Origin of the sequence: Streptomyces sp. NPDC001544 (genome assembly GCF_042894285.1) — a bacterium.
GTDB lineage: Bacteria > Actinomycetota > Actinomycetes > Streptomycetales > Streptomycetaceae > Streptomyces.
The window spans coordinates 47,108-103,217 of record NZ_JBIAVN010000005.1 but is presented as its reverse complement, the minus strand read 5'-3'; the positions used below and the strand labels follow the sequence as shown (position 1 = coordinate 103,217).

At 72.1% G+C, this 56,110-nt stretch carries 51 protein-coding genes and 1 pseudogene (1 of these 52 only partly in view); 28 read left to right on the top strand and 24 right to left on the bottom strand.

The features are described from left to right. Positions 1-392, top strand: partial view of a helix-turn-helix domain-containing protein gene (locus tag ACFY0F_RS15515; protein ID WP_388793402.1) — the end only. The gene continues 607 nt to the left of window position 1, outside the view; only the last 392 of its 999 coding nucleotides appear in the window; its start codon lies off the left edge, out of view; its stop codon occupies positions 390-392. Here ACFY0F_RS15515 and ACFY0F_RS15510 read toward each other — a convergent pair. After that, positions 280-2,646 carry a helix-turn-helix domain-containing protein gene (locus tag ACFY0F_RS15510; protein ID WP_388793400.1) on the bottom strand — a complete coding sequence of 789 codons (2,367 nt, stop codon included), beginning with the start codon at positions 2,644-2,646 and terminating at the stop codon, positions 280-282. The genes ACFY0F_RS15515 and ACFY0F_RS15510 overlap by 113 nt on opposite strands. Positions 2,647-2,753: 107 nt before the next feature. On the opposite strand from ACFY0F_RS15510, the gene ACFY0F_RS15505 reads away from it, so the two are divergent. Then, positions 2,754-3,788, top strand: coding sequence for a permease (locus ACFY0F_RS15505; RefSeq protein ID WP_388793398.1), 1,035 nt, complete (start codon positions 2,754-2,756; stop codon positions 3,786-3,788). After that, entirely contained in the window at positions 3,785-4,495 is a 711-nt protein-coding gene (locus ACFY0F_RS15500) for a TIGR03943 family putative permease subunit (RefSeq protein WP_388793396.1), read from the top strand. Before ACFY0F_RS15505 ends, ACFY0F_RS15500 begins: the two co-directional genes overlap by 4 nt. Here the strand turns inward: ACFY0F_RS15500 and grpE are convergent. The 7 genes from grpE to ACFY0F_RS15465 all read right to left on the bottom strand — a co-directional run bounded on the left by grpE (position 4,482) and on the right by ACFY0F_RS15465 (position 10,295). Beyond that, positions 4,482-5,015: a nucleotide exchange factor GrpE gene (gene grpE, locus ACFY0F_RS15495; protein WP_388793394.1), complete on the bottom strand. Its 534-nt coding sequence runs from the start codon at positions 5,013-5,015 to the stop codon at positions 4,482-4,484. The genes ACFY0F_RS15500 and grpE overlap by 14 nt on opposite strands. A 1-nt stretch (position 5,016) precedes the next feature. After that, positions 5,017-6,921: a molecular chaperone DnaK gene (dnaK, locus tag ACFY0F_RS15490; protein ID WP_388793392.1), complete on the bottom strand. Its 1,905-nt coding sequence runs from the start codon at positions 6,919-6,921 to the stop codon at positions 5,017-5,019. A 198-nt stretch (positions 6,922-7,119) separates the two neighbouring features. Next, complete coding sequence (locus tag ACFY0F_RS15485) at positions 7,120-7,803, bottom strand: hypothetical protein (protein WP_388793390.1); 684 nt, start codon at positions 7,801-7,803, stop codon at positions 7,120-7,122. Next, positions 7,766-8,476, bottom strand: coding sequence for a YqjF family protein (locus ACFY0F_RS15480; RefSeq protein ID WP_388793388.1), 711 nt, complete (start codon positions 8,474-8,476; stop codon positions 7,766-7,768). The genes ACFY0F_RS15485 and ACFY0F_RS15480 overlap by 38 nt, the downstream gene beginning before the upstream one ends. Before the next feature lie 48 nt (positions 8,477-8,524). Next, positions 8,525-9,442, bottom strand: a complete 918-nt coding sequence (locus tag ACFY0F_RS15475) for a UTP--glucose-1-phosphate uridylyltransferase (RefSeq protein WP_388793386.1) — start codon at positions 9,440-9,442, stop codon at positions 8,525-8,527. A 117-nt stretch (positions 9,443-9,559) separates the two neighbouring features. Next, on the bottom strand, positions 9,560-9,853 hold the full coding sequence (locus tag ACFY0F_RS15470) for a zinc-ribbon domain-containing protein (protein ID WP_388793384.1): 294 nt from the start codon (positions 9,851-9,853) through the stop codon (positions 9,560-9,562). 76 nt (positions 9,854-9,929) lie between these two features. Beyond that, positions 9,930-10,295: an STAS domain-containing protein gene (locus ACFY0F_RS15465; RefSeq protein WP_388793382.1), complete on the bottom strand. Its 366-nt coding sequence runs from the start codon at positions 10,293-10,295 to the stop codon at positions 9,930-9,932. 165 nt (positions 10,296-10,460) lie between these two features. On the opposite strand from ACFY0F_RS15465, the gene ACFY0F_RS15460 reads away from it, so the two are divergent. Continuing rightward, positions 10,461-10,913, top strand: a complete 453-nt coding sequence (locus ACFY0F_RS15460; protein ID WP_388793380.1) for an ATP-binding protein — start codon at positions 10,461-10,463, stop codon at positions 10,911-10,913. A 49-nt stretch (positions 10,914-10,962) separates the two neighbouring features. On the opposite strand, the gene ACFY0F_RS15455 is transcribed toward ACFY0F_RS15460, so the two are convergent. From ACFY0F_RS15455 to ACFY0F_RS15445, 3 genes are read right to left on the bottom strand one after another with little or no spacing between them, the layout of a single operon-like run. Next, entirely contained in the window at positions 10,963-12,222 is a 1,260-nt protein-coding gene (locus tag ACFY0F_RS15455) for a sugar ABC transporter permease (protein ID WP_388793378.1), read from the bottom strand. 14 nt (positions 12,223-12,236) lie between these two features. Next, on the bottom strand, positions 12,237-13,019 hold the full coding sequence (locus ACFY0F_RS15450; protein ID WP_388793376.1) for an ATP-binding cassette domain-containing protein: 783 nt from the start codon (positions 13,017-13,019) through the stop codon (positions 12,237-12,239). 38 nt (positions 13,020-13,057) lie between these two features. Next, positions 13,058-14,149, bottom strand: a complete 1,092-nt coding sequence (locus tag ACFY0F_RS15445) for a substrate-binding domain-containing protein (RefSeq protein WP_388793374.1) — start codon at positions 14,147-14,149, stop codon at positions 13,058-13,060. A 230-nt stretch (positions 14,150-14,379) separates the two neighbouring features. On the opposite strand from ACFY0F_RS15445, the gene ACFY0F_RS15440 reads away from it, so the two are divergent. The 3 genes from ACFY0F_RS15440 to ACFY0F_RS15430 are packed head-to-tail and all read left to right on the top strand — an operon-like array spanning position 14,380 to position 18,252. After that, on the top strand, positions 14,380-16,911 hold the full coding sequence (locus ACFY0F_RS15440) for a SpoIIE family protein phosphatase (protein WP_388793372.1): 2,532 nt from the start codon (positions 14,380-14,382) through the stop codon (positions 16,909-16,911). Further along, the gene (locus tag ACFY0F_RS15435) at positions 16,908-17,990 is read left to right on the top strand and encodes a sugar ABC transporter substrate-binding protein (RefSeq protein ID WP_388793370.1); all 1,083 of its coding nucleotides are present in this window, start codon (positions 16,908-16,910) and stop codon (positions 17,988-17,990) included. The genes ACFY0F_RS15440 and ACFY0F_RS15435 overlap by 4 nt, the downstream gene beginning before the upstream one ends. A gap of 46 nt (positions 17,991-18,036) precedes the next feature. After that, on the top strand, positions 18,037-18,252 hold the full coding sequence (locus tag ACFY0F_RS15430) for a hypothetical protein (RefSeq protein WP_388793368.1): 216 nt from the start codon (positions 18,037-18,039) through the stop codon (positions 18,250-18,252). On the opposite strand, the gene ACFY0F_RS15425 is transcribed toward ACFY0F_RS15430, so the two are convergent. Beyond that, positions 18,253-19,164: a PhzF family phenazine biosynthesis isomerase gene (locus tag ACFY0F_RS15425; protein ID WP_388793366.1), complete on the bottom strand. Its 912-nt coding sequence runs from the start codon at positions 19,162-19,164 to the stop codon at positions 18,253-18,255. 84 nt (positions 19,165-19,248) lie between these two features. On the opposite strand from ACFY0F_RS15425, the gene ACFY0F_RS15420 reads away from it, so the two are divergent. The 3 genes from ACFY0F_RS15420 (at position 19,249) to ACFY0F_RS15410 (ending at position 21,136) form a co-directional block, all read left to right on the top strand. Then, positions 19,249-20,136: a LysR family transcriptional regulator gene (locus tag ACFY0F_RS15420; protein WP_388793364.1), complete on the top strand. Its 888-nt coding sequence runs from the start codon at positions 19,249-19,251 to the stop codon at positions 20,134-20,136. A gap of 144 nt (positions 20,137-20,280) precedes the next feature. Further along, a complete protein-coding gene (locus tag ACFY0F_RS15415; RefSeq protein WP_388793363.1) occupies positions 20,281-20,457 on the top strand; it encodes a hypothetical protein in 177 nt (58 codons plus the stop codon). 94 nt (positions 20,458-20,551) lie between these two features. Next, positions 20,552-21,136: a hypothetical protein gene (locus ACFY0F_RS15410; RefSeq protein ID WP_388793361.1), complete on the top strand. Its 585-nt coding sequence runs from the start codon at positions 20,552-20,554 to the stop codon at positions 21,134-21,136. A gap of 3 nt (positions 21,137-21,139) precedes the next feature. On the opposite strand, the gene ACFY0F_RS15405 is transcribed toward ACFY0F_RS15410, so the two are convergent. Both ACFY0F_RS15405 and ACFY0F_RS15400 read right to left on the bottom strand, forming a co-directional pair. After that, entirely contained in the window at positions 21,140-21,556 is a 417-nt protein-coding gene (locus ACFY0F_RS15405) for an ATP-binding protein (RefSeq protein ID WP_388793359.1), read from the bottom strand. Beyond that, on the bottom strand, positions 21,480-22,685 hold the full coding sequence (locus tag ACFY0F_RS15400) for an acyltransferase family protein (RefSeq protein WP_388793358.1): 1,206 nt from the start codon (positions 22,683-22,685) through the stop codon (positions 21,480-21,482). The genes ACFY0F_RS15405 and ACFY0F_RS15400 overlap by 77 nt, the downstream gene beginning before the upstream one ends. A gap of 145 nt (positions 22,686-22,830) precedes the next feature. Here ACFY0F_RS15400 and ACFY0F_RS15395 point away from each other — a divergent pair, with 145 nt between their 5' ends. After that, the gene (locus ACFY0F_RS15395) at positions 22,831-23,076 is read left to right on the top strand and encodes a WhiB family transcriptional regulator (RefSeq protein WP_388793356.1); all 246 of its coding nucleotides are present in this window, start codon (positions 22,831-22,833) and stop codon (positions 23,074-23,076) included. Between the two features lie 225 nt (positions 23,077-23,301). Continuing rightward, positions 23,302-25,443: an FUSC family protein gene (locus tag ACFY0F_RS15390; RefSeq protein WP_388793354.1), complete on the top strand. Its 2,142-nt coding sequence runs from the start codon at positions 23,302-23,304 to the stop codon at positions 25,441-25,443. A 45-nt stretch (positions 25,444-25,488) separates the two neighbouring features. On the opposite strand, the gene ACFY0F_RS15385 is transcribed toward ACFY0F_RS15390, so the two are convergent. The 3 genes from ACFY0F_RS15385 to ACFY0F_RS15375 all read right to left on the bottom strand — a co-directional run bounded on the left by ACFY0F_RS15385 (position 25,489) and on the right by ACFY0F_RS15375 (position 29,816). Beyond that, positions 25,489-26,154, bottom strand: coding sequence for a hypothetical protein (locus ACFY0F_RS15385; RefSeq protein ID WP_388793353.1), 666 nt, complete (start codon positions 26,152-26,154; stop codon positions 25,489-25,491). Further along, complete coding sequence (locus ACFY0F_RS15380; RefSeq protein WP_388793351.1) at positions 26,151-28,103, bottom strand: N-acetylmuramoyl-L-alanine amidase; 1,953 nt, start codon at positions 28,101-28,103, stop codon at positions 26,151-26,153. The genes ACFY0F_RS15385 and ACFY0F_RS15380 overlap by 4 nt, the downstream gene beginning before the upstream one ends. A 183-nt stretch (positions 28,104-28,286) precedes the next feature. Continuing rightward, complete coding sequence (locus tag ACFY0F_RS15375) at positions 28,287-29,816, bottom strand: M1 family metallopeptidase (protein ID WP_388793349.1); 1,530 nt, start codon at positions 29,814-29,816, stop codon at positions 28,287-28,289. Positions 29,817-29,904: 88 nt separating this feature from the next. On the opposite strand from ACFY0F_RS15375, the gene ACFY0F_RS15370 reads away from it, so the two are divergent. From ACFY0F_RS15370 to ACFY0F_RS15330, 9 genes and pseudogenes are all read left to right on the top strand, one after another. After that, positions 29,905-31,602 (top strand): multicopper oxidase family protein, encoded by a 1,698-nt coding sequence (locus tag ACFY0F_RS15370; RefSeq protein ID WP_388793347.1) that lies wholly within the window; start codon positions 29,905-29,907, stop codon positions 31,600-31,602. A 112-nt stretch (positions 31,603-31,714) separates the two neighbouring features. After that, positions 31,715-32,131, top strand: coding sequence for a phage holin family protein (locus ACFY0F_RS15365; RefSeq protein ID WP_388793345.1), 417 nt, complete (start codon positions 31,715-31,717; stop codon positions 32,129-32,131). Beyond that, positions 32,128-32,532, top strand: a complete 405-nt coding sequence (locus tag ACFY0F_RS15360; protein ID WP_388793343.1) for a DUF3618 domain-containing protein — start codon at positions 32,128-32,130, stop codon at positions 32,530-32,532. The genes ACFY0F_RS15365 and ACFY0F_RS15360 overlap by 4 nt, the downstream gene beginning before the upstream one ends. Positions 32,533-32,738: 206 nt before the next feature. After that, entirely contained in the window at positions 32,739-33,689 is a 951-nt protein-coding gene (locus ACFY0F_RS15355) for a cyclase family protein (RefSeq protein ID WP_388793341.1), read from the top strand. Between the two features lie 124 nt (positions 33,690-33,813). After that, positions 33,814-35,394, top strand: coding sequence for a GMC oxidoreductase (locus ACFY0F_RS15350; RefSeq protein ID WP_388793339.1), 1,581 nt, complete (start codon positions 33,814-33,816; stop codon positions 35,392-35,394). Between the two features lie 165 nt (positions 35,395-35,559). Continuing rightward, a complete protein-coding gene (locus ACFY0F_RS15345) occupies positions 35,560-36,399 on the top strand; it encodes an SDR family oxidoreductase (protein ID WP_388793337.1) in 840 nt (279 codons plus the stop codon). Between the two features lie 45 nt (positions 36,400-36,444). Continuing rightward, positions 36,445-37,890 carry a cytochrome ubiquinol oxidase subunit I gene (locus tag ACFY0F_RS15340; RefSeq protein ID WP_388794049.1) on the top strand — a complete coding sequence of 482 codons (1,446 nt, stop codon included), beginning with the start codon at positions 36,445-36,447 and terminating at the stop codon, positions 37,888-37,890. Continuing rightward, positions 37,887-38,927: a cytochrome d ubiquinol oxidase subunit II gene (locus ACFY0F_RS15335; protein WP_388793335.1), complete on the top strand. Its 1,041-nt coding sequence runs from the start codon at positions 37,887-37,889 to the stop codon at positions 38,925-38,927. The genes ACFY0F_RS15340 and ACFY0F_RS15335 overlap by 4 nt, the downstream gene beginning before the upstream one ends. A 4-nt stretch (positions 38,928-38,931) precedes the next feature. Then, positions 38,932-40,134 (top strand): annotated as a pseudogene (locus ACFY0F_RS15330) (cation:proton antiporter); the annotation flags it as partial. A 29-nt stretch (positions 40,135-40,163) separates the two neighbouring features. On the opposite strand, the gene ACFY0F_RS15325 reads toward ACFY0F_RS15330, so the two are convergent. Together ACFY0F_RS15325 and ACFY0F_RS15320 are read right to left on the bottom strand one after the other, a co-directional pair. Then, positions 40,164-42,002, bottom strand: a complete 1,839-nt coding sequence (locus ACFY0F_RS15325) for a glycoside hydrolase family 15 protein (protein WP_388793333.1) — start codon at positions 42,000-42,002, stop codon at positions 40,164-40,166. A gap of 48 nt (positions 42,003-42,050) precedes the next feature. Continuing rightward, positions 42,051-42,992: a DUF389 domain-containing protein gene (locus ACFY0F_RS15320; protein WP_388793331.1), complete on the bottom strand. Its 942-nt coding sequence runs from the start codon at positions 42,990-42,992 to the stop codon at positions 42,051-42,053. A 183-nt stretch (positions 42,993-43,175) separates the two neighbouring features. On the opposite strand from ACFY0F_RS15320, the gene ACFY0F_RS15315 reads away from it, so the two are divergent. Together ACFY0F_RS15315 and ACFY0F_RS15310 are read left to right on the top strand one after the other, a co-directional pair. After that, complete coding sequence (locus ACFY0F_RS15315) at positions 43,176-43,508, top strand: hypothetical protein (RefSeq protein WP_388793329.1); 333 nt, start codon at positions 43,176-43,178, stop codon at positions 43,506-43,508. Between the two features lie 26 nt (positions 43,509-43,534). After that, positions 43,535-43,951 carry a hypothetical protein gene (locus ACFY0F_RS15310; protein ID WP_388793327.1) on the top strand — a complete coding sequence of 139 codons (417 nt, stop codon included), beginning with the start codon at positions 43,535-43,537 and terminating at the stop codon, positions 43,949-43,951. Between the two features lie 20 nt (positions 43,952-43,971). Here the strand turns inward: ACFY0F_RS15310 and ACFY0F_RS15305 are convergent, their stop codons facing one another. Both ACFY0F_RS15305 and ACFY0F_RS15300 read right to left on the bottom strand, forming a co-directional pair. Next, positions 43,972-44,568, bottom strand: coding sequence for a hypothetical protein (locus ACFY0F_RS15305; RefSeq protein ID WP_388793326.1), 597 nt, complete (start codon positions 44,566-44,568; stop codon positions 43,972-43,974). 95 nt (positions 44,569-44,663) lie between these two features. After that, the gene (locus ACFY0F_RS15300) at positions 44,664-45,251 is read right to left on the bottom strand and encodes a hypothetical protein (protein WP_388793324.1); all 588 of its coding nucleotides are present in this window, start codon (positions 45,249-45,251) and stop codon (positions 44,664-44,666) included. Positions 45,252-45,482: 231 nt separating this feature from the next. On the opposite strand from ACFY0F_RS15300, the gene ACFY0F_RS15295 reads away from it, so the two are divergent. From ACFY0F_RS15295 to ACFY0F_RS15285, 3 genes are all read left to right on the top strand, one after another. Further along, on the top strand, positions 45,483-45,923 hold the full coding sequence (locus ACFY0F_RS15295; RefSeq protein WP_388793322.1) for a pyridoxamine 5'-phosphate oxidase family protein: 441 nt from the start codon (positions 45,483-45,485) through the stop codon (positions 45,921-45,923). A 144-nt stretch (positions 45,924-46,067) separates the two neighbouring features. Further along, positions 46,068-48,452, top strand: a complete 2,385-nt coding sequence (locus ACFY0F_RS15290; protein WP_388793320.1) for a phosphoketolase — start codon at positions 46,068-46,070, stop codon at positions 48,450-48,452. Between the two features lie 109 nt (positions 48,453-48,561). Beyond that, complete coding sequence (locus ACFY0F_RS15285) at positions 48,562-49,254, top strand: response regulator (protein WP_388793318.1); 693 nt, start codon at positions 48,562-48,564, stop codon at positions 49,252-49,254. 16 nt (positions 49,255-49,270) lie between these two features. Here ACFY0F_RS15285 and ACFY0F_RS15280 read toward each other — a convergent pair whose 3' ends face one another. Then, positions 49,271-49,681 (bottom strand): pyridoxamine 5'-phosphate oxidase family protein, encoded by a 411-nt coding sequence (locus tag ACFY0F_RS15280; protein ID WP_388793317.1) that lies wholly within the window; start codon positions 49,679-49,681, stop codon positions 49,271-49,273. 192 nt (positions 49,682-49,873) lie between these two features. Here ACFY0F_RS15280 and ACFY0F_RS15275 point away from each other — a divergent pair, with 192 nt between their 5' ends. Further along, the gene (locus tag ACFY0F_RS15275) at positions 49,874-51,613 is read left to right on the top strand and encodes a GAF domain-containing protein (protein ID WP_388793315.1); all 1,740 of its coding nucleotides are present in this window, start codon (positions 49,874-49,876) and stop codon (positions 51,611-51,613) included. Between the two features lie 174 nt (positions 51,614-51,787). Here ACFY0F_RS15275 and ACFY0F_RS15270 read toward each other — a convergent pair whose 3' ends face one another. Next, a complete protein-coding gene (locus tag ACFY0F_RS15270) occupies positions 51,788-53,740 on the bottom strand; it encodes a PAS domain S-box protein (protein ID WP_388793313.1) in 1,953 nt (650 codons plus the stop codon). 291 nt (positions 53,741-54,031) lie between these two features. Between ACFY0F_RS15270 and ACFY0F_RS15265 the strand changes: the two genes are divergently transcribed. Next, a complete protein-coding gene (locus tag ACFY0F_RS15265; protein ID WP_388793311.1) occupies positions 54,032-54,919 on the top strand; it encodes a universal stress protein in 888 nt (295 codons plus the stop codon). A 31-nt stretch (positions 54,920-54,950) separates the two neighbouring features. Here ACFY0F_RS15265 and ppk2 read toward each other — a convergent pair whose 3' ends face one another. Further along, positions 54,951-55,754 carry a polyphosphate kinase 2 gene (gene ppk2 / locus ACFY0F_RS15260; RefSeq protein ID WP_388793310.1) on the bottom strand — a complete coding sequence of 268 codons (804 nt, stop codon included), beginning with the start codon at positions 55,752-55,754 and terminating at the stop codon, positions 54,951-54,953. Positions 55,755-56,110 lie beyond the last annotated feature (356 nt).

Here is a 56,110-nt window from a genome sequence, read left to right as displayed (position 1 = left end):
CGGCGCCCGAATCCCCCGCGGCGGCGCTCGTGCGGGTGAAGGACCACATCATGCGCCACCTGGCCGACCCCGGTCTGTCACCCGCCACCATCGCCGCGGCGCAGTTCATGTCGGTCCGGCGGCTGCACAAGCTGTTCGAGCAGGACGGGGCCACGGCGGCCGGCTGGATCCGGACCCAGCGGCTGGAACGCTGCCGCCGCGACCTGCTGAGGCCCACGGCCGCCGAGATCGGGGTGGCGGGCATCGCCCGGCGCTGGGGTTTCGTCAGCGCCAGCCACTTCAGCCGGGCGTTCCGGGCGGCGTACGGGATGAGCCCTCGCGAATGGCAAGCGTCTCCAGACCCGCGCGGGCCTCTTCCAGCAGCTGGTCCGGAACACCGCCCTCCATCGTGAGCACGGCGCGGTACTCGGCGGCGGCCGCGGCGCCTTCACCGAGGTGGCCGAGCGCGCGGGCCAGGTGCAGGTGGACCCTGCCCGCCTGCTGGTGATAGCCGAGGGTCTCGAACCGCCCGCGGACGGGACGCAGTACCTCGACCACCTCGCGCCAGTGCTCTTGGCCGAGGTGGACGTCCGACACGTGGTACCGGGCGATCAGTTCGGTGATGTCACGTATGTTGGGCGGAAGGCGGTCGCGGTTGCGGGGGTCCGCCAGAGCGTCCATGACCTCGCGGTAGGTAGCGATGGCCTCCTGCGCGCGCCCGGCCTTCTGCAGCAGCGTGATGGTCAGGTTGCAGGCCTGGAGGTACCCGTTGACGTTGCCGGACCGGACGAACAGTTCCCGGGCGCGGTGATTGTTCTCGACGGCGGACGCCAGGTCACCGACCGCGTTCTGCAGCCAGGCGAGATAGGCGTGCGCCTCCGCCTGCTGGCCGACGTCCGAGCAGGCCCTGGCGAGGCCGAGCGCGCGGGTGGCCTCCGCGACCGCTTCCGGATGGCGGCGGGCATGGGCGAAGTAGGCCCACGCGAGGTAGTTGCGGTGGGTGGCCTCCAGCGCCGCGTCACCCAGGGCCGCCGCGGCCTCGGCGGCGCGTCCGTAGACTTCCGTCCACTGGCTCCAGGACACCCAGTGCTCCGACAGCCAGTGCATGGCCTCGGCGACCTCGATGACCCTGGCGTGCTCGCCCGCGTCGGCGGCCTCCCGGAACGCCGCCAGCCAGTTGTCGCTCTCCGCCTTGATCCAGCGCAGTGCCTCGTCACGGTCGTCGAGGGCGGCCAGGCGGCCGGGGTCCGGCGGTGGAGCGCCGTAGCCGGGCTCGTACCAGCGGCCGGCGAGGACGGCGGTGTCCAGCAGCCAGGAACGCAGGCGGGAACGCGCCGCAGCGGCCTCCTGAGGGCCGTCCTCGGCACGGTGACGGCCCACGGCGTACAGCCGCAGCAGATCGTGGAAGCGGTAGCGGTCGCCGCGGGAGGTCATCAGCAGCCCCGCCTCGAGCAGTTCCTCCAGGAGGTCCTCGGCGGCCGGCAGCGGCACGGCCGCGAGCGCGGCCGCCGGCGGCATGCCGAAATCCCCTCCCGGCACCAGCGACAGCAGCCGGAACATCCGTGCGGCTCCGGGCGCGAGGCGGGAGTAGGAGAGTGCGAACGCGGAGTTCACGCGCAGGTCACCGGCACTGAGCGCGTCCAGCCGGCGGTCCTCGTCGGCCAGTCGGTCGGCGAGCCGGCGCAGGTTCCAGTTGGTGCGGGTGGCCGCCCAGTTGGCGGCGACCCGCAGGGCCAGGGGGAGATGCCCGCACAACTCGGTGACGGAGCGCGCGGCGGCCGGCTCGGCGTCCACGCGGTCGCCGCCCACGACCGCGCGCAGCAGGGCGGCGGACTCCTCGGGGCTCAGCGCCCCCAGCTCCAGGCGCTGCACCCCCTCCAGGCCGGCGAGCGTGCGGCGACTGGTCACCACGACGAGCAGACGTCCCTCGCGCGGCAGCAGGGGCCTGATCTGAGCCTCGTGGCCCGCGTTGTCCAGGACCAGTACGGCGCGCAGGCCGGCACTGATCGCGTAGTAACGCGCCAGCCTCTCCTCGGCGTCGAGCTGCGCCAGCTCGCCGTCGCCCACACCCCACGCGCCCAGGAGGCGCAGCACGGCCTGTTCCGCCGGGAGCGGCTGGGCGTCGAGGCCCCGCATGTCCAGCAGGAACGTTCCATCCGGGAAGGACGGCGCCGACTCCTTGGCCAGCCGCACCGCCAGCGTGGTCTTGCCGCTGCCCGGCGGGCCGAACACCACCGCCGCCGGCACCGCCGCCGGGTCCGCGCCCCGCTGCGCCGGATCGGCGTCACCGGCGGCCCGCTGCGCGAGGGCGCGCAGCACGGACAGTTCCGTGTGCCTGCCGACGAAGTCCGGGACACCTCGCGGCAGCGTGCAGGGCGACGCCTTGACGGTGGCGGCGGCCTGCGGGGCGGGACGGGCGGCGCGGACGGCGCTCAGCAGCTCGGCGCGGGCCGCCTCGTCCAGCCGCAGCCCCTGAGCGAGCGCGGTGACGGTGCCGGGATGCGGCCTCAGGCTCCTGCCCCGCTCCATGTCCCCGATGGCCCGCCCGGAGATGCCCGACGCCTCGGCCAACTCCTCGATCGTCAGACGGCGGCCGTGCCGAAGCTCCCGCAACAACCGGCCGAACGGCGTCCCCGGGCCGGCCGGCCCCCCATGCTCCCCACTCACGCCGCTCAGTGTATTCGTGCGGCCATTCGTGAGCGGCGGCGTGTGCGGTCGGCGCGGGCCGTGACGCGGGCTTATGTTCGCCGGAACATCCGATATCCGGAGTGAAGATGGCAGAAACGGATGAACTGGTCGATCTGAGGAGTGGGCCGCCGTCCGCGCCCCCCACCCCCGCCGCCCGCCGCGCCACCGCACCATGGCCGTACGCCGTCGGCCTCGCGACCGCCGCCGGCCTCGGCGTGGTCCTGGCGCTCACGGGCACCCACTGGGCGAACCACCCGGCCGTGGCGGCCTGGCGCACGGTGTGCCTGGCCATCACCGTCCAGGCGCTGCCCTTCCTCCTGCTGGGCACGGCCCTGTCCGGCGCCATCAACGCCTTCGTGCCGGCCGATCTGTTCACCAGGGTGCTGCCCCGGCGTCCCGCGCTCGCCGTCCCGGTGGCCTCGGTCGCCGGGGCCGTCCTGCCGGGCTGCGAGTGCGCCTCCGTCCCGGTCGCCGGCAGCCTGATCCGACGTGGCGTCACCCCGGCCGCCGCCTTCGCCTTCCTCCTCTCGGCGCCCGCGATCAACCCCATCGTGCTGACCGCCACCGCGGTCGCCTTCCCCGGCAACCCGGCCATGGTCCTGGCCCGGCTGCTCGCCTCGCTGGCGACCGCCGCCGTGATGGGCTGGCTGTGGCTCTGGCTGGGGCGGGAGGACTGGCTGCGGCCCGCTGTCCGGCACACCGGCCACCACCCCGGTCACAGCCGGTGGCGGGAGTTCCGCCTCGGCTTCCAGCACGACTTCCTGCACGCGGGCGGCTATCTGGTGCTCGGCGCGATGGCCGCGGCCACCTTCAACGTCGCGGTGCCGCGTTCCGTCCTCGACGCCTTCACCGGCTCGCCGTGGCTCTCGGTGCCCTTCCTCACCCTGCTCGCCGTGCTGCTCGCCGTCTGCTCGGAGGCCGACGCCTTCGTCGCGGCGTCGCTCACCGGCTTCTCGCCCGTCGCCCGGCTCGCCTTCCTGGTGGTCGGCCCGATGGTCGACCTGAAACTGATCGCCCTGCAGACCGGCACCTTCGGCCGGGCCTTCGCGCTGCGCTTCTCCACGGCGACGACCCTGGTGGCCGTGGCGGCGACCGTCCTGATCGGGGGTGCGCTGCTGTGAAGCGCGTCGTCCAGGCACTCCTGCTGGCCCTGACCGGCCTCGGCCTGCTGCACACCGCCCTCTTCACCGACCTGTGCCTGCGCTACGTCAAGGAGGGCCTGCGGCCGGTGCTGATCGCGTCGGGCGTCCTGCTCCTGCTGCTGGGCCTGGCGGCCGCGGCAGCCCGCGAGGAGGCCAAAGGCCAGGGGCACGACCACGACCACGACCATTCCACCGCTCCCCGGATCGCCTGGCTGCTGTTCCTGCCCGCGCTCAGCCTCCTGCTCTTCCCTCCTCCGGCCCTGGGCGCGTACACGGCGTCGCGGGCGAACGACCGGCCGCCGCAGCAGGGCAGGCGGTTCGACCCGCTGCCCCACACGTCGTCCCCCGTGCAGATGACCCTGACGGACTTCACCGCCCGGGTGCGGCAGGAGCGCCGGCAGGACATGCGGGGCCGCAGCGTCCGCATGACCGGCTTCGTCACACCCGCCGGGCAGGACGGAAGCTGGTACCTGACCCGCATCATCTTCACCTGCTGCGCGGCCGACTCGCAGTCGGTCAAGGTACGGATGTACGGGACTCCCGCCCCGCCCGCCGACACCTGGGTGGCCGTCACCGGCACCTGGCACCCCGGGGCTGCGCCCGCGGCACTCGACGTGCACGGCATCCGGCGCGTCCCCCAGCCGGTCAACGCCTTCACGGACGACCTCCCGCTCACGCCCTCGTGATGCGCAGTCGGCGCGCGGCGAGATCGCCGTGGGACGGCAGGAGGGCGGCCCCGGTTCTGCGGGCGGTGGCGGGTGGCGGGCCGGTCACCTCCACGTGGGCGGGGCGCAGCAGCTGGTCGCCGAGGCGGTAGCCGGGGCGGAGGACCGCCGTGCACACCAGGCGGTCGCCGTCCTCCCGGACATGGTGGGTCAAGGCCTCGTGGCGGGTCGGATCGAACTCCTCACCCACCTCCCCGAACGCCACCAGCCCCAAGGCGCCGGCCTGGCTCTCCAGCGTGTCGGCGACCGTCCGCAGCCCCGGTGTCGCGGGTTCGTACGCACGGGCGCGGTCGACGGCGTCCAGCACCGGCAGCAGGGCGGTGAGCACGTTGGCCACCGCGATCCGGCGCACGGCCAGACGGTCCCGCCGCACCCGCTTGCGGTAGTTGTCGTACTCGGCCTTGAGCCGCTGCAGATCGGCGGTGCGCTCCTGGAGCAGGCGCTCCAGCTCCGCCGTGCTCCGCGGGCGGATCCCGGTCATCTCAGCCTGCCCTGTCGTCCTTCTCGCCCTGATCGTCGACGATCTCGGCGTCCACCACCTCGTCGTCGTGCCCGGGACCCCCCGCATCCCCGGAAGCCTCGGAAGTCCCGGAAGCCGCAGAAGTCGCGGAAGATCCGGATGCCGCCTGCTCGGCGCGCGCCTGCTCGTACAGAGCCGTGCCGATCTTCTGCGCGGCCTGTGCCGCGCGGTCCAGGGACTCCCTGATCGCCCGCGTGTCCTCGCCCTTGAGCCTCTCCTTCAGGTCGGCGAGGGCGCCCTCGACCTCGCCGCGCACGTCGCCCGGCACCTTGTCGGGGTTGTCCGTGAGGAGTTTCTCCGTCTGGTAGACGAGCTGCTCCGCCTGGTTGCGGGTCTCGGCCGCCTCGCGCCGCCCGCGGTCCTCCTCGGCGTGCTGCTCGGCCTCGCGGACCATGCGGTCGATGTCGTCCCTGGGGAGGGCGGAGCCACCGGTGACCGTCATCTTCTGTTCCCGGCCGGTGCCGAGGTCCTTCGCCGAGACGTGCATGATGCCGTTCGCGTCGATGTCGAAGGCGACCTCGATCTGCGGCACGCCGCGCGGCGCCGGGGGCAGACCGGTGAGCTCGAACATGCCGAGCTTCTTGTTGTACGCGGCGATCTCCCGCTCGCCCTGGTAGACCTGCACGGTCACCGAGGGCTGGTTGTCCTCGGCGGTGGTGAAGATCTCCGAACGCCGGGTCGGAATGGTCGTGTTGCGCTCGATGAGCCTGGTCATGATGCCGCCCTTGGTCTCGATGCCCAGGGACAGCGGGGTGACGTCCAGCAGCAGGACGTCCTTGACCTCGCCCTTGAGCACACCGGCCTGCAACGACGCGCCCACGGCCACGACCTCGTCCGGGTTGACGCCCTTGTGCGGCTCCTTGCCGGTCAGCTCCTTGACCAGCTCCGTCACGGCGGGCATCCGTGTCGAACCACCCACCATGACGACGTGGTCGATGGCCGAGACCTCGATGCCGGCGTCCTTGATCGCGTTCTGGAAGGGCCCCTTGCACCGTTCCAGCAGTTCACTCGTCAGCTGCTGGAACTGGGCGCGGGTGAGTTTTTCCTCCAGGTGCAGCGGACCCTCCGCGGAGGCCGTGACGTAGGGCAGGTTGATGGTGGTCTCCGAGGAGCTGGACAGTTCGATCTTGGCCTTCTCGGCGGCCTCCCGCAGGCGCTGCACGGCCATCTTGTCCTTGCTCAGGTCCACGCCGTAGTTGTTCTTGAACTGCCTGACCAGGTGATCGACGATCCGCTGGTCCCAGTCGTCACCGCCCAGGTGCGTGTCGCCGTTGGTGGCCTTCACCTCGATGACACCCTCGCCCATCTCGAGCAGGGAGACGTCGAAGGTGCCGCCGCCGAGGTCGAAGACGAGCACGGTCTGGTCGTTCTCCTTGTCCAGCCCGTACGCCAGCGCCGCCGCCGTCGGCTCGTTGATGATCCTCAGCACGTTCAGCCCGGCGATCTCACCGGCTTCCTTGGTGGCCTGCCGCTGGGCGTCGTCGAAGTACGCCGGTACGGTGATCACCGCGTCGGTGACGTCCTCGCCCAGATAGGCCTCCGCGTCCCGCTTCAGCTTCTGCAGCACGCGCGCGGAGATCTCCTGCGCGGTGTACCGCTTGCCGTCGATGCCGTCGCCGTGTTCCGGGAACCGCCAGCCGTGATCCCCCATGTGCCGCTTCACCGAACGGGCCGTGCGCTCCACGTTGGTCACGGCCTGCCGCTTGGCGACCTCCCCGACCAGTACCTCGCCGTTCTTGGCGAAGGCCACGACCGACGGGGTGGTCCGCGCGCCTTCCGTGTTGGTGATGACGGTGGGCTCGCCGCCCTCGAGGACCGAGACCACCGAGTTCGTCGTACCGAGGTCAATGCCGACCGGACGCGCCATCTGGGTTCCTCCTCAGCCGCTCGCCCCGCACCGCTCGCCGCTCACGGGGACCTGTTCAGCGCTCGCCTTCCTCGGGGCCGCGGAGGGTCACATGGGCCCACCGCAACGCCCGGACCCGCCTCCATTGTCCCGCCACCTCCGCACCTGCTGCGAGCCGTGGGTGAGGGCTCGAGATCCCCCGGCCCGGCGGAGCGCGCGTCACCCCACGTCGGGCGGCCCGCCGGCCGACGGCGCGATCGTCGCGACGACCCGCGTCAGGGAGGGGGCGCGGGGGACGGAACCGAACCCGAAACGCACCGGCGGTTCCACCGGGGCCGCCGCGCCGAGGTCCCGGCCCGCGAAGACCGCGGACACCGCGCGGACGGGCAGCAGGTCCCGCGCCCCGTACCACTCCCGGTGGCCCCCGCCGGCGCTGCCCCGGGTCCGCACCCCGGGCAGCAGCAGCCGGGCCGGCCGGTCCGTGAGCGCGCTCCACGCCGGCCGGCGGGCGACCACGCCCGGGACGGCACGCAGCAGGTGTCCGAGAAGGCCTCGTCGGCCCGGGGTGAAGCACAGCCGCAGCGGCCCGGCGGTCACCGTCCAGACGCCGTCCGCCACACTCACGTCGACCGGTACCACCCGCACCGTGTCGAAGACGTAGACGCCGCTGACGAAGTCGGCCGTACGGCGGGTGGGAGCCAGCAGCAGCCGTTCCCCGTCGGCCCGCTCGACCATCACATCGCTGAACGGCCCGAACGGCGACCGCTGCCAGTGCCCCAGCACGATCCGCGTCCCCGAGGACGTGCCCAGGCCGGCGATCCAGCCGGTGAAGCGGAGCAGGGGACGCCGCCCGTGCCGCGCCCGCTCACGGAGCGTACGGCCGGGACACCCCGAGCCGAACATGCCGGACTCCCTCCGAGAAGTGCACGACGGGACGGCCCTCCGGCGGCGGAAGGCCCGCCGCCGCGGTGAGCGTCTCCTCGAGTACGTCGACGCTGGCGCGGGCCATCGGCCACGGCTCGTGCTCCACGGGGGTCTGCCACAACCGGCCGAGCCGCCGGGTGTACGCCCGCCAGCGCGAGGTCAGCCACACGTCCCGCTCCGTCGGCCTGACCGGGTCCCCGGGGCGGACGACCAGACGGTAGGAGGCCCGGCCGCTCCACCGGGAACCCTCGTAGACGACGGTGCCGGCGTCCCGGGCGACGCGGAGTGTGCCGGCGTGGTACGGCGCACCGATGGCGCGGGCCCCGAGCATCAGCGGGCACGCCACCTCCAGCGACAGGAACCACAGCCCGTCCCGCCCGCCCCGGTGCCGGACGTAGGTGCGCAGGTTGGTCTCCGCGAACGTGGGCGGTCCGGGCAGCGCGGCGGGCACGACGCTGGGACGCACATCGGCCATGACGAACGGCGTGAGACCGACCCAGGCGGCACCCTCGTACTCGTCGACCACCAACTCGTCGGGCAGCAGGGCCTGAACCGCCTCCGGCGGGTAGGCCCAGTGGACGAACGTCTGCGTCAGCCACCCGGCCCGCAGCGCCGGCACCCGTATCCGCTGCTCCGCTCCGTACGCCACCACAGCCGGCGAGTCCCCGCCCGCCGCCTGCGGAAACGTGACGGGCCGGCGTCAGGGCCCCGGCGCCGTGCCCGGCTCGGCCCCGAGTTCGCCCACCAGAGCGCGCAGGACGGGCCCGTACTCCGGGTGGGCGAGGCCGAAGGCCATCTGGGCGACGAGGTAGTCGGCCGGGTTGCCGGTGTCGTACCAGCGGCCCTGGATCACCTGGCCGTACACCGCGCGGGTGGCGGCGTAGGCGTTGACGGCGTCGGTCAGGTAGACCTCGCCGCTCTGGTGCTCGTACCAGCGGCGCGTCTGCTCACGCAGCTCGTCGATGATGCCGGGGGTGATCACGTAGCCCCCGATGGCCGCGTACGAGGACGGCGCCTCGGCGGGCTCCGGCTTCTCCACCAGGCCCGTGATGCGCAGCGTGCCGCCGCCGAGGTCCTCCTTCACGACGGGTACGCCGTACCGCTGGGACTCACCCGGGTCCATCGGCATCAGGGCCAGCACCGGGCAGCCGGTCTGCTCGTAGGCGCGGATCAACTGCTGGGCGCGGGGCACCTCGGCCACGAACACGTCGTCCGGCCAGAGGACCAGCACGGGCTCGTCGCCGATGTTGCGGGCGGCGTTCAGCACGGGAGTGCCGTTGCCGTACGGACCGTGCTGGTCGAGGTAGGTGATGTGGCCCCGGTGGGCCAGCTCGGCGACCTCCTCGACGGCGTCCGCGTAGGCCGTCTTGCCGGCGGCCCGCAGTTGTGCGACGAGTTCCGGGTTCGGCCGGAAGTGGTCCTGGATCAGGGATTTGCCGCCCGAGACGACGATGGTGATGTCGGTGATGCCGGAGTCCACCAGTTCGCGCACCGTGTGCTCGACGACCGGCTTGTCGCCGACCGGCAGCATCTCCTTCGGGGTGGCCTTGGTCAGGGGCAGCAGCCGGGAGCCGAGCCCGGCGGCGGGGATCACGGCTCTGCGGATCGTCGGGGACATCGCGTCTTCCTCGGTCGAGGGAACGGCACGCCGGGCCGGCCGGCACGGCACACCCCGACGCTATCAACGCGAGCCGCCGCACCCGGTCCGTCCGGTCCGGGCACGACCGGTGACCTGTCAGGACTGGTACGGCTGCTGCTGCGGCTGCCCGTAGGACGACTGGCCGGTGTAGCCGCCCGCGGCCTGCGCCTGCAGCTGCTCCGCCTGCTCCTTGGCCAGTTTCTGCTCCGCGCCGCAGAAGGTGCACTGGGTGCTGTACCTCGTCGAGATCGGGAACAGCGGCACGAAGAACAGGGTGAACTTCGTGACGCGCTTGCGGAGGGTGTGCGCGGCCGGGTTGCCGCAGCGGCCGCACACCAGCGTCAGTATCGCGAGCTGGTACAGGTAGCCCCTGGTACCGAAGATGATCATGTTGTCGTCCTTTCCCGGGTCGGTGCTGTCGGTACAGTACCGGCGGGCGCAGCGATGCGATCGCGGACGGGGGGAGTCAGCTCTCCAACGCCTGTCTCACGTCCGGGTAGCAGGGGATCAGGGCGTCGATGCCGACCATGCGCATGATGCGTGCGACGGGTTCCCGCGGTCCGGCCAGGCGCAGCCATCCCCCGGCGTCCTCGGCGGCGGTGTGAGCGCCGATCAGGGCGTTGATGCCACTGGAGTCCATGAAGGTCACACCGCTGAGGTCGGTGACGGTGCGCGGCCGCGTGGCGCCTGAGGGCGGCAGCAGGGCCTGGCCGAGATGCTCACGGACGGTGTGGTCGAACTCGCCGCTGAGGGTGACCACACGGATGCCGTCCACCGTGGAGTGGCCGATCGCCGGCCGGCCGGACTGTGCCGCTTCGTGGGTGCCTGTCAACGTCTCCTCACCAACCCGCCCGCTGATGTCGTTCGCTCCATTGCATGCGTCGGTAGCCTGCCCCGAAGCCACGCGGCCACACATCCGTTCGGCTCCACCGCTTCACGCGCGGGCATACCGAGTGGTGCCCCGGGTACAAGCAGCCGCGTGAACGGGGGAAAAGCTATGGACCCAGTGGAGTCGGCCCCTGGCGGTGAAGGCGTGACGGACGCCGCTCTGGAGGACATCATCGCCCTTGAGGAAGACGGCAGTTGTATCGCTCAGGCCCGTCATCGCGCGGCGGGTTTCCTCGCACGTGTCCAGGCCGAGTACGGGCTGCCGGTGTCCGCCCGTGCCGTGGACGTGACCCAGCTGGTGGTCAGCGAACTGGTCACCAACGCCCGCAAGTACGCTCCCGGTCCGCTGCTGATGGAACTGCGCATCACCGGGGACCTGGTGGAAGTACGGGTGTGGGACAGCGACCCGGTCCTGCCGGTGGCGCGGGCCGCCGACCCGGGCCGGGTCGGCCAGCACGGGCTGGAGATCGTCATGGCCGTCGCCCAGGGCTTCGAGGTGCAGCGGGAGCCGGTCGGCAAGCGCATCACCGCCCGCATCGCCCTGCCGGACGACCCCGTCTGACACCGCGACCGCGTGGACCTCGAAGCGCGCGACGGACGGGCCCGCGAGGTCAGGCCCGTCCGTGTGCCTCCTGCGAGCGTCGCGCCAGCGAGTCGATGACCACCGCGGCGAACAGGACCCCGCCGGTGATCACCAGTTGGACGGCGGTGGGGGTGTCCGTGAGCGCCATTCCCGACGCGATCGACTGGATGACCAGGATGCCGAGCACCGCGGACCAGGTCGTACCGCGGCCGCCGAACAGGCTGGCGCCGCCGATGACGGCCGCCGCGACGGCGTTGAGCAGCAGGACGCCGCCGCCGGAGTTCTGACTCACCGAGGTGATGCGCGAGGCCAGGAACAGTCCGCCGACCGCGGCCATGGTGCCCGAGACGGCGAGCACCGCGGTCTGTACCCGGGTGACGCTGAGGCTGGCGCGCCGGGCGGCCTCGACACTGCCGCCGAGTGCGTAGACCTGCCGCCCGTAGTGCGTGCGCCTGAGGACGACGTCGAGGCCGGCCACCACCACGATGAAGACCAGCAGGGCGAGCGGCAGCCCCTGGAACCGGTTGAGCACGTACGCGGCGCCGAACGTGATCACGGCGAGCCCCGCCGTGCGCGCCCCGATCGCCCCGAGCGAGCGGTGCGGCATGCCGACGGTCTGGCGGCGCCGCCTGTCCAGGTAGGAGGCGAGGAAGACCGTGCCCGTGCCGAGCGCCGCCAGTGCGTAGGCGGCGGCGTCGTTGGTGAAGTAGTAGCTGGTCAGCATGGCGACCAGCCCGTCCTCGTCGAGATTGACGGTGCCGCTCGTCCCCAGGATGGAGAGCATGAGGCCGTTCCAGGTGAGCAGCCCGGCGAGCGTCACGACGAAGGCCGGTACCCGCGTCTTGGCGAAGGAGAAACCCTGGACGGTTCCCGCCGCGGTGCCCGTGAGCACCGCGACGACCAGGGCGAGCCATTCGGGCATGCCGATGTTCACGTTCAGCACGGCGAAGACCGCGGCCGCGAGGCCGCTGACGGAGCCGACCGACAGATCCAGCTCACCGAGCAGCAGGACGAAGACGATACCGACCGCGATCAGGCCCGTCCCCACGATGTCCACGCTGAGATTGGACAGGTTCCGTGGGGAGAGGAAGTTGTCGTTGAGGCTCTGGAAGATGATCCAGACCGTGGCCAGGACCAGGACGACGGGGAGCCGGACCAGTTCACCGGCGTCCAGCTTGTTGCGGAAGGCGGTGATCCAGCCCCGCACCGTGCGGGCGACGGCACGACCGCCGTGCGGCCCCCGGCGCCCGGCGGCGGGGGCGGCCGGCTCCCGCATGTTGCGCGCCATGTCGTGCATCCCTCTCACCACCCCGCTTCCCGGCCCGGCACCGGGCGTGGCACGTTCTCGGTGGCGCCCGTGATGGAAGAGATGATCTGTTCCTGAGAGGCGGTGTTCACATCGAAGAAGCCGTTGTTGCGGCCGAGCCGCAGTACGGCGGCCCGGTCCGCGAGCGCCTTCACATCGCCCATGTTGTGGCTGATGAGCAGGACCCCCAGGCCGCGGTCGCGCAACCGGTCGACCAGGTCCAGGACCTCGGTGGTCTGCTCGAAACCCAGGGCGGCGGTCGGCTCGTCCAGCAGCAGGACCCGCGGGTCGGCGAGGAGCGAGCGGGCGATGGCGACGGTCTGCCGCTGGCCGCTGGACAGGGACACCAGGGGGCCGCGCAGGTCGGGGACGCGGCGGGTCAGGCGTTCCAGCAGCACTCTGGTGCGGCGTTCCATCTCGACCTCGTCGAGGAATCCGAACCTGCGCAGTTCCCGGCCGAGGAAGAGATTGCCGACGACGTCGAGGTTCCCGCACAGCGCGAGGTCCTGGTAGACGGTGGCGATGCCGAGGTCACGGGCGTCGTGCGGGCGCCTGATCTGGACGGGCCGGCCCTCCCATTCGATGGCGCCCCGGTCCGCGGGGGCGACACCGGAGATCACTTTCACCAGGGTGGACTTGCCGGCGCCGTTGTCGCCCAGCAGCGCGACGACCTGCCCGGCGCGGATCTCCAGCTCGATGTCCGTGAGGACCTCCACGACGCCGTAGCGCTTGCACACGCCGTGCAGGGCGAGCAACGGGGGAGTCGGCACGGAAACCATCTCCTTCCCGGGTCCCTGCCCGGCCGGGAACCGGTCCGTCAGGTCAGCCCGGCCTTCTTGCAGGCGGCCCCGAGCTGGGGGGTGCAGATCTGCCGCACCGTGTACACACCGTCCTTGACCAGAGTGCCCTTGATGCCGTCCACGGTCACGGAGACGGGGGTCAGCATGACGGCCGGGAGCGCCTTCCCGCCCGGGGGCCGGACGGTGCCCGTGGCGACCCGGCGGAGATCGTCACCGCGGGCCGCGGCCACGGCCATGGCGCCGCCGGCCGAGGCCTCGGGGGCGAAGGGCTTGTACACCGTCTCGTACTGCTCGCCGCCGACGATGCGCCGCACCGCCGCGAGTTCGGCGTCCTGCCCGGTCACCGGGGGCAGCGGATCGACCTTGTCGGCCTTCAGCGCGGCGATGCTGCCGGCGGCGAGGCCGTCGTTGGCGGCGTAGACCCCGTCGATGTTGCCGACGCCGAGCGCGGAGATGGCGCCGGACATGTTCGTGTTGGCGGTGTCCGCCTTCCACTGGAGCGTGTCGTACGACTTGGCGATCCGCACCTTCCCCTTGAGCACGGACAGCGCGCCCTGCTTGAACGACACCGCGTTGGGGTCGCTGGGATCGCCGTTCATCATGACGATCTTGCCGCCGGGCACCTTGCCGCCCATGGCCTTCAGCAGGGCGCCCCCCTGGAGCCTGCCGATCTCCTTGCCGTCGAACGAGACGAACCCCGAGACCGGTCCCTGGGCGAGGCGGTCGTAGGCGATGACGGGGATGTCGGCCTTGTGCGCCTTGCTGACACTGGCGCCGAGCGACCTGGCGTCCACGGCCACGAGCACGATGGCATCGACCCCCCTGGTGATCAACGAGTCCATCTGTTCCTGCTGCAGGGCGACATCGCCCTTGGCGTTGGCATGCTCGACCGTGCACTCGCCGCACAGTTCCTTGATCTTCTTTTCCAGCAGCGGCCTGTCCTGTGTCTCCCAGCGGGCCGTGGTGGCGTCCGGCAGCAGGATCCCGATCCTCGGTGGTCCGCCCCCGTCGGCGCCGCCGCCCGAGCCCGCCGTCCCGCAGGAGGCGAGAGCGACGGCCGCCGAAGCCGCTGCCGCCGTCCTGGCCGCCCTCCACAGAAGAATCCGCACGGGCAACCGCGGCTCCGGCGGTCGCGGGGCGGCGATGTCCACCCCGGCGAGGCGATCACGTGGGTGGGGCAGGACGACCACATCGTCAGTGTGTCACCGGCCGCAGTCATCTGCGAATTCATGGCATATTATCTGATCTGTCCGTTTAGCTCATGTATGCGATTCTGGTACGGGGTGACCGGATCCCGACCCGCCGGCACCCCGGCCTGCACGGGAGGTGGGTTGCGGACATGCCTCATGACGGCAGTGCGCGGACCACGGTCTCGCACCCGTGGGCGTCCGGGACCGAACCCGCCGGCACCGGCTCATCGCATCCGGCGGACGGGACCGCCGCGAGCGTGCGCGCCCTGACGTTCGCCGGAACGGCGCTGGCCGGGGTCTACGTCCCCGGCTCCGGGAGCCGGGAACTCAGGCTGCTGGAGACCGCCGGATGCGCCAGCCCCGAGTACACGCTGCCGGAGCGGCTGGCCGTGCCCGGTGGCTCACCCGCGGCGCGTGCCTTCCGCACCGGCCGCCCGGTGTGGCTGACGCCCACGTCGCTCGGCTCCTTCGTCGAGGGCTGTCCGGCACCGCCGGCGGAGGCGTCGCTGGGCGCGCTGCCGCTGGTGCGGGAGGGCAGCCGAATGGGCTGCCTGGTCGTCGTCGGCGCCGACGCGGCCGGGTTCGAGCCCGAGCAGCAGCGTTTTCTGGAACGGTACGCCGAAGCCGTCACCGGCCTGTTCCGGACCGGGCCCGGGGAACCCGCGCCGTCGCCGCTGCTGGGTCCCGCCCTGCGCAGGCTGCGCGTCGGTTCCTTCGTGCTCGTACCGGACACCGGCCTGATCGAGGCGGACGAGACCCTCCTCGAACTGGTCGGCATCTCACCGGAAGGCTTCGACGGCAAGGTGGACACCCTGCTCGCGCACGCCCTCCCCGAGGACATGCACGCCCTGATGTCCGTCCTGGAGCCGTCCGCACAGGCGCCCGGCCGCCGGGAGCTGGAGTTCCGGGTCCGCCGCCCCACCGGTGAGATGCGCTGGCTGAGCATGAGCTGCCGGGTGGGGGCGAGCACCGACGGCCGGCCCGAGCAGGTGCTGGGCGTGGTCACGGCCACCTCCGTCCTGCCCCGCGGCGCCGACGACGTCTCCCGGATCCAGTGGCTGACCGCGGCGCTCGACGACGCCGGTACGGTCCCCGAGGTCAGCAGGGTGGTCGTCACCGCGCTGCGCGAGCCGCTGGGCGCCGACCGGGTGGCGGTCGCCGAACTGCAGGACGACCGGCTCATGGTCACCGTGCTCGACCCGCCGCAGCCCGCGGCCTGGCCCCAGGCGTGGCGCCCCGAGTGGCGTTCCGAGTGGCCCGACGCACCCGTCGGCGCCCTGCCCACCCTGCAGCTGGCCCTGCGGGACGGGCGGATGGACCTGTGGCCCTCCGGCACACCCCTGGAACCCGGACTCGAGGGCGTCGGCCCCGGCGGGCTGGTGGTCCTGCCGCTGCCCGCCAAGGACCGGATCGCCGGAGTCTGCCTGATCGGCTGGGACGAGCCGCACGACTTCGTCCCCGAGGAACGCTCCCTGCTGACCGCCACCGCCGCGCTGGTCGGGCAGGCCCTCAAACGCGCGCACGCCTACGACGCCGAGCAGGAACTCGCGACGATGCTGCAGCGCAGCCTGCTGCCCCGACGCCTGCCCGAACTGCCCGGGGGCATCGCCGTCGCCCGCTACCTGCCCGCCCGGCGGGGGCTGCAGGTGGGCGGCGACTGGTACGACGTCATCGCCCTCTCCGAGGACCGGGTGGCGCTCGTCATCGGTGACGTACAGGGGCACAGCGCCGGGGCCGCGACGATCATGGGCCAGATGCGTACCGCGGTCAGGGCCTACGCGGTGGAGGGCCATCCGCCCGACGTGGTCGTCTCGCACGCCAACCGGCTCCTCGTCGGCATGGAGACCGACCTCTTCGCCACCTGCCTCTACGCCGAACTGGACATGGAGGAGGGCAACACCCTGTTCGTCCGGGCCGGGCACCTCTCACCGCTGCTCCGCCACCCCGACGGCGGCACCGAGGAGGTGGAGGTCGAGGGCTCGCTCCCGCTCGGCATCTCCGCGGACGCGGAGTTCCCCATGACCTCGGTCGCACTCGCCCCCGGCACGATGCTGGCCCTGGTCACCGACGGCCTGGTCGAGGCCCCCGACCTGCCCGTGGACGAGGGCATGCGCCGCACCCGCGACGCGCTCGCCGCGGCCGATCCGTCGGACCCGGGGCGGGTCGCCGACCAGTTGCTGGGCGACGCGGGCCGTCGCGAGGACGACGTGGCGCTGCTGCTGCTGCGCTACGACGGAATGAAGACCCGGCCGATACGGGCCGGATGGGCGGTGTGGCGGCTGCCCGACGCCGTCATGCACGCCCGTCGCTTCACCGCGCGGACCCTGCGCCGGTGGGAGGTGGGGGAGATCGCCGACGCGGTGCTGCTGGTCGTCTCCGAACTGGTCACCAATGCCCTGGTGCACACGCAGGGGCCGGTCCACGTCGACCTGATGCTCCGCGGGGACCGGGTGCGGGTCTGTGTCAGCGACTCGTCCCCGCGCGCGCCCGCCAAACCGGTGATCGTGGACTGGGAGTCGACCGGCGGCCGAGGGCTGATGCTGGTCGAGGCGATGTCGGACTCCTTCGGCTCGATGCCGGTGGCCAGCGGCAAGCAGGTCTGGAGCGAGATCGTCGTGCCGCCGTGCGAGCCGGCCGGCGCGGCCCCGGGGTCCCCGACGGGCGAGGGCGGTCCGCCATGAGAATCCGTACCCGGCAGGTCGTCGCGGCGCTCGTCGCCGGACTCATGACGATTCCCCTGGCCGCCTGCGGCGGGGTCGACCAGGCGGGCGTCGACCGGTTCACCGTCGGCCTGCTGCTGCCGAGCAGGGCACTGCCCCGCTGGGAGCATTCCGACAAGCCGCTGGTCGAGAAGCGGGTGAAGGAACTGTGCCCGCACTGCTCCGTCGCCTACGCCAACGCCGAGAACGACGCGACGCGGCAGAGCCAGCAGATGGTCTCCATGATCACCAAGGGGGTCAAGGTCCTGATCGTCGACGCCGCGGACACCAGGGCGGTCCGCTCCTCCATCGAGAACGCGCGCCAGGCGGGCGTCCACGTCGTCGCCTACGACCGGCTCGCCGAAGGCCCCATATCGGGCTTCGTCAGTTTCGACGGCGCGCAGGTCGGCAGGCTCCAGGGCGAAGCACTTCTCAAGGCCATGGGGGAGCGGGCGCACCGGGGCAGCGTCGTGATGATGAACGGCGACCCGGTCAGCCCGAACGCCGCGTGGGACAGGAACGGCGCGCTGTCCGTGCTCACCGGCAGGGTCAGGATCGGCAGGTCGTACGACACTCCGGGCTGGACCGCGGACAACGCCCACGCCAACATGTCCGCCGCCATCGCCGCGCTGGGTCCCGACCGGATCGGCGGCGTCCTGGCGGCCAACGACGCCATGGCCTCGGGCGCGATCTCCGCTCTCAAGAGCGCCGGGGTCACCGACCTGCCTCCCGTCACCGGCCAGGACGCCGACCTCGACGCCGTGCGGCGCATCGTCAGCGGTGAGCAGTACATGACCGTGTACAAGCCCTTCAGGACGGAAGCGGACGCGGCCGCCGCCATGGCCGTCGCCCTGGGGCGGGGCCAGAAGCCGCGCGACGTCGCCACCACGACCGTCGACAGTCCCACCACCAAGGCCATCCCGTCCGTCCTGCTCACCCCGCGGGCCGTGACGGTCGGCAACATCGACCGGACGCTGGTCAAGAGCGGGGTGTACACCGTCCACCAGATCTGCACCCCGCAGTTGCGGCCCGCCTGCGACAGAGCCGGACTCACGGGCTGACAGCCGTCACCGGGGCCCGCGGTCTTCCGTCAGCGAGGAGAACAGGATGCCGATCGAAACCGTCGAGCGATTCCTGGCCGCCCTGAGCCCGCGCCGCCGGGAACAGGTCCGGCAGCGGCCGCGCGAGGAACAGGAGAGGCTCGCCGCGGCCTGGGAGACAGAGCTGCAGGTCGACACCGACCTCGACACCCTGAGCGAACTGTCGCCCGCCGCCGCCGAGAGCGAGGCGGCGTCCCGGGTCGTCTCGGACCGCTTCGAGTAGTCACCGGCTGGTCATCGGCACGGCGTGTCCGGTCACCCGGACGCGGGCGTCGTGCGGGCTCACGTCTACCAGCAGGTCGCTGGGGCGCCCCATGTCCTCACCCTGCCGGATGGTGAGGGCGGCCGGCCTGGTGACCAGGCCCAGGGCGCGCAGATACCCGCCGAAGGCCGCCGCCGCCGCTCCGGTCGCCGGGTCCTCCACCACCCCGCCGACGGGGAAGGGGTCCCTGGCGTGGAAGCGCCCGGGCGACTCGCGCCACACCAGGTGCACGGTCGTCCAGCCGTGACGGCGCATCAGGTCGGCCAGCGCGTCGAAGTCGTAGTCCAGGTCCGCCAGCCGCTCGCGGGAGGCGGCGGCGAGCACCAGATGGTCGTTGCCGCCGAACGCCACGTGCGGCGGCAGCGCCGGGTCGAGCTCACCTGCGCCCCAGCCCAGGGCGTCCAGCGCCGCCTCGAGTTCGGCGTCCGAGGCGGGGCGCGAGCGGGTCGCGACGCTGGTGAGGGTGGCCCGTACGGCACCGTCGGTGCCCACGGCGGTGGCCACCGGGATCTCGCCCGCCGGGGTGTCGAGGACGATGTCGCCAGGGCCCAGCCGCCCGGCGAGCGCCACGGCGAGCGCGACGGTCGCGTGTCCGCAGAAGGCCACCTCGGCTAGCGGGCTGAAGTAGCGGACCCGGAACCGCCGTGCCGCTTCGTCGTGTTCGGTGACGAAGGCCGTCTCCGAGTAGCCCACCTCGGCGGCGATCGCGAGCATGGCCGCGGCGTCGAGCCCAGAGGCGTCGAGCACCACCCCGGCAGGGTTGCCGCCGGCGGGGTCGGCGGTGAAGGCCGCGTAGCGCAGCGGCTCGGTCAGCGGTTCGGTCAGCGGTTCGGACTGGTCAACGGGGCTCGCCCCGGTCGCGTCGGTGGTCATGGCTCCACGTTGTCATCGCCCCGCCGATCGAGTCCAACGATGGTTTCCGATCAACGCGATCGCCTTCTTGCATAGGCTGGTGCGGTGGACACCAGACTGCTGCACACCTTCACCACTCTCGCCCGGACGGGCAATTTCACCGCCGCTGCCGCCGAGTTGCACCTCGCTCAGTCCACGGTCACCGTCCACGTCCGCAGCCTCGAGCGGGAGCTGGGGACGAGGCTCTTCGACCGCCTGCCCACCGGCGCCACGCTCACCGAGTCCGGCCGGCAACTGCTGGCGGAGGCCGAGGAGGTCCTCGACGCGGTGGCGCGACTGAGAGCCCGCTGCGCCGGCGCCGGTGCCGTACGGGGGCGGGTGCTCGTGGGCGCGCCGGAGTCACTGTGCGCCACGAGGCTGCCGGGCGTCCTGGCCGCCATGCGCACCAGCCATCCCGAGGTGGACGTCGGCCTGTACGCGGCGGGCACCGCGGAGTGCGTCGAGGGACTGAGGTCGGGACGCCTGGACCTGGCGCTGCTTTTGGAGAGGGAAGCCGGCTTCCCCGACGTGACGACGGAGCCGGTCGCGCACGAGCCGCTCACTCTGGTCTGCGCCCCCCACCATCCGCTCACCACGCGTACGCGGGCGGCGACCTGGGCGGATCTGGCGACGGAGAGCTTCTTCCTGCTCGAACAGGGCTGCTCCTACAGCGACGAGCTGGAGCGCAGGCTGCTCGCCGAGCCGGGCACCGGCCCCCGGCTGACCCGGTTCGGCAGTGTGGACGCGGCGCGTTCCTGCGTCGCCGCCGGGCTGGGGCTCGCCCTGCTGCCGCTGACGACCGTCGACGAACAGGTCCGCCACGGACGGCTGGCGCGGGTCCGCGGACCCCGGTTCGCCGATGTCCCGGTGCTGCTGGCCCGGCACCGCCGACGCTGGGCGGCACCCGCCGCGCAGGCCTTCGCCGGGGAGCTGGTGCGCCACCTTTCCGGGTGACGTCAGGGGCCGATCGGGGACGCGGAGCTCCTCAGGGTGAACAACGCCCTGTGTGTGCGGGGGAGTTGGGGGCAACCGGAATCCAGGCGTCGCACGTGGTGCGACCGGCTTCCACACCGACTTCGACCCTGCGGAGGGCACATCATGCTGGCGATCATCTCGGCGGTCCTGTTCTTCATCTCCTTTCTGATCAACGCGGCCGACATCTCGACCAACGACACGTTCACCTCGACCAACGTCATGCTGCTGGGCCTCACCCTGCTGGCGCTGCACCTGGCCGGCATCGGCAGCGGCTGGTCCGTGCGCGGCCCGAGGAGATGACGCCCGTACGACCCGTCGCCCGTACAACCAATCGGACGCGCCGGATGTCATAGGGGTGACATCGCCGGAAAGCGCCACAGCAAGGGGGAAAATCATGCACAAGGGGCGACGGGCGGCTGCCGCGGCGGCCGTGCTGGTGGCAGTGGGGTCTGCGGGCCTGGTGGCTCCGGCGGCGTCAGCCGTCGGAGCCACCACCGCCGGATCGGGCGCGGCCACGTGCCCGACGGGGTGGGGCAGCCAGCCCAAGCAGGGGAGCGACCAGACCGCGAAGCCGCACTCCCTGACCGGCATCCGGACCGGGCGGCACGACTGCTACGACCGCATGGTCTTCGACGTCGGTGGGGGCACCGACGCGCTGAACTACCACGTCGAGTATGTCGACACCTTCCGCCAGGATCCGTCCGGCACGGTGATACCGGTCTCCGGCGGGGCGATCCTCGACATCCACGTCGGCGCCTCCGCGTACGACCCGGAGACCGGCAGGGCGACCTACCCCGGGCGCCCCGGCAAAGCGCTGCCCGGTGTCGACCTGACCGGCTACCGCACCTTCCGTGACACCAAGTTCGGCTCCAGCTTCGAGGGCGTCACCCAGGTGGGACTCGGAGTGCGGGCCCGACTGCCGTTCCGGGTGCAGAGGCTGTCGGACCGGCTGGTGGTGGACGTCGCCCACACCTGGTGAACGCTACCCTCCCGCGGAGGCGTGCGGCCTGAAGCAGGCATGGACGATCTTGCCGTCGGGGCAGGGGCGGGCCTGCCACGTGTCGGCCAGCGCGTCGACCAGGAGCATGCCCCGCCCGCTCGTGCGCTCGGCGTCGGGCGGGCGCGGGGCGGGCAGATGGGATGAGGTGTCGTGGACGCTCACGTGCAGGCACCGGCTGTCCCAGGTCAGTACGAGATGGGCGGGGCTGTGCGCATGCACATGGGCATTGGTGACCAGTTCCGAGATGGTCAGCAGGACGGCGTCCGCGGTGTCGGGCGCGGACTCCGTCCAGCCCAGTGAGCGCAGGTGGTCACGCGCCCAGTCACGCGCGGTCTTCACGCTGCTGTCGAGCGGAAGTGAGCGCGCCCAGCCCACCGCCCTCAGTGATGATTCGCTCACGCCTGTACCTCTCTGCCGTTACCGTGTCAGCGCTGGTACCCGCCCGGTGCGCTTTGACGCCGTCCGCCCGGACCGGATCCCGGCGAAACGCCCAGTCCAGCTTCGGTTCCACGGCGAAGCGGAAGACCCGGCGTACCGGAGCCGTGCACAGCACGGTCACCACCAGGCCGGCGGCGAGGGTGGCCGCGATCTCGCCGAGGGGCTGACGGGCCCAGGCGTGCCGTGACCAGCCCCAGTGGTTCGCGGCCTGTACGACGAAGCCGTGCAGCAGATAGCCGTAGAGCGTGCCCGCGCCCAGTGCGGTGAACCACGTGCGACGGCCCGGCACCCAGGCGAGGAAGCAGGCCACGAGGGTCAGCGAGAGACCGAAGACGGCCAGTGTCATGACGGGCCCGTACCAGGAGGGCGCGCCCAGTTCCTCGGCGCTGTCGCGGTGGAAGAGCCAGACGTAGTCGTTGCGCGGGGCAGCCCAGTAGGCCGCGGCCGAAGCGCCCGCGAAGACCACGACCGAGGTGACCCGCACCGCAGGCCGGCGCACCCACCGGAAGTGCTCCGGCCGCAGGCGCAGACCCAGCACGAAATAGGGCAGGAACTGCAGGGTCCGCTGCAGGTCGAGATCCTTGCCGATGGACGGCGAGAGCGTCGCCAGCATGGCGAGGACGAGGGCGAGCGACAGTGGACGGCGTACCCGCTGCCACAGGGGTGTGGTCAGCCGCCAGATGAACAACGCGGCCAGGAACCAGGTCAGGTACAGCGGGTCGAGCAGGCTGACCGGCCGGTCCGGGACGCCGTCGCTCCACCGGGTGAAGAGGGTGTACGCCGTCTCGAAGACGACGTACGGCACCGCGACCCCGGTGACGAGGCGCTTGACCTTCGCCGGACTCGCGTCGAAACCGCGGGAGAAGAAGCCGGAGACGATGATGAACGCCGGCATGTGGAACGCGTAGACCACCGTGTAGAGCGCGGTGACCGCACGGCTGTCGGAGCGCAGCGGCTCCCAGGCGTGTCCCATCGCCACCAGCACGATCGCCAGGTACTTGGCGTTGTCGAAGAACGGATCGCGCTGCTGGGCGCGACCGTCGGTCACACGTTCCGCCGGAGGTGCGGCTGTGGTGGGGCGGCGCGGCATTCCAGCCGTCTCGCCGCTTCCCGGCGGGGTAAACCCGGCGCTGTCGAGAAGAAAAGATGACAGATCTGGATAAATGGTTGAGAAAGGAATATTTTAGGCGGGACCTCTGCCGAGACCGTCCATCTTCCACCCGGGTGGAGGCACCGTGAATTGGCGCAAGTGGGCCGCCTGCCGCTCCGAGGACCCCGAGCTGTTCTTTCCGGTCAGTGAGGGAGGCGCGTCACTGATCCAGATAGAACAGGCCAGAAGCATATGCCGCCGCTGCCCGGTACTCCACGAGTGCCGGGCCTGGGCCCTGCGCAACGGGGAGTACGAGGGCGTGTGGGGCGGACTGACCGCGGGACAGCGACGCGCGCTGTCCCTGGCGAGGACCACCGGTCCGGACCGCTGACGTGCCCCGGGCGCACGGACGTGCGCCCGGGGCCGCCTTCGCACAACGATGTCGGAACGCGAGTGAACGCCTGGCCCGTTCGGCCGCCTCCGGATGGCATGCCGCCCCGCGCCGCGGTGCTGTGGATGCGGGCAACACGGCGGAAGGACCGGACATGCCGATACCCGGATCGACCGCGGGCCGCCGGCGGTGTGCCGTCGCCACCGGAGGAGGCGGACGGCGGCGTTGAGCGGCGGACGGTGGACCTTGTGGCGTCGGCCCGACCGCCCGGCGATCGTCCGGCGGTCGGTCCAGGTCACCTGTGCCGCGAGCACCGGCTTCCTCGTACTCCTCCACGGCTGCGGGCAGCCTGTCGCAGCCCTCTACGCCCTCTTCGCCCCCATCGCGCTCGGCCTGCTGTCCGCCATTCCCGGCACCGGCCGGAAGCAGGCGTTCGTCACGCTGGGGACCCTGCCGCTCGCAGCGCTCCTGGCCGCCCTGGGCACGGTACTCGCCGTCAGCACCGCGGCGGCGGTGGCCGGCATGCTCGTCACCGGCTTCCTGCTGAGCTTCGCGGCCGTGGCGGGCCCCCGCCCGGCGGGAGCCGCCCCCGCCCTGCAGCTCTTCTACATCCTGGCCTGCTTCCCGCCCTACGCCCCCGGGACCCTGGCCGCGCGGCTGACCGGACTGGCCGTGGGCGTCGTGCTGATCGCGCTGTGCCAGGCCTGCCTCCTGCCCGGTCCGCCCGACGAGAGCTACCGCGAGCGGCTCGCCGACGCGCTGGAGACCGCGGCGGCAGCGGTGACCGACCCGGCCCACACCCCGGCCGCGCACCTGCGCGACGCGAGCGAGGCACTGAGGCCTTCGCGGGTCGCACCCGGTGAACGACCCGCCGGCCCGGGCCGCCGGGACCGGGCGCTGTCGCACGCCGGTGCCGCGTCCCGCCGGATCCTGGACCAACTGGCCTCCTGGACCGCCCGGTCCGGGCCGCCCGCCGCACCGGACCGGGCGTCGGCGACCCTCCTCGACCGGGTCGCCCGGACGTGCGCCGCCACGAGTGCGGCCCTGCGCACCGGAGGGCAGCCGCCCGCGGCCGGGCCACTGGAAGAGGCGATACGGCGGTTCCAGGCGCGGAGGGTCCGCGGCACCGCCGATCCCGCCGACGACGGCCCGGCCGCGGGGCGCCGGCGCCGGCAGGCGGCCGTGCTGGCACTGGCCGAGTCGACGTGGATCGCGGTCGTCGCCGTGGGCCTCGCCGCCGGCCGGCACCGGCCGCCGCGCCGCACGCCGGCGCCCCCGCCCCACGCGTTCTTCTGGTACGCCGACCTGCCCGCACCCCGGCTCTGGGCCCGCCGGATCGCCGGAAACCTGACGCCCCGCTCGGTGCTGTTCCAAAACGCCGTGCGGGTCGCCTGCGGACTCGCGGTGGCTCGTCTGGTCGCGGGAACCCTCGAACTCACTCATGGGTTCTGGGTCCTCCTCGCGGTCCTCACGCTGGGGCGCACCACGGCCGGAGCCACCTGGCGGGCCGTACGCCAGGCCATGGCCGGCACCCTGGCCGGAGCCGTCGTGGCAGGCGCGCTGCTCATCGCGCTCGGCCGGCACCAGGACGTCTACGCCGCCCTCCTCGTGCCGGGCATGCTCACCGCCTTCACGCTGGGACCGCTGCTCGGCATCGCCTACGCCCAGGGGCTGTTCACCCTGGTCGTCTCCCTCGTCTTCGCGCAGATCGCCCCCACCACGTGGCAACTGTCCGAAGCGCGCATCGTCGATGTCGTCACCGGCAGCGCCATCGGCCTGCTGTGTGGACTGCTGGCCTGGCCGGCGGGGGCGCGCCGGGAGGTCCACCGGACCATGGCGAGCCTGCTGCGCTCGTGCGGGGCGCTGATCCCCGGCACGGTCGACACGCTGCTGCCGGCCCCCGGCCACCACCCGGCCCCGCCCGAGACACTGCCGACCCTGAACCGCCTGCGCCTGGCGGAGACCGCCTTTGCGCAGTTCTGCAGCGAACCGCCCGCGAACCGGGAGGGCGCCCGGGCCGACTGGCATGCCGTGCTCCTCGTGGCGTACTCGACCGTGCTCGGGGCACAGCGGCTGCCGCGCTTCGAGACGACACCGGCCGACGTGCCCCGGGAGGCGAGTGCCTGGACCCGTGGGACGGCGGCGGCACTCGCGGCGGACGCCGGCCGGATCGCCGCGCTCTTCGGCCGGGCCCGGAGCCCCGCTCCCGCCCGCCCATCGCACGGTCCGCCACCCTGGCACGGCCCGGTCCCGCCCGCGGTCGTGGATCTGGAGATGTGGCTCCTGGGCCTCGGCAGGCAGCTCGCCCGTATCGAACGCTCGCTCTCGGCGCCGAACGGGCCCTGCGGACCGCCCGCGAGCCCGTGAACCACACAGGCCGGGATCCCGTGAGCCGCACAGGCCGGCAGTCCTTCAGCCCGACGCCGTACGACCGGAACCCGCGCGGAGCAGGTATCCGCCGATGACCAGGGCCCACACCGGGAACGTCAGCTCCAGCCAGGCCACGTCCCCGGCGGCCGCGATCAGCGCCAGCCCGACCAGCCAGCCGAACCACACCAGGGGACGCGGCAGCACGCGCAGCCGCCGGCCGATGGTGGAGGTGCAGAACGCGAACACCGCCGCCATGCGCATCGAGTACTCGGTCAGCAAGGTGTAGGCGAAACTGTGGCCGAAGCCCCACAGCTGCTGGTCCGCGCGTCCCACCGTGGCCTGCATCCCGCTGGCGGCCGCGGCGGCGCACAGCAGGACGGCCACGAACACCAGCCCACTGCCGATGAACACGGTGGCGAAGAACCGGTCCTCGCGTTCCCCCATCCGGTCCCGCACCGCGGCGACGAACCACAGGAAGGAGATCCCCGCGAACGGCACCAGGGCCAGCGCGACCCGGACGGCGGTCCGTCGCGAGGAGTCGGTCAGCCAGGCCCCGGCGGACGCCGGATGCTCCGGCACCGCGACCCTCACCAGGACGATGGCGGTCCCGAGCAGCAGGCCGAAGACGATCCCCGCCAGTCCGGCGGCCCGCGGTGTGCTGAGTGCCTCCTGCGGGTGCGGCGACACCTGGGGCCTCGTCCCCGTCACCGCCGGGGGGTGCCCGCGGCGTGTCCCGGCGCACCCGCCGACGCGGGCACGCTGACCACGTCCACGTCGCTCGCCCGGACGTAGGCGAGCCGATGCCCGAACTGGATCTCGTAGTACTGCTCCCGGCCGGTCACCACCGGGCCGGGGGTCTCCACGAAGGACGACCGGTCCACGTCGGTGCCGTTGACCAGCGACTGCGTCACGTACCGCTGGCCCGCGAGGAGGCTGTACGGAAGCGGTGACTCGGTCTGCTCGGGGAACCCGTCCGGGTAGGCGTCCTCCTCCGGGAGGGCGCGTCCGAACACCGGGATCTCGTTCAGACCCTCCTTCGGGGTCACCATCCGGCCGCTCGCACCGACGGCGGTCGGGTGCTTCTTCGGGTTCTTGAACCACGCCTTGCGGCCCAGGTACCAGATGGCCGTCCAGTCGCCGCTGCGCCCGGCGACCGCGTAGGTCTGGCCGGTGGAGACCCGTGACCCGAGGTCGCTGACGTCCTCCGTGGAGTCCTCGCCGTCCGGGCGGCGGCCGGGGTCCTGGATCAGCGGGGCGTCCTCGCGCGGTTCGGTGTGCAGACGGACGGCGCTCGAGCCGTGCGGCGGACACGGCAGGCCGTCGCCCTTGCAGCCCGTGTACCGCGGTTTGTACGTGGGGTAGTCCGGCAGCACCATCACCATGGGGCTGTCCGGCCCGGCCGTCGCCCGCAGGGGTGCGCCGAGGAGGTCGAAGTAGTGCCGCCAGTCCCAGTAGGGGCCGGGGTCCTCGTGCATGTCGGGGATGCTCGAAGCGGTCGGGGACGGCACGTTGTCGTGGCCGAAGATGTGCTGCCGGTCGAGCGGGACGTGGTACTTCTTCGCCAGGTAGCGGACCAGGCGCGCCGAGGACCGGTACATCCGTTCCGTGTACCAGGCGTCGGGCTGGGTGAGGAAACCCTCGTGCTCGACACCGATCGAGTGCGCGTTCACGTACTGGCTGCCGGAGTGCCAGGCCGTGTCCTTGGTCCTGACGTGCTGGGTGACGTGGCCGTCGCTGGAGCGCACCGAGTAGTGCCACGAGGCCTCGGTGGGATCCTGCACCGTCTGGAACATCGACTTCAGGGACGCCTCGGTGTCATGGATGACGATGTACTCGATCTTCTCGTCCCAGGGCCGGTCGGCCAGGTCGTGGTTCCCGTACCTGTCGTCGTCGATCTGCTCGTACGGCGCGCTGAGCCAGGAGCAGGACAGCTCCGGCGGGCACTCGACCTCCTTCGGCCGGGTGCCGGCCGGGCGGGCCGTGTGGGGCCGCACCTTGGGGTCGGCGGGCAGTGTGACGTTCTGCGCGGCGTCGGTGGTGCGGTGCGCGCCCTTGTGGATCACCGAGAACACGTCGTTGGCGTAGGCCGCCGCCGAGTCCGCGTCGCTGGTGCCCGCGAAGTGCGCCACCGCCTCCCACCAGTCCGCCGGATTGTCGCTGAGCGGCTTGCCGAGCTGCCGTTGGGTCGTCGCGAGGAGGGCGGCTCCGCCGCGTACGTTGGCGGTGGTGTCCGTCCGCAGCCGCTTCGCCGGGACCCCGATCAGGTCGGCGGCCCGGCGCAGTTCGGCCGGCGGCTGGGCGCGGCCCGGCTGGGCGGGGGCCGCCTCGTGCGGTTTCGCGGGTGGTCCCGGAGCCCGGGCCGCGTCGGCGTCCACCAGGTGCATGGGCCCGTAGCCGCCGCTGACGCTGGGCACACCCGGATGGGAGTCCCAGCGCGACTGCAGGTAGGACACGCCCATGAGGACGCTCCGCGGTACGTGGAACTCGTCCGCGGCGGACGCGAAGTCGTGCTGCAGCCGCTGGTCGGCCGCTTCCTCGGTGTCGGTCGGTGGAAAGGCCAGTGCCGGGATCAGGAGCGCCGCCGACGCCGCCACGCAGGCCGTCAGACGGTGCTCGCGTACGGCGATGAGGACACGGGGGGCAACGCGTCTTCTCATTGCAGATGTCTCCAACGGGCTCGTCGCAGCAGGACAAGCGCAAGCAGGACAAAGGAGTTGCCCTTCACGCCACCCCTTGTACGTTTCCGTGCCCCGGGCGCCACGTCGCGCCGAGCGTCAACCGCGTGGACCAGCCGCCCGCCGCACGCCACTCGGTCGGCGGCAGTACGTGGGCGTGTCGGCTCAGGTCCCGACGGGGTCGACGTGCCAGTCGGGATGCCCCGGCATCGGCGGGGTGTGCTTCCCGTACAGCCACGGCGTCAGGAACGGCTTCAGGTCCCTGCCCGCGACCTCGGACACGAGCGCGACGAAGTCCGCGGTGCCCGCGGCCCGGCCCCGGTACCGCGTGACCCAGGCCCGCTCGATCCGGTCGAAGGTGTCCTCGCCGACCTCCTCCCGCAGCGCGTACAGCACCAGCGCCGAGCCGTCGTACCTGATCTGCCGGAACAGGGTCGGCCAGGTGGGTTCCGCGGGTGCCCCGTCGTCGTGCCGCCACTGGTCGTGCCGCTCGTACGCCGCCCGCATCGCCTCCTCCATGCTGCCGCCGCCGTGCGTGTCGGAGTACAGGCGTTCGTAGAACTGGGCGTGACCCTCGCTCAGCCACAGGTCGGACCAGCGCCGGACGGCGACGCTGTCCCCGGTCCAGTGGTGGGTCAGCTCGTGCACGAGGTTGCGTTCGGCGTGCACCCGGTCGCCCAGCAGATCGGCGCTCGGCAGCACGGACAGCGACTGTGTCTCCAGCGCCACCGGCAGGTCGGTGTCCCCGACCAGCACCCCGTAGCGGCTGAACGGGTAGGGGCCCAGCCGCCGCTCCAGCCAGGCCAGGTGCTCGGGGACGAGTGAACGGTACGCCTCGGTCCCGTTGACCAGGTCGTCCGGGACCACGTCCCGCAGGGGCAGCCCGTGCGGGCCGGTGCCGTCGACGACGGTGAACCTCCCGATCGCCAGCTGGACGAGCTGGGCCGCGACCGGCTGCTCGGAGTCGTACGTCCACCGGGTGCGTCCGTCGGGCCGCCGGACGCGCTCGACCAGCCTGCCGCCCGCGACGGCGCTGACGCCCGGCGGGGTGGTGATGCGGAAGGTGACCGGCGCGCGCAGGCTCGGATGATCGTCGGCCGGGAAGATCATTTTCGCGCCGTCGGGCTGCGGGCAGAGCACGGTGCCGTCGGGTGTGGGCACCCAGCCGTAGTCCGCGACCGCGTCGTCGCGGTGCCGCTGCCGGGTCGGGTCGGCGGTGTAGGCGACCCGCACGGTGAAGGCGGCGCCCCGGAGGATCGGCTTCGAGGGGGTGACGACCAGTTCGTCGCCGTCGCGCACCGCGGCCGCCGGCAGGCCGTCGACGGTGACCGTGTGCAGCGTGTTGCCCGCGAAGTCCAGGTCGAAGCGGGACAGGGCCTGCGTGGCGGTGGCGCTGATGGTGGCGCCGGCGTCGAAGGGCGTCCGCGGCGCCCGCCAGTCGAAGGCGAGGGTGTAGCGGCGCACCTGGTAGCCGCCGTTGCCGGCGAGCGGGAGCAGCGGATCGCCGATGCCGGGGGCGCCGGGGGACGGGGCCGGTCCGGACGTGGCGGCGGAGGGGCCGGGGGCGGGGGAGCGGCGGCCCTCGTGCAGGGCGCCGACGAGGACGGCGGCACCGGTGATCCCCACGGCACCGGCGACCGCCAGGGCGAGCACCCGGCGGCGCGTGACCGCGGTGCCGGCGATCGTGATCTGCATGGTCCGCACTATGGTCGCCGCCCGCGTTTCGGGAGACGCGCCGCGCCAGTTCTCACACATATGGTCATAAAACGTGTGTTATTCAGTCATGCAGCAGACACACACGCGGCGCACAGTGCTCGGTGCCTCCATCGTGGCCGTCGGCTCGGGGGTCCTGGCCGCATGCTCCGGGTCCGCCCCCCGCTCGGAGTCCGGCACCCACCCGGCGGGCAGCCCCCACGCCCGCCCCGCCCCGCATCCGGCGCCCGGTGCCCGCGCCGGGTCCCAGGCGGCAGGCCACCACGGCAGAGCCTTCGTTCCCAAGGGGCCCGAGGGGTATGTGAACCCCTCCGATCCCGAGGTCCTCGCCGTCGAACGTGAGCGCGGGTCCGGACCTCTGCGCAGCTTCCGGCTCACCGCCGGTGAGACGTTCCTCGACCTCGGCGGACGGACCGTCAGGTCATGGGCGTACGACGAGAGGCTGCCCGGCAGGGAGGTCCGGATCACCGCGGGTGACGTCCTCGACCTCACGCTCGCCAACCGTGTGCCGCAGACGACGACGCTGCATTCGCACGGGGTGCGCATGCGCAACGACATGGACGGGGTGCCGGGCCTGACCCAGTACTCCGTCGAGCCCGGGGCGGACTTCACCTACCGCTTCGCCGTGACCCACCCGGGCACCTACTGGCTGCACTCGCACTCGGGTATGCAACTCGACCGGGGGCTGTACGCGCCGTTGATCGTGGAGGACCCCAGGGAGCCCCTGTCGTACGACAGGGAGTGGGTGGTCGTCCTGGACGACTGGGTGGACGGTGTGGACGGTTCCACTCCCGACGGAGTGCTCGCCCAGTTGCACCACGGCAAACGCGCGCCGATGGACATGGACATGGGCGAGGACGGGACCCATGACGATTCCGGCCACGACACCTGGGACGAGGCGCGCGCGTGGTCCCCCGGCAGGTCCCAGGGCCCCTCCCGCCTTCTCCACGACTCGCACAGTCGCATGCTGCACAGCGAGGGCGGCAGCGTCGACTTCCCGTACTACCTGGTCAACGGCCGTCTCCCGCACGCACCTTCGGTCTTCCGGGCGCGGCCCGGGGAGCGCATCCGGCTGCGGATCATCAACGCCGGCGCCGAGACCGCCTTCCGGGTGGCGCTGGGCGGCCACGAGATGACGGTGACGCACACGGACGGCTACCCGGTCGAGCACAAGCGGACGGACGCGCTGCTGCTGGGGATGGCCGAGCGCTACGACGTGCTGATCACCGCCGAGGACGGGGTGTTCCCGCTGGTCGCGATCGCGGAGGGCAAGGAGGGACGGGCCCTGGCGGTCCTGCGTACGGGCAGCGGCGGCATGCCCCGCTCCTCCGTGCACCCCCGGGAACTCGAGGGACGGGTGGTGCCGGCCAGACGGCTCCGGCCGGACGAGTCGGTCGCGCTCTGCCATCGTGAGCCGGACCGTGAGATGCGTCTGAGGCTGACCGGCAACATGCGGGCGTTCAACTGGGGCTTCGACCACCGGCCGTACTCCGTCGAGGAGCGCCACCCGGTCCGGCAGGGTGAGCGGGTCCGGCTGACCGTCGTCAACGCCACCGACATGTGGCATCCCGTGCACCTGCACGGCCACACGTTCGCCGTCAGGGGACTCGACGGCGTCGGGGCCCGTAAGGACACCGCCATCGTGCTGCCGCACCGCAAACTCGTCCTCGACTTCAACGCCGACAACCCGGGCCTGTGGATGCTGCACTGCCACAACCAGTACCACTCCGAGTCCGGCATGATGACGATCCTCGGCTACCGCAAGTGACGAGGTCTCAGACCGCGGCCGCCGCGCGACACCACAGGTGAGGTGGGATGACGTGCCCGTGTCCGGGCACCCGGCACGGTGAGTGGCAGCCGATTCAGGGAGGTGACCCGTCATGACCCCGGACAGCCGAGGCCCGAGCACTGCCTCCTCGGAGCCGGTGAGCGAACTGGTCCAGCGGGCCTCGCAGCAGCTGACGGAGCTGGTGCGGGGCGAGATGCGACTTGCTCAGGCGGAGATGAAGGAGAAGGGCAGGCGCTACGGGAAGGGCTCGGGCCTCTTCGGGGGCGCCGGCCTGACCGGCTTCCTGACCCTTCAGGGTCTTGTCGTGACGGCGATCGCCGCGCTGGCGGTGCCGCTGCCGGTGTGGGCCGCCGCGCTGATCGTCACCGCCGTCCTCGGCGTGATCACCGCGGTGCTGGCCGTCACCGGGAAGAAGGAGGTCGGCCGGGCCGCCCCGCCGGCACCCGAGCAGACCATCGACAACGTGAAGGCCGACGTGGCCGAGATCAAGGAGAGTGCCAGGCGATGACCCAGCCGCCCCACGACGAGCCCACCGCCTCCGGACCCGAGGAACTGCGCGCGCAGGTCGAGCAGACGCGTCACGAACTGGGGGACACGGTCGAGGCGCTGGCCGAGAAGGCGGACCTCAAGGACCAGGCCCGGCAGAAGGCTGCGGCCGTGAAGGAACAGACGGCCGCGACGGCCGCGGAGCTCACCGGCCAGGCGAAGGCGAAGGCCGCCGAGGCCGCCCATGTGCTGCAGGACAAGGCCGCCCAGGCCGCCGGTCAGGTCAGGACCAGGGCCGAGCAGGCCGACCGGATGTGGCAGGAAAAGGCACCGGAACCGGTGCGCGACAACCGCACCGTGCTGATCGCCGCCGGAGCGGGACTGCTGGTCGCCTGCCTGCTGCTGCGCCGCAGGCGGAAGTAGCCGCGGGAGGAGGCAGCGGTCCGCAGGGGACGGGGACGCCGGTCGGCGCCCCCGTCCCCTGCTCTTGACGTGCGGGTCCCCGGCCCGGGTGCTGCAATGGCTGGAGGGGCCGCCCGCCGCCGAGGAGTGGCCATGACCGAGGACCTCGAGGGACGCCGACGGCTCGACGGCGGCGCCGCGACCACGGGACACCGGGAGCGGGTCACATGAGTTCGCAACCGCGCCCCGCGACGTCGCAGCGCATGTCCGAGGCGGACTTCCGTGCCCTGTACCGCCGGCTGCGTGAGCTGGCACGGTCCGGCGCGGACCAGCCGCGCGGGGCGCTGGGGCACCTCACCCCCGAACGTGTGGTGGCCGCCGCCGCGGAGGTCCGGCGTGGACGCTCCCTGTCGCTGGCCGCCCCCATCGAGACCGAGCCGGGGCCCGACAACCCCCAGCCCGCATCCCACCGGATGACCGCGTCGGCGCCCGGCGAGGCCGACGCCCCCGGACTGCACTTCGCTCGCGACCGGTTCGCCATGAACGTGCACTCGGACGCCGACAGCCACCTCGACGCGCTGTGCCACGTCATGTTCGACGGCGAACTCTACGGCGGTGTCCCCGCGGGCAGCGTCACACCGGACGGCGCCCACGCCCTCACGCTGGACCTGGTCCAGGACGGCATCGTCGGCCGCGGGGTCCTGCTGGACATCCCGCGTCTGCGGGGCGTGCCATGGCTCGAACCCGGCGATCAGGTCACCGCCGAGGACCTGATGGCGGCCGAGGCGGCTCAGGACGTCACGGTCGGCCCCGGTGACCTGCTGTTCGTACGGGTCGGGCACCGCCGTCGCCGGCTGACCCACGGCGCCTGGGACTCGGCACGGGCACGGGCGGGCCTGCACCCGACGGCGATGCGCTTCCCGGCTCAGCGGCGGGTGGCGGTCCTCGGTTCGGACGGCAACAGCGACACGGCCCCCAGCGCGGTGGCAGAGGTTCCGTTCCCCGTGCACGTACTCGCCGTGAACGCCATGGGGATGCACCTCATGGACTGGCTGGACCTGGAGCAACTGGCGCCGGCGTGCGAACAACTGGGTCGCTGGCACTTCCTGTGCGTGGTCGCCCCGCTGCGGCTGCCGGCGGCCACCGGCAGCCCCGTGAACCCGATCGCCGTCCTGTGACCGAACCCGGACGCCGACTCCTCCAGATGCCGCATCGCCCGGGGGCGGATACGTTCGAAGTGGGGAGAAAGCTGTGTCAGGTCCCGGCCCCGGGCGAGACCGCAGAGGCAAGGACGGTGGTCGCATGCGCGACTTCCCCCATTACGACATCATCATCATCGGCACCGGCGCCGGCGGCGGGACGCTCGCCCACCGGCTCGCCCCCTCGGGCAAACGGGTGCTCGTCCTCGAACGCGGCGACTACCTGCGCCGCGAACGCGACAACTGGGACTCGACGGCCGTGTTCGTCAAGGGCAAGTACCGTGCACCGGAGTTCTGGCTGGACAAGCACGGCAACGAGTTCCCGCCCGAGGTCAACTACTACGTCGGCGGCAACACGAAGTTCTACGGCGCGGCACTGTTCCGGCTGCGTCCGGAGGACTTCGGGGAACTGCGCCACCACGACGGTGTCTCTCCCGCCTGGCCGATCCGCTACGAGGACCTGGAGCCGTACTACACCGAGGCCGAACACCTCTACCTGGTGCACGGCCGGCACGGCGAGGACCCCTGGGAGGGGCCGTCCAGCGCACAGTACGCCTACCCGCCGGTCGAACACGAGCCCCGTATCCAGCAGTTGAGCGACGACCTGGAGAAGCAGGGACTGCACCCCTTCCACCTTCCCATCGGCGTCAACCTCACCCAGGACGAGAACGGGCGGGCCACCCACTCCAGCGCCTGCATCCGCTGCAACCGGGTCGACGGCTTCCCCTGCCTGGTCCGCGCCAAGTCCGACGCCCAGGTGGTCTGCGTCGAACCGGCACTACGACACCCGAACGTCGACATGGTCACCGGCGCCCACGTGACACGGCTGGAGACCGACCCGGCAGGCCGCAGCGTCACCACGGTCTGCGCCCGGCTCCCGGGCGACGAGCAGGCCCGGTTCACCGCGGACATCGTGGTGGTGGCCTGCGGGGCGGTCAACTCCGCCGTGCTGCTGCTCGCTTCGGCGAACGACCGGCACCCCCACGGGCTGGCGAACAGCTCGGACGTGGTCGGCCGGCACTACATGCGGCACAACAACCTCGCCCTCATGGCCGTTTCGAAGCAGCCCAACGACACCCAGTTCCAGAAGACCCTCGCCCTGCACGACTGGTATTTGGGCGCCGACGACTGGGACTACCCCCTCGGAGGCATCCAGATGCTCGGCAAGTCGGACGCCGAGCAGATCCACGGCGAGGCCCCGCGCTGGGCCGGCGCGGTCACACCGGACATGCCCTTCGAGGTGCTCGCCCACCACGGCGTCGACTTCTGGCTGTGCGGAGAGGACCTGCCCGCACCGGGCAACCGGGTCACCCTGGAAGCCGACGGACGGATCCGGCTGACGCTCGACGAGGGCAACAACATCGCGGGACTGGGACGCCTCAGGCACAAACTCCAGCACATGCTCGGCCACTTGGGGATGCACGAGCACCACCTGCTGTCCCACAGCATCTACCTGCACAAGGGCATGCCGATCGGCGCCACCGCACACCAGGCGGGCACGGTCCGGTTCGGCACCGACCCGGCGTCCTCCGCGCTGGACGTCAACTGCAAGGCCCACGACCTGGACAACCTGTACGTCGTCGACACGAGCTTCTTCCCGAGCATCGGGGCGGTCAATCCGTCCCTGACGGCCATCGCGAACGCCCTGCGTGTGGGAGACCACCTGCTGGAACGGCTGGGCTGACCCGCGCCGGAACCGGACCGACCGACCGGGCGAAGGTGCTCAGCCTGTCGGCGCAACGCGGGACCTCCCGGGGTGCCGCCGCCCGGCCAGAGTGGTGGTGTGGCAATCGAACCCCCGGGCCGTGCCCGGGGGACCCGGGCCACGCGACGTCAGGAGCAGGTCATCGTGAGTTCCACCGAGGGCGCACCCCAGGACGTGATCCCCGCACAGTTGCTCAAGGGCCAGAAGGCCCTGGTCACCGGCGCGAACTCCGGAATCGGCAGGGCGACGGCCATCGCCCTGGGCCGGGCCGGGGCCGACGTCGTCGTTAACTACGTGGCCGGCCGCGAGGAAGCCGACAAGGTGGTCGAGGAGATCACCTCCCACGGCGTGCGGGCCATGGCCCACGAGGCGGACGTGTCCGACGAGGGCCAGGTCGTCGCCATGATGGACCACATGGTCCAGGAGTTCGGCACGATCGACGTCCTGGTCGCCAACGCCGGTATGCAGCGCGACTCCGCGTTCACCGACATGTCCCTCGCCCAGTGGCAGAAGGTCCTGGACGTCAACCTCACCGGGCAGTTCCTCTGCGCCCGTGAGGCGACCAAGGAGTTCCTGCGGCGGGGAGTGGTCCCCGAGGTGTCCCGCTCCGCCGGGAAGATCATCTGCATGAGCTCGGTGCACCAGATCATCCCGTGGGCCGGGCACGTCAACTACGCCGCTTCCAAGGGCGGCGTGCAGATGATGATGGAGACCCTGGCCCAGGAACTCGCACCGAAGAGGATCCGGGTCAACGCGGTCGCCCCGGGCGCCATCAAGACCCCCATCAACACGAGTGCCTGGGAGACGGCCGAGGCCCGCAAGGACCTCCTGCGGCTGATCCCCTACGACCGCATCGGCGACCCCGAGGACATCGCCAACGCGGTCGTCGCCCTCGCCTCCGACCTCATGGACTACGTGGTCGGCACCACCCTCTATGTGGACGGCGGGATGACCCTCTTCCCCGGCTTCGCCACCGGCGGCTGACCCCTCCCACCCGCGTCGGCCCCTCAAGAGGCTCCTGTGCAGATCATGATGCCGCTGCTGGCCGACGTGCCGGCGCAGACGCTCCCGGCCAGATCGATGATGGCCTTCACCCTCGCCTCCCACATCGTCCTGGTGCCCCTGGGCGTCGCGCTGCCGCTGATCACCCTCATCACGCACGGCTACGGCCTGCGTCGCGGCGATGCGGCCGCGCTGCTGCTGGCCCGACGGTGGTCGGCGGTCATGGCGGTCCAGTTCGCCATCGGGGTCGTCACCGGCACCGTGCTGTCCTTCGAGTTCGGGCTGCTGTGGCCCGGCATGATGGGCAGGTGGGGCGATGTGTTCGGCATCGGGTTCGGTGTCGAGGCCTGGGCGTTCTTCCTGGAGGCCGTCCTCATCGCGATCTACCTGTACGGCTGGCGCAGGCTGCCCTCCCGGACCCATTTCCTGCTCGGGCTGCCCCTGCCGTTCGCCGCCCTCCTCGGTGCCTTCGGGATCCTGGCCGCCAACTCCTGGATGAACACCCCGCGGGGCTTCACCCTCGACTCCGCGGGCAACCCCGTGGACGTGAACATCCGCAAGGCGATCTTCACGCCCATGTTCGGCCCGGAGTACTGGCACTTCGTCATGGCGATGTTCGTGACGGCCGGTTACGTCGTGGCGGGTGTCTACGCCGTCGGACGCCTGCGCGGCCGCAGCGACCGGTACCACCGGCTGGGTTTCACGATCCCCTTCACCCTCGCCGCCGTGTGCACACCGGTGCAGTTCGTGCTGGGCGACTCCATCGCCCGGCAGGTCTTCCACAAGCAGCCGGTGAAGTTCGCCGCCATGGAGATCGTCTGGAAGACCGACACCCATGTACCGGAGTACCTGTTCGGCCGGCTGCATCCGGACGGAACCGTCTCCGGCGGCATCAAGATCCCGCAGCTCGACTCCATCCTGGCCGGATTCCGCCCGGACACCCAGGTCACCGGGCTGACCACCGTCCCGGCGAACGACCGCCCGACCACCACCCAGGCCACCATCGTCCACTGGACCTTCGACACCATGGTCGGGATCGGCTCCCTGCTGTTGCTGCTCGCCCTCTGGTACGGCCTGGTCTGGTGGCGCCGCCGCGGGCTGCCCGCCTCCCCGTGGTTCTACCGGTGCGCCGCTGTGGCCGGCGTCGCTTCCGTCGTCGCCGTCGAGTGCGGCTGGATCACCACGGAAGTGGGCCGCCAGCCGTGGATCGTCTACCAGAACATGCGGGTCGCCGAAGCGGTGACGTCGACGCGTTCCGCCGGCCTGTGGGCCATGTTCGGCGTGGTCGTCGTGGTGTACGTCGTCGTCTTCGCGTCCTTCCTGCTGGTGCTGCTGAAGATGCGCGCCCGCTGGCGGCTCACCGACCGGACGGGCGGGCGGCAGACACCGAGCGGACCACCGGCCGGACCGTCGAGCGGGCCCCCGGAGACGGACACCCCCTACGGGCCGCGCTCCACCGGGAGCCGGCCGTGATCGCCGGTGTCATCGCCGTCGTGCTGCTGCTCGCGGTGGCCGCCTACGCCTGCGCGGGCGGCACCGACTACGGAGCCGGCTTCTGGGACCTGAGTGCGGGCGGAGCGGAACGCGGCAAGCGCCCCCGGTGGCTGATCGACCATGCCATGGCGCCGGTGTGGGAGGTCAACAACGTCTGGCTGATCTTCGTGCTCGTCATCATGTGGACGGGGTTCCCCGTCTTCTTCCAGCGGGTGTTCACCGCGATGTGGCTGCCGCTGGCCCTCGCCGCCGTCGGCATCGTGCTGCGCGGTGCCGGATTCGCCCTGCGCAAGCCCACCCGGCGGCTGGCCGGCCGGCGCCTCTACGGTGCCATGTTCGCCGTCTCCTCGCTCCTGACGCCGTTCTTCCTCGGCGCCGCCGCCGGGGGAGTGGCCTCCGGCCGGGTGACGGCGGGGACACGGGCGTCGGCGGACGTCTGGGCGGGCCCCACATCGGTCCTGTTCGGTCTGCTCGCCGTGGCGACCACGGCGCTGCTCGGTGCCGTCTTCCTCGCGGCGGACGCCCGGCGCTTCGCGGCGTCGGACCTGGACGCCTACTTCCGCCGGAGGGCACTGGGCGCGCTGGCGGCGGTCGCCGTCCTCGCCGTGATCACCCTGGTGGTCACCCACGGGGACGCGCCTCATGTCTGGCACGGGCTCACCCACGGCGTGGGCCTCGTCCTCGTCGTCCTGTCGGCGCTGGCCACGCTCGCCGCCGCCTGGCTGCTGCTGCGTCCCTCCGGCGCATGGTCCCGGGTCACCACGGTCGGCGTGGTCGCGTCGGCCGTCCTCGCCTGGGGCATGGCACAGCGTCCGTACCTCATCCCCACCTCGCTGACGGTCGCCGAGGGAGCGGGTGCGCACACCACCCTCCGCTGGCTGGGGCTCGTCACCCTCGTGGCGGTCGTACTGGTCGTCCCCGCGGTCGTGCTGCTCTACTGGCTGGACACCCACGGCGAGCTGGAGGGCCTCACCGACGCCGACCTGCGCGGCAGTGGCGCCGGGGACGACGGCTGATCCCGTGTCCGAGGACGAGATCCTGCTGGGCCTCGGCCTGACCGTGGCCCTCGCCGTCGGTTCCCAGATCCTCGCGAGCCGGCTGCGGATCCCCTCCCTGATCGTGCTGCTGCCCGCCGGATTCACCGCCGGGGCCCTCACCGACGTCGTCGACCCCGAGCGGCTCGTGGGGCCGGACTTCTCCGCCCTGGTGTCGCTGTCGGTCGCCCTGATCCTGTACGACGCCGGACTGGGCCTGGACATGAGCCATCTCAGGGGCGCCACGCGTACCGTCGTACTGCGGCTCATCGTCGTCGGGGTGTTGCTCTCCTGGGGCACCGTCATGGTCCTGGGGCCGGCCCTGTTCGACGTGCCGGCGGCCACGGCCAGCATGATCGGCGTGATTCTCGTGGTGTCCGGGCCGACCGTCGTCGGTCCCCTGCTCGAACACGTCGGGCCGTCGCAGAAGGTGCGGCGCGTCCTGGTGTGGGAAGGGTCCCTGGTCGACCCGGTCGGCGGCATCCTCGGCGCCGTCGTCTTCCACTCCATCGTCTCCGGCGGGCTGCAGACGGGTCACTTCCGTTTCGGTGCCTTCTTCGCGGGCCTCGCCGTCGGACTCCTGGGCGGCGTGGCCGGCGTCGCGCTGCTGTGGTTCACGCTCCGTCGGCTCCGCCTCGGCGAGACTCTCGGCACGCTCGCCCAGCTGGCCACCGTCGTCGTGGTGGCGGCGGGCTGCGACATGGCGTACGACGACACCGGGCTCATCGCCGCGGTCGTCACCGGGCTGACCGTCGCGAACCTGCCCGGCTTCGGCATGCCCGCGCGACGGCCGTTCTTCGAGACGCTGATCCAGCTGATCATCGGCCTGCTCTTCGTCTCGATCTCGGCCACGGTGACGCCGAAGTCCGTCGGGCCGGTGCTCCTGCCCACGCTGCTGCTCGTCGCCGTGCTCGTCCTGGTGACCCGGCCTCTGGCCGCGCTGCTGGCCGGCATGCGGACGGATCTCCTCCCCGCCGAACGCGCCTTCACCGGCTGGATGGCCCCGCGCGGCATCGTCGCGGCGTCCACCGCCACCACCTTCGCGGGCTCACTCGCCGCCGCGGGACTGAGCGGCGCCGACAAGATCCTTCCCGTCACTTTCCTGGTGATCGTCGCGACGGTCCTGATCTACGGGCTGACGGCGAAACCGGTCGCCGTCCGCCTCGGCGTCGCACGACCCGCCCGTTCCTGAACGAGCCTGCCGGCCAGGGCCAAGCCCTAACGCCGGTCGAGGGCCGCGTTCAGGGTGATGGCCGAGTCGATCAGAGCGAGGTGCGTGAAGGCCTGCGGGAAATTGCCCAGTTGACGGCCCGTCGGGTCGATCTCCTCCGAGTACAGGCCCAGATGGTTCCCGTACCCCATCATCTTCTCGAACACCAGCCTCGCCCGGTCGGTGCGTCCCGCACGCGCCAGGGCGTCGACGTACATGAACGTGCACAGCGAGAAGGTTCCCTCCGAGCCGCGCAGACCGTCGGGGGAGGCGTCGGGGTTGTAGCGGTAGACCAGGCTGTCGCTGACCAGTTCCTGTTCCATGGCGTCGAGGGTCGACGTCCACATCGGATCGTCCGGGGTGAGGAACCCGACCGTCGACATCCGCAGCAGCGAGGAGTCGAGGACGTCACTGCCGTAGTGCTGGACGAAGGCCTGACGTCCCTCGCTCCACCCCTTGGCCATCACCTGCTCGTAGGCGGCGTCCCGCGCGGCGTGCCAGCGATCGGCGGCGGCCGGCCAGCCGTTCGACCGTGCGAGTCGCAGCGCGCGGTCGAACGCCACCCATGACATCACCCGGCCGTACGTGAAGTCCTGGCGGCCGCCGCGGGTCTCCCACAGTCCCTCCTCCGCCTGGTCCCAGTGGTCGGCCAGCCAGTCCAGGTCCGTCAGCAGGTTCGTCCATCCCCGGTGCCCGAGCTGCAAGCCGTGCCGGTGCGCGAAGTAGATGCTGTCCAGGGCCTCGCCGTAGATGTCGAGTTGGAGCTGCGTGGCGGCGCCGTTGCCGATCCGCACCGGCGCGGAACGCGCATAGCCCTCCCAGTGGTCGAGGATCTGCTCGTCCAAATCGGAGGAGCCGTCGACCTTGTACATGATGTTGAGCGGGCCCGAGTCCCCGCCGCTGCCGGCCCGCTCGTTCACCCGCTGTCCCAGCCAGAGGATGAACGCCCGCGCCTCGTCGGTGAAGCCCAGCCCCAGCAGCGCGTACACGGAGAAGGCGGCGTCCCGGATCCAGGTGAAGCGGTAGTCCCAGTTGCGCTCGCCGCCCAGTTGCTCCGGGAGCGCCGCCGTCGGGGCGGCCACCACGGCGCCGCTGGGGGCGAAGGTCATCAGTTTCAGCGTGATCGCGGAGCGCTCGACCACCTCGCGCCAGCGCCCCGTGTAGCGCGACTGGCTCAGCCAGGTGCGCCAGAACGCGACGGTGGCGTCGAAGAGAGCCTCGTGTTCCGCACGGCGGATCTCCCTGGGCGGCTCCTCGGCACCGAGTTCCAGCATCATCCCGCGCTGCTGCCCGGCCTGCAGGTTCAGGGAGAAGTGCAGGTCGGCCTCCCGGTCGGTGAGGACGTCCATCAGCCGCGCGTCCTCCGGTTCGCGGATCGGGTGCACGGTGAGTTCCGTGCCGTCCTCCGCGGCGAAGACCGCGCCGTGCTGGGTGATGTGCAACCGGTGGGACTTGCGTCCGTAGTCGAACCGCGGGGCGATCTCGATGTCGAACCTCATGCTGCCCCGCACACAGCGCACCAGGCGCACCAGCCCGTGGCGCCGGGTGACCGTCGCACCGGTCACGGGCATGAAGTCGAGCACCTCACCGGCGCCCGCCTCGGTCATGAAGCGGGTCACCAGCACCGCCGTGTCGGGAAGGTACAGCTGTTTGGTCGCGTAGGTGGTGTGCGCCGGCCGGACCGTGCAGTGCCCGCCCCTGTCCTTGTCCAGAAGCGCCCCGAACACACTGGGCGAGTCGAACCGCGGGGAGCAGAACCAGTCGACCACCCCGTCGGTGGTCACCAGCGCGGCCGTCTGCAGATCGCCCAGCAGGCCGTGGTTCTCGATCAGTGGGTAGTCGTCCATCGGGGCGTCCCCTTCCGGAGTGAGATTCACCCGAACGCATCCCCCAGATCAGCGTAAGCCGCGGTACCGCGTCGCGCGCCGCCACAGACGTCGCTGCAGTCGCAGGGTGAACACACCGACGACCACGAGCACGACCACGTTGAGCAGGAGCTGGAGCAGCGAGCCCCGCGCCTGGCGCCAGTCGGCGAAGGCGAGGGAGACGGCGATGTCCGAGGCGGCGGGAATGGTGGTCACCGAGATGAACACACCGAGCAGGGCGCTGCCGCGGTCCTCGGTGAGCGAGACGATCCCCACCACACCCGCGAGGAAGGCGACGAGGAACGAGAGGAAATCAGGCGTGTCGATGAGGTGGGAGACGGGCCGCAGACCCAGCTCGAAGGCCTTGGACTGCAGCCCCGCCCCCCGTACCAGCGCCGCGAAACCCAGCGTGCACCCGATGGCCAGCAGGAAACCCGCAGTCAGGGCATGCGTCCCCGCTCGGACCCGGCGGCGGTCGTGCCGGTCGACGCCCAGCGCGATGCCGGTGATCGCGCTGTACTCGGGGCCGACCACCATGGCCGCCACGATGAGGATCTGCGAGTTGGTCAGGATGCCGACCGCGCCGATGATCCCGGCGATCACCAGGAACAGGTAGAACGACGGCGGATACGCGCCCTCCCCGCGGATGCGGGCCTCGACCGTGGCCCACAGCGGGGCACGGGCGAGCGCGCTCGGCAGGCCGGCCTCGATCTGCTCCGCCCGCCGGGAGAACATCAGACCGACCCCGTCGACGGCGATCGAACCGGCACGGTCGACGCCCAGCGCCCGCAGTCCGTCCAGCACCCCGTTCGCGGTGCCTCTCGGCACGTCGCAGTCGATCGCGTCGCCGCCCGTGACAGGGGCCGATCTCACGATGACGAGGTTGAGCACCCGGTCGTCCGCGGTGAGCAGGTCGACGGCCGGCCCGGTGAGTGCCGGCGGCACGACCACGCGGAAGTGGACCAGGTCCATCCCAACCTCCCGAGCCGCCGCACGGCGGTGCCCTGCCCACTATCGCCCGGCATCCTCCACCGCGCTCTCTCCATGTGCCCGCGATGGGCGTACCCGCCAGGCGCGGGCGCCGGACGCGGCGGATAGTGGGGGGAGACGACGGGGAACGCCCCAGCCACTTCCCACCCCGGCACGGGAGGCCAGATGCCCGCTCCACGGTCGCTGGCCGTGCTCACCGGCATCGCACTGCTCGGTGTCGCGCTGACGGCCTGCGACGAGCAGGCGCTCGGCACGATCGACGCGCGCAACGGGGTCAGGACCGTCGAGACCATCTCCAATCCGCCGGTCGGCGGCTGCCACCGTTTCCGTGAGGCCGTGACCCACGTCGCCAATCACCTGGAGAACGACATCGTCCTTCACCAGAGGGCCGACTGCACCGAGCCGCCGGGCGGGCAGAGCTTCTACCTGCCCACACAGACGTCGGACATGGTGGTGCGCTCCACGGGCCTGTGGCGCAGCTTCACCATCGTCCACTGACCCACCGACTGCCCAGGAGACCGGTCATGACCGTCCACGACCACGGTCCCGACGGGGACCACCAGCGGCCCGCACACGTGTCCGAGCAGACGGTGGAGGCCCTGGGATCCCTGTCGAAGGCCCTGGAGACCACCGAGCGTGCCCGCGGCCACCTGTACTCCTTCCACCAGCTCACGGGCAGCGCCGACTTCGAGCTGGACCGCGCGGTCCGACTGCTGCGCGCGGCCGGTCACGACGCCTGGGCGGACCGGGTGCAGCGGGAGATCCTGGGCCGTAACGTCATCCCGGGACACTGGACGTTCCAGATCGTCGAGGCGTACAACGCCACCTACTACCGGCCGTTCGGTGAGCTGGAGGCCGAGGCGCGTCAGGAACTGGCCGACGGCAGGGACCACCTCTACGAGGCCACACTGAAGGAACGACGCCGTACGACCGGCCACTGAGGGGCGAACCGCCGCCCCCGTCACTGCCGTCCCAGGTAGGAATCCGGGTAGCGCCGGGTGAAGTCGACGGCCCACACCAGCAGGACGACGGGCAGTACCCAGTTCAGCCAGTCGCTCGCCGAGGGCACGCGTACCGCCAGCCAGCCCAGCACCGCGATCAGCGCGAACGCCGCCCCCCAAGCAGCCGTCAGCACCCTGTTGATGTGCAGGAACACAGGGGAGTCCCACACTTCGGGCGGTGTCGTCCGCCGGGCGTACTGCGCCGTGAACGGGTCGAGGAACAGTGAGCCGAGGGCCACGCAGGCCAGCACTCCGCTCGAGACGACCTGCGCGTACGTCTCCAGCCAGAGCAACTGGTCCCGGCCCAGAACCAGGGCCAGGACGCTGATCACCGCGAAGAACAGGATGCCGGCCATGTCGAGGAGCATGTACCGGCGCCGGCGGAGGTCCTGACCGGACAGCACGAGCGCGGCGAGCAGACCCGCCAGCGCCGCGTACTCCCAGGTGCTGGGCCCGGCGAGCACCCCGAACACGATCCACGGGGCGAAGCCGAGGAGCACGCCGGCGAACCCGACCTGAGAGGCCGTACGTCCTGTGGTCACGGACTGCTGTGCCATGGAATCACTTCCAGCGTGAAGAGCGGGCCCGCCCCCCCCGCCATCACTTCCATCGTGCTTCGGCATCCCGGTCCGTGCATCCGCTCCTGCTCACATCAGCGGGTCCGGTGGCTCCACCGGGGACCGACCAGCTCCCACTCCCTGCCCCAGGCGTCGATGCGTCGCCGGTCGAGCCAGTACCGTGCCCCGGCCCCGGCGCCGACCGTGACACCCGCGAGGGCCAGGGCCGCCGCGCCGCCGTAGACGCCCGCCTCGACCGCGGCCTGCGTCCCGGTGCGCGGCTGGACGGTCGGCCGCCCCCGTGCGTCCGTCCACACCGTGAGCTGGGCTCCGGCGCTCTGACCGGGCCGCACCCAGGTCCGGCTACTACGGGAGGAGCCGTCGGGGACGGTCCAGCGGACCTTCGCCATGACCCGGTCACCGTCGGTGACCACGTGGTCCCCGGCCGTCTGCGGCACGTCCACGAGCAGCACGGCGCGTACCGGCCGGCGCTCGGCGCGCTCACGGGCGAATCCGTCGCCGACGGTCCGCGCGGTCACCACGCCCACGATCGCGCCGCCGATCGCGACGATCAGCCAGACCGCCAGCACGATCCACGCCTCGAGCACGTCGTCGTGCCGGCGCAGCGGATTGCCGCGCCACCGCCACAACGGACTCGTCGTCCTCCCGGCCCGTGCTGTCATGGGTCTGCACCTCCTCGGCCTCTTCGCCCCTGTGCAGCACGCTGCCAGGTCCGGGTGCGGGCCGGCTTGGGCCGACCAGAGGGCATCGCGGGGCCGTCCGGCCCTACTCGAGGTGGGCCGCGCAGGAGGGCCGCTCTCCAGGTGCCGGGGACCGAAGGGCCCTCACCCGGCGGCCACCCCACGGCCGACGATGGAGCGATACCGCCGCACCAGGTGAAAGACGGACTGGCCATGTATCCCAATGACGGTTTTCGTGAGCTCGACCGGCAGGAGTGCCTCCGTCTGCTGAGGAAGGTCCCGGTGGGCCGTATCGTCCACACGCGACGCGCCCTGCCCGCGGTGCTTCCGGTCAACTTCTGCCTGGACACCGACGGCGCGGTGCTGCTGTGCACCTCGGAGGCCTCGGAGCTGGTGCGCGCGGTCGACGGCGCGGTGGTCGCCTTCGAGGCGGACGAGGTCGACGCCGCCAGACGTGCCGGATGGAGTGTGGTCGTCACCGGCCGGGCCACGGTCGTCACCGACCCGGCGGAACGGCGGCGCCTGACCCGGACCGGCCCGCGCTCCTGGGCGCCGTCCCCGCGGGAGGTGTTCCTGCGCATCCACCCGGAGCTGGTCACCGGGCGCGAGCTCGTCGGCGGGCAGACGCTGTACGGGGTGGACCTCGGGCCCTGAGACCCGGCTCGTACGGACGGCTCGGCCCGGCACCTGGGGTCGAACGGCCCTGTCGGGTACCCGGTGGCCCGCCGCAGGGTGAGAGCCGTGCCCGAACCGGCACATGTCACGCCCCGACCGCCGTCCGACCCGGAAGGAACCCCGATGTCCGTCGACACGCAGCAGGCGTCCGCCGGGCTCACCGACGAGGAGCTCGCCGTCCTGGACGCCCACTGGCGCGCCGCGAACTACCTCTCCGTGGGCCAGATCTACCTCATGGCCAACCCCCTGCTGACCGAACCGCTGCGCCCGGAGCACGTCAAGCCGCGCCTGCTCGGCCACTGGGGCACCTCGCCCGGCCTCAACCTGGTGCACACCCACCTCAACCGCGTCATCAAGGCCCGCGACATCGACGCCCTGTGCATCTGGGGCCCCGGCCACGGCGGCCCGGCCGTCCTGGCCAACTCCTGGCTGGAGGGGTCGTACACCGAGACCTACCCGGACGTCACCCGGGACGCGGCGGGCATGGCCCGGCTGTTCCGGCAGTTCTCCTTCCCCGGCGGGGTACCCAGCCACGTCGCCCCTCAGACCCCGGGCTCGATCCACGAAGGGGGCGAGCTCGGCTACGCCCTCTCGCACGCCTACGGCGCCGCCTTCGACAACCCGGATCTGCTGGTCACCTGCGTGATCGGCGACGGGGAGGCGGAGACCGGGCCGCTGGCCGCCTCCTGGCACTCCAACAAGTTCCTCGACCCGGTGCACGACGGCGCCGTGCTGCCGGTCCTGCACCTCAACGGCTACAAGATCGCCAACCCGACGGTGCTGTCCCGGCTGCCGGAGTCCGAGCTCGACGACCTCCTGAAGGGTTACGGCCACGACCCGATCCACGTCACCGGCGACGACCCGGCGGCCGTCCACCGCGCGATGGCCGAGGCCATGGACACCGCGGTCGACCGCATCGCCGCCCTCCAGCGCGCCGCCCGCGAGGACGGCGCCACGGACCGGCCCCGCTGGCCCGTGATCGTGCTGCGCACCCCGAAGGGCTGGACCGGCCCGGCCGAGGTCGACGGCCTGCCCGTGGAGGGCACCTGGCGCTCCCACCAGGTGCCGCTGGCCGCCGTACGGGACAACCCCGAGCACCTGCGGCAGCTGGAGCGGTGGCTGCGCTCGTACCGCCCTGAGGAACTGTTCGACGAGCACGGCGCCCCGCGTCCCGGCGTCCTCGCCTGTGTTCCGTCGGGCCCCCGCCGACTGGGCGCCACCCCGCGCGCCAACGGCGGACTGCTGCTGCGCGAACTGCCCCTGCCGCCCCTGGAGCGTTACGCCGTCGCCGTCGACAAGCCCGGCGTGACCCTGCACGAACCCACCCGAGTCCTCGGCGACATGCTCCAGGACGTCATGGCGGCCACCGCCGACCGGCGCGACTTCCGACTGGTCGGCCCGGACGAGACCGCCTCCAACCGCCTGCAGGCCGTCTACGCGGCCAGCGGCAAGGCCTGGCAGGCCGGCACGCTGCCGGTGGACGAACATCTCGACCCGCACGGCCGTGTGATGGAGATCCTCTCCGAACACACCTGCCAGGGCTGGCTGGAGGGCTACCTCCTCACTGGCCGGCACGGACTGTTCTCCTGCTACGAGGCCTTCGTCCACATCGTCGACTCCATGGTCAACCAGCACGTCAAATGGCTGCGCACCACCCGCCGGCTGCCCTGGCGCGCCCCCATCGCCTCGCTCAACTACCTGCTCACCTCGCACGTGTGGCGCCAGGACCACAACGGTTTCTCCCACCAGGACCCCGGTTTCGTCGACCACATCCTGAACAAGAGCCCGGAGGCGGTGCGGGTCTACCTGCCGCCGGACGCCAACACCCTGCTGTCGGTGGCCGACCACGTGCTGCGCAGCCGTGACTACGTCAACGTCGTCGTGGCCGGCAAGCAGCCCTGCTTCGACTGGCTGTCGATGGACGAGGCCAGGGTCCACTGCGCGCGCGGCGCCGGCATCTGGGACTGGGCCGGCACCGAGGAGGGCTCCCGGGACCCGGATGTGGTGCTGGCCTGCGCGGGCGACGTCCCCACCCAGGAGGTGCTGGCCGCCGCCCAGTTGCTGCGCCGGCATCTGCCGGAGCTGGCCGTACGGGTGGTGAACGTGGTCGACATCGCCCGGCTGCTGCCGAGCGAGGAACATCCGCACGGGATGAGCGACTTCGAGTACGACGGGCTGTTCACCCCCGACAAGCCGGTGATCTTCGCGTACCACGGCTACCCGTGGCTGATCCACCGCCTGGCCTACCGGCGTCGCGGCCACCCCAACCTGCATGTGCGCGGCTACAAGGAGATCGGCACCACGACCACACCGTTCGACATGGTGGTCCGCAACGACCTGGACCGCTACCGCCTGGTGATGGACGTCATCGACCGCGTCCCCGGCCTCGCGGTGCGGGCGGCGGCCGTGCGCCAGCGCATGGAGGACGCCCGGCAGCGCCACCACATCTGGATCCGTGAGCACGGCATGGACATGCCCGAGGTGGCGGACTGGACGTGGAACGGCTGAACGGCCCGGGGCCGGCCGGGCGAAACAGGGCCGACCGGCCCTGGCCATCGGTCCCCGCGACGGGGAAGTATCACTGAGAAGGAACCGAACACATCACGAGGAGCGACGGATGGCGGAGCGCGAGCAGGCCGGGCCCGACACCCCGATCCGGGTCTTCCTCCTCGACGATCACGAGGTGGTCCGGCGCGGGGTGCACGACCTGCTGAACGACGAACCGGACCTCACGGTGGTCGGGGAGGCCGCCACCGTCGAGCAGGCCCTGGTGCGCGTCCCCGCCCTGCGCCCCGACGTGGCGGTCCTGGACGTCCGTCTGCCGGACGGCGACGGCGTGACCGTGTGCCGGGAACTGCGCTCGCGGCTCCCGGAGCTGGCCTGCCTGATGCTCACCTCGTTCGACGACGAGGAGGCACTGCTCGACTCGATCATGGCGGGCGCCTCGGGGTACGTCCTGAAGCAGATCCAGGGCTCGGACCTGGTCTCGGCGGTGCGCACGGTGGCCCGTGGCCAGTCGCTGCTGGACCCGAGCGCCGCCACCAAGCTCATGGCCAGGCTGCGGGGCGGCTCGCAGCAGGAGGAGGTGCCGGACGCGCTGCCCGGTCTGACCGAGCGGGAGAGGGAGATCCTGGCCCTCATCGGGGAGGGGCTCACCAACCGTCAGATCGGCCGGCGGCTGTACCTCGCCGAGAAGACGGTCAAGAACCACATCTCCCGGCTGCTCGCCAAGCTCGGTGTCGAGCGCCGCATCCAGGCCGCCGTCATCGCCACCCAGGCCCAGGACCGGCTGCGCGCCCAAGGACGCTGATTCCGGGACTCACTCCTCATGCCCTCGTCAGCTCGCGCCCGGTGACCATCCCGGCCTCGATGCGCACGAACACGCCGTCGTGGACGGGCATCCAGGAGTCGGGGGCGCTCCGTGCCAGTCGTGCGTGCTCCACGGGATCGGTCACCACCGTGGCGCGGCCGGTCACCACCACGCTCCAGCCGGAGTGGGCCACCGCGTCGAACTCGTCCACCTCGAAGGCGACCACCGCGCCGTCCACGGCACGCACCAGGGCGGAGCCGGCCGAGGTCCGCAGCAGTACGGAGGAGTCCGCCTCGAGGCGGAAGCCGACCGGCAGCACCGCGGGAAGCGCCTGCTTGGTGTAGACGACACGGCCGACCGGCACCTTGGCCGGCAGGCGCAGGCACGCCTGTCTGTCGAGCACGTGAAAACCGGCGTTCTGGAGCACCAGCCCATCGTCCGTGCGGGCACCCGGCGGGGACAGGGCCGGTCGGCCCTTCTCCACCGCCCGAACGGCCGCGTTCTGGGCGGGGCGCTCCGAGGTGCCGAGGACCTCCCGTATCGTCCCTCCTGCCGAGGCCGCTACCCTGGCTGAGGAGCGGTGCGGGCGTCGGTATCGCGCAGGGCTGGGAGGACAGCGGTGGTAGGCGCCGAAGGAGCTCACGAGGCCCGGCTACGGCTGCCCCAGCTGCGGCTGGACGAGCTGCTGGAGGAGCTGCAGGCCCGCCTGGACGCGGCCCGCGGTACCCGGGACCGGGTGCACAGCCTGCTGGAGGCGGTCCTCTCGGTCGGCCGGGAGCTCGACCTGGAGCAGGCGCTGCGCAGCATCGTGGAGGCGGCGGCCGCCCTGGTCGACGCCGAGTACGCGGCGCTGGGCGTGATCGGACCGGACGGCAGGAGACTGTCGGCGTTCATCACGGCCGGGGTCGGTGAGGAGGAGATCGCCCGTATCGGTCCCTTCCCGGAGGGCCACGGCATCCTCGGCGAGCTGATCCGCCATCCCGAGCCGCTGCGGCTCGCGAAGCTCTCGGAGCACGCCTCCTCCTACGGCTTCCCCCCGCACCACCCGCCGATGAACACCTTCCTCGGTGTCCCCATCCGGGTGCGCGACCAGGTCTTCGGCAACCTGTACCTGACCGAGAAGCGCGGTGGCCTGCAGTTCGACGAGGACGACGAGTCGGTGCTGTCGACGCTGGCCGTGGCGGCCGGTGTGGCGATCGACAACGCCCGGCTGTACGAGGAGTCCCGGCTGCGTGAGCGCTGGCTGCAGGCGAACGCCGAGATCACCCGCAGCCTGATGTCCGGCGCCGGGCAGCGCGAGGTGCTGGGCCTGATCGCCGAACGGGCGCGGCAGATCACCGGTGCCGCGCTGGCCGCCGTCGCGATTCCCATGAAGGACACCGACACCCTCGCCGTGGAACTGGCCATCGGCCGGGAGGCGGACGCGCACCGCGGCCTGGTGCTGCCCGTGCAGGGCACGCTCACCGGCCGGGCCTTCGCCGTGGGCGCGCCGGTGATCAGTGCGGACGTCGCCCATGACGACCGGGTCTCGGCGGGGCCGCCGCGGTTCGCCGGTCTGGGGCCGGCCGTGGCGGTGCCCATCGGCTCGGGCGAGCGGGTCCGGGGCGTGGTCCTGCTGGCCAGGGAGACGGGGGCGAACGAGTTCTCCGACGAGCAGACCGAGCCGCTGCAGGTGTTCGCGGGGCAGGCCGCCGTCGCCATGGAGCTCGCGGAGCGCCGCCAGGACGCCCAGCAGATCGCCCTGCTGGAGGACCGGGACCGGATCGCCCGGGACCTGCACGACCTGGCCATCCAGCGGCTGTTCGCCACCGGCATGACCCTGCAGAGCGCCGGACGTTTCATCCAGCACGCCCAGGCTTCCGAGCGGGTGCGGCGGGCGGTGGACGACCTGGACGAGACCATCAAGATCATCAGGTCGACGATCTTCGGGCTGCGCACCATTGACGACGAGGCGATCGGACTGCGCGCCCGTGCGGTGCGGATCGCGGGCGAGGCCGCGCAGGTGCTGGGCTTCGCGCCGAGCCTCCGGATGGAGGGCCTGCTCGACACCCACGTACCGCGGGAGACCGCCGACCACGTCGTGGCCGTCCTCTCCGAATCCCTCACCAACATCGCCCGGCACGCCCGAGCGGACCGAGCCGAGGTGGCCCTGGAGACCGACGGGAAGGAAGTCCGCCTCACGGTCACCGACAACGGCGTCGGCATCCCGCCGGAGGGCCGCCGCAGCGGCCTGGCCAACATGCGGGACCGGGCGCGGAAGCTGGGCGGCGACATGGAGTTCACCTGCCCCGTAGACGGGGGGACCAGGCTGCTGTGGCACGCGCCCCTGACGGAGGCGGCCGCTCCCTCGGAGGCATGAGGGGCTCCCCCCGGCGTACAGCTCCGCCGCCCGTGCTGGAACTGGGGCGGTACATGGCCGACATGTACGGCCTGGAGAAGCTCTACGACGAACTCGGCATGCAGGGCGCTTGTCGTCGCAAGTTCGAACGCGTCTGCGTGTGCAACCGTCCGGCACCCGGGCCGCACCCGGTACCTACAGCTTCAACGTGAACCAGGTCGTCTTGCCCTCGTCCGTCGGCCGCACCCCCCAGCTCTCGGCGAGGGTGCGGACCAGGAACAGGCCCCGGCCGGACTCCTCGTCCTCGGCCGCGAGGCGGGGCTGGGGGAGGTGCGGGCTGCGGTCGCTGACCTCCACGGTGAGGTCGGTGGCGGTGCGGCACAGGCGCAGTCCGAGGGGACCCTGGGCGTGCTGCACCGCGTTGGTGAGGGTCTCGGACAGCAGCAGAAGGGCGTCGTCGGCCGCTGCGGCGCACTCCCACGACGCCAGGGTCCGGCGGAGGAAGGCACGGCCGTCCGGGACGGAGGAGGGGGTCGCGGGAAGCTCGGTGGTGACCGCGGCCAGCGGTGCGGCCGGGAGCTGGGCCAGGAGGAGCGTCACGTCGTCGTTGTGGCCGTCGGCGTCGGGCAGCAGCTCGGCGAGCACGTGGTCGGCGGCCGCCTCCAGCCCCTTCGCCTGCGGGAAGAACGTGTCGAGGACGGTGGTGAGTTCACCGAGCCGGGCCTCGATGTCGCTGCCGGGCGTCTCGATCAGGCCGTCGGTGTACAGCACGAGCGTGGCACCGGGCGCCATGTCCGTGCAGGACTGCTCGTAGAGGACGCCGCCGACGCCCAGCGGGGCGTTCACCGGTGTGGGAAGCGCGCGGACGCCGTCCCAGGGGCCGACGACGAGGGTCGGCAGATGCCCGGCGGAACAGACCGTCACGGTACCGGCGTCCGGGGCGATGATCAGGTAGCAGCAGGTGACCAGCTGGTCGGGGACGTCCAGGTCGGTGACGACGGTGTCCAGGGCCTGCATCAGCTGACGGGGCTGCATGCCGGTCTTGGCGAGCGCGTGCGCGGCCGAGCGCAGCTGCCCCATCACGGCGGCCGCCTCCAGCCCGCGGCCCATCACGTCGCCGATGAGCACACCCACCCGTCCGGCGCCCAGCGGTATGAGGTCGAACCAGTCGCCACCGACCCCGGCGCCCTGGGTGGCGGGCCGGTAGCGGCTGGCGGTGTCCAGGCCGGGCAGGGCGGGAGGCGTCCCCATCAGGCTGCGCTGCAGGGTGAGGGCGATGTGCCGCTGCTGTTCCAGCAGGGCGGTGAGTTCGGCCTCGGTGCGCTTGCGGTCGCTGATGTCGCGGACGATCGCGCAGGCGCCGACTACCTTGCCGCGGGTGTCGCGGGTCGGCCACAGCGTGACGTCGACGTCCAGCAGCGCCCCGCTCTTGGTCACCCGCAGCGTCTCGAAGTGCTCGACCTTCTCCCCGTGCCGCAGCCGCTGCAGCAACGCGCAGATGTCGTCATGCAGTTCCGCCGGGGCGAGCAGCGACACGTGCCGGCCCATCGCCTCCTCGGCCGTGTAGCCGTACAGGCGCGCGGCAGCGGCGTTCCAGTAGGTGATGAACCCGTCGAGGGTCTTGGCGAGGATGGCGTCCTGGGACGACTCCACGAGTGCGGCGAGTTCGTTGATGCGGGCCTCGGCCGCCTTGCGGTCGCTGACGTCGCGCACGGCCGCCGACACCAGCAGACCGTCCGCGGTCTCCATCGGGCTGAGGCTGATCTCGACGGGGAACTCGCTGCCGTTCTTGCGCAGCCCGTGCAGCTCCAGTCCGGCGCCCATGGGCCGGACCTGCCGGTTGGCCGCGTATCCGTCACGGTGGCGGGTGTGGTGGGCCCGGAAGCGGTGCGGCACCAGCAACTCCACGGGCCGGCCGAGCAGTTCCTCGCGCCGGTAGCCGAACAGTGCCTCGGTCTGGGCGTTGACCAGCCTGATGATGCCGGTGTCGTCGACGATGACCATGGCGTCCGGCGCCGCCTCCAGCAACCCGCGGAACCGTTCCTCGGCGGCCGACGGACCGCCCTGGGGCAACGGGGCCCCGCAGCGGCACTGGACCAGGGCCGCGGGGTCCGCCGGGCGTGCCGGCCCGTCCACGAAAGCGTTCATGTCCACCCGCCAGGTCGCTCGTGATGCTGCGGACATCCCAGCGCATTCGCCCCACCGGCGCCGTCGCTTGTCGCGTCATGGCGTGCGGTGGTCTGAACGCGTTCGCCCCGTGGGCGAACACGACCGTGTGGCGTGCCCGGCTGACCACATGCGGCCGGATTGCGGTGCCGTGTCCGGTGTAGGGCCGGTCGGGCCCGCACAGGGACCCGGAGGACCCTGCCCGTCGGCCGCCCCGGCCGGAAAGCTGGGGGTGATCCGGTCGACAGGGTCCGACAACAGGAGGTGGACGCCATGTCCCGCACCGTCACCGTGGGCCTCGACGGCTCCCCGGAAAGCCGCACCGCCGCCGAGTGGGCGGCCCGCGAGGCGCGGCTGTGCGGGCTGCCGCTGCGGCTGGTGCACGTATGGGAGCCCATGCCGGTACGGATGGAGCGGAACGAGACGGGGATCCCCCCGGCCGATGGCTGGGACAGGATCGCGCGTGACACGGCCGAGGGCCTGCGGCTGCGCCATCCCGGTGTGGAGGTCGTCACCGAGCAGCGCGGTGGTGAACCCGGCGAGGCGCTGGTGGCGGCCGCCGAGGACGCCGAGCTGCTGGTGCTCGGCTCCCGCGGGCTGAGCGGCGTCGGCGGATTCCTGGTCGGCTCCGTCGGCCAGTCGGTCGTCGCACACGCCGGGCGGCCCGTGGTGCTGGTGCGGGCCGGGGAACAGGCCGCCGACGAGCACGAGACGGACCCCGTGGGCATTGCGTCCACCGCCACCCGGTACCGGCCGGTCGTCCTCGGTGTGGACATCGACGCCCCGGACGACACGGTGCTCGCCTTCGCCTTCGAGGAGGCCGCCCGGCGCGGGACCGTCCTGCGGGCCGTGCACGCGTGGACCATGCCGCCGTACTACGCCTACGGGCTGGCCGTGGACCCGGCGTTCCAGGAGGAGCTCTCCGCACAGGTGACGGCCGCGCTGCGCCCCTGGCGGCAGAAGTACCCGTCCGTCGAGGTCGTGGAGGTCACCGCGGAGGGAAGCGCCTCGGTGCGGCTGGTCGACGCCTCGCACCACGCCTCCCTGGTCGTCGTGGGACGTCGCACCCGCCGTGCTCCCCTCGGCCCGCACATCGGCCCCGTCACCCACGCCGTCCTGCACCACGCCACGGCGCCGGTCGCGGTCGTCCCGCACGACTGACCAGGACGCGGTTGCTCGTCGGAAGGCCGGCTCAGAGGTTCGCCGTGTGATCGGGGACGTAGGTCTGCAGATCGCGCGGCGGACGCTGGTACCCGGTGGACCGCGGCCGGTCGGGCAGCTCCAGCACCGGCGGCGGCACCTCCTGGTAGGGGACGGACGCCAGCAGATGGGCGATCATGTTCAGTCTGGCCCGTCGCTTGTCGTCGCTCTCGACGACGTACCAGGGGGCCTCGGCGATGTCGGTGTGCACCATCATCTCGTCCTTGGCCCGCGAGTACGCCTCCCAGTGGGTGATCGACTCCAGGTCCATCGGCGACAGCTTCCAGCGCCGCAGCGGATCCTCGAGCCGGCGCCGGAAGCGCTCCTGCTGCGCCGCGTCGCTCACCGAGAACCAGTACTTGCGCAGCAGGATGCCGTCCTCGACCAGCATCCGCTCGAAGATCGGGCACTGGCGCAGGAACAGCTGGTGTTCTTCCTTGGTGCAGAACCCCATGACGTGCTCCACACCGGCCCGGTTGTACCAGGACCGGTCGAACAGCACGATCTCCCCGGCGGCGGGCAGCTGTTCGACGTACCGCTGGAAGTACCACTGGGTGCGCTCCCGCTCGGTCGGTTTCGGCAGCGCGGCGATGCGGGCCCCACGGGGGTTGAGGTGCTCGGTGACCCGCTTGATCGTGCCGCCCTTGCCGGCCGCGTCCCGTCCCTCGAAGACGATCACCAACCGGGCGCCCGCCGCTCGCACCCACTCCTGGAGTTTGACCAACTCCGTCTGCAGGCGCAGCAGTTCACTCTCGTACGTCTTGCGCGGCAGCGCCGCCGTCTTGTTGTCGGCCATAGGGCCCATTGTCTCCTCGGACCCCCGGGCCGGCCTCCGCGGCGACCACCATGCGGTGCGGCGCGGTGTTCCGGGGCCGGACGGTTTCCCTCGTCCCGGAGCGGGCCGGACGCGGCGTGGCGACGGACGGGATGCCGGGTACCGGACGGATTTGGCCCCGGCCGGACGGAACCGGAATCGGAGGGACCGGACTGCCCCGGACTCGGACCGCCCCGAGGTCGGCTGGTGGTGGGGGGGGGGGGGGGGCCCCCCCCCCCCCCCCCCCCCCCCCCCGCCCGGCGCCCCCCCCCCCCCCCCCCGGCCCCCCCCCCCCGCCCCGGCGGCCCCCGCGGCCCACCACCCCCACCCCCCCCCCC

Bases quoted from the DNA above. Each gene is read 5' to 3' on its own strand.
- ACFY0F_RS15505 (WP_388793398.1), top strand. From the start codon at position 2,754: ATGGCAGAAACGGATGAACTGGTCGATCTGAGGAGTGGGCCGCCGTCC.
- grpE (WP_388793394.1), bottom strand. From the start codon at position 5,015: ATGACCGGGATCCGCCCGCGGAGCACGGCGGAGCTGGAGCGCCTGCTC.
- dnaK (WP_388793392.1), bottom strand. From the start codon at position 6,921: ATGGCGCGTCCGGTCGGCATTGACCTCGGTACGACGAACTCGGTGGTC.
- ACFY0F_RS15485 (WP_388793390.1), bottom strand. From the start codon at position 7,803: ATGTTCGGCTCGGGGTGTCCCGGCCGTACGCTCCGTGAGCGGGCGCGG.
- ACFY0F_RS15475 (WP_388793386.1), bottom strand. From the start codon at position 9,442: ATGTCCCCGACGATCCGCAGAGCCGTGATCCCCGCCGCCGGGCTCGGC.
- ACFY0F_RS15470 (WP_388793384.1), bottom strand. From the start codon at position 9,853: ATGATCATCTTCGGTACCAGGGGCTACCTGTACCAGCTCGCGATACTG.
- ACFY0F_RS15460 (WP_388793380.1), top strand. From the start codon at position 10,461: ATGGACCCAGTGGAGTCGGCCCCTGGCGGTGAAGGCGTGACGGACGCC.
- ACFY0F_RS15455 (WP_388793378.1), bottom strand. From the start codon at position 12,222: ATGGCGCGCAACATGCGGGAGCCGGCCGCCCCCGCCGCCGGGCGCCGG.
- ACFY0F_RS15450 (WP_388793376.1), bottom strand. From the start codon at position 13,019: ATGGTTTCCGTGCCGACTCCCCCGTTGCTCGCCCTGCACGGCGTGTGC.
- ACFY0F_RS15440 (WP_388793372.1), top strand. From the start codon at position 14,380: ATGCCTCATGACGGCAGTGCGCGGACCACGGTCTCGCACCCGTGGGCG.
- ACFY0F_RS15435 (WP_388793370.1), top strand. From the start codon at position 16,908: ATGAGAATCCGTACCCGGCAGGTCGTCGCGGCGCTCGTCGCCGGACTC.
- ACFY0F_RS15430 (WP_388793368.1), top strand. From the start codon at position 18,037: ATGCCGATCGAAACCGTCGAGCGATTCCTGGCCGCCCTGAGCCCGCGC.
- ACFY0F_RS15425 (WP_388793366.1), bottom strand. From the start codon at position 19,164: ATGACCACCGACGCGACCGGGGCGAGCCCCGTTGACCAGTCCGAACCG.
- ACFY0F_RS15415 (WP_388793363.1), top strand. From the start codon at position 20,281: ATGCTGGCGATCATCTCGGCGGTCCTGTTCTTCATCTCCTTTCTGATC.
- ACFY0F_RS15410 (WP_388793361.1), top strand. From the start codon at position 20,552: ATGCACAAGGGGCGACGGGCGGCTGCCGCGGCGGCCGTGCTGGTGGCA.
- ACFY0F_RS15400 (WP_388793358.1), bottom strand. From the start codon at position 22,685: ATGCCGCGCCGCCCCACCACAGCCGCACCTCCGGCGGAACGTGTGACC.
- ACFY0F_RS15380 (WP_388793351.1), bottom strand. From the start codon at position 28,103: ATGAGAAGACGCGTTGCCCCCCGTGTCCTCATCGCCGTACGCGAGCAC.
- ACFY0F_RS15375 (WP_388793349.1), bottom strand. From the start codon at position 29,816: ATGCAGATCACGATCGCCGGCACCGCGGTCACGCGCCGCCGGGTGCTC.
- ACFY0F_RS15370 (WP_388793347.1), top strand. From the start codon at position 29,905: ATGCAGCAGACACACACGCGGCGCACAGTGCTCGGTGCCTCCATCGTG.
- ACFY0F_RS15365 (WP_388793345.1), top strand. From the start codon at position 31,715: ATGACCCCGGACAGCCGAGGCCCGAGCACTGCCTCCTCGGAGCCGGTG.
- ACFY0F_RS15360 (WP_388793343.1), top strand. From the start codon at position 32,128: ATGACCCAGCCGCCCCACGACGAGCCCACCGCCTCCGGACCCGAGGAA.
- ACFY0F_RS15355 (WP_388793341.1), top strand. From the start codon at position 32,739: ATGAGTTCGCAACCGCGCCCCGCGACGTCGCAGCGCATGTCCGAGGCG.
- ACFY0F_RS15350 (WP_388793339.1), top strand. From the start codon at position 33,814: ATGCGCGACTTCCCCCATTACGACATCATCATCATCGGCACCGGCGCC.
- ACFY0F_RS15340 (WP_388794049.1), top strand. From the start codon at position 36,445: ATGATGCCGCTGCTGGCCGACGTGCCGGCGCAGACGCTCCCGGCCAGA.
- ACFY0F_RS15325 (WP_388793333.1), bottom strand. From the start codon at position 42,002: ATGGACGACTACCCACTGATCGAGAACCACGGCCTGCTGGGCGATCTG.
- ACFY0F_RS15320 (WP_388793331.1), bottom strand. From the start codon at position 42,992: ATGGACCTGGTCCACTTCCGCGTGGTCGTGCCGCCGGCACTCACCGGG.
- ACFY0F_RS15315 (WP_388793329.1), top strand. From the start codon at position 43,176: ATGCCCGCTCCACGGTCGCTGGCCGTGCTCACCGGCATCGCACTGCTC.
- ACFY0F_RS15310 (WP_388793327.1), top strand. From the start codon at position 43,535: ATGACCGTCCACGACCACGGTCCCGACGGGGACCACCAGCGGCCCGCA.
- ACFY0F_RS15305 (WP_388793326.1), bottom strand. From the start codon at position 44,568: ATGGCACAGCAGTCCGTGACCACAGGACGTACGGCCTCTCAGGTCGGG.
- ACFY0F_RS15300 (WP_388793324.1), bottom strand. From the start codon at position 45,251: ATGACAGCACGGGCCGGGAGGACGACGAGTCCGTTGTGGCGGTGGCGC.
- ACFY0F_RS15295 (WP_388793322.1), top strand. From the start codon at position 45,483: ATGTATCCCAATGACGGTTTTCGTGAGCTCGACCGGCAGGAGTGCCTC.
- ACFY0F_RS15290 (WP_388793320.1), top strand. From the start codon at position 46,068: ATGTCCGTCGACACGCAGCAGGCGTCCGCCGGGCTCACCGACGAGGAG.
- ACFY0F_RS15285 (WP_388793318.1), top strand. From the start codon at position 48,562: ATGGCGGAGCGCGAGCAGGCCGGGCCCGACACCCCGATCCGGGTCTTC.
- ACFY0F_RS15270 (WP_388793313.1), bottom strand. From the start codon at position 53,740: ATGAACGCTTTCGTGGACGGGCCGGCACGCCCGGCGGACCCCGCGGCC.
- ACFY0F_RS15265 (WP_388793311.1), top strand. From the start codon at position 54,032: ATGTCCCGCACCGTCACCGTGGGCCTCGACGGCTCCCCGGAAAGCCGC.
- ppk2 (WP_388793310.1), bottom strand. From the start codon at position 55,754: ATGGCCGACAACAAGACGGCGGCGCTGCCGCGCAAGACGTACGAGAGT.